We start from the raw sequence: 56,440 nt of genomic DNA, 5'->3' as shown, positions 1-56,440 counted from the left end.
GGCGGGCTTCCATGCGGATCGCGCGCGCTGGCTGTTCACGCTGCTGTATCTCGGCGGGCTGCGCATCACCGAAGCGGCCGATACGACGATGGGCCAGTTCTTCTGCCGGCGCGACGCGGACGGGCGCGACCGCTGGTGGCTCGACGTGACGGGCAAAGGCGGCCGGCAGCGGCTCGTGCCGGCCACCGACGAGATGATGGCCGAGCTGTCGCGCTACCGGCGCGCGCATGGCCTGCCCGCCCTGCCGTCCGACGGCGAACCCACGCCGCTCGTGCTGCCGGTCGGCCAGGCGCGCAAGCCGCTCACGCGCGCGGCGCTGCACCGGATCGTGAAGCAGGTGTTCCAGTTCGCGGCCGACCGGCTGCGCGTGAACGGCGAAGCCGGCGAGCAGCAGGCGCGCGTGCTCGAACAGGCGTCCGCACACTGGCTGCGCCACAGTGCGGGCTCGCATATGGCCGACGGCCACGTCGACCTGCGGCTCGTGCGCGACAACCTCGGCCACGTGTCGCTGACGACCACGAGCCAGTACCTGCACGCGGACGACGACTGGCGGCATCGCGAGACGGAGGAGAAGCACCGGATCGGGTGGTAAAGGTTCGACGGGACAGGGGTGTCCTTGTCAGGATGCTCACTGCCCACCCGCCTCACGCGCCCGCTCGATCAGCGCGCCACACCCGCATACCACGCAGCGGCGGCCGCGATTTCATCTGGCGTCAGGTTGCGCGCAATATTGCGCATCTGCTCGGACGTATCGTTGTGCCGTGCGCCGCTCGCGAAATCGGCCAGTTGCGCCTTCGTATACGCGGCCGGCAGGCCGTCGAGCCACGGGCTGCCCGTCTGGTGATCGATGCCGCCGTGGCACGCCGCGCAGGCCGGGATGTTGCGCATCGGCGCGCCGTGCACGACGATGTCCGGCGCGACGCCGGTTCGCCGCGCAGCCGGCCGCGGCAACGACGCATAGTACGCGGCGAGATCCCGCATGTCCTGATCGCCGAGCCCCCGCACCATCGGCGACATCACCGCGTTCTGCCGCGCGTCGCCCGCGAAGTCGCGCAATTGCTTGTACACGGCGATCGCGTATTGCCCGGCGAGATTCGGCGAATTCGCGTTGCTCATTCCCTTTTCGCCGTGGCACATCGTGCAGCGAAGCGACAGCGTCGCGCCCCGGCCGATCGACAAACGCGTCGCATCCGACAGCAATTGCGGCGTCACTTCCACGTGACTGACCGGATAGGCCGGCATGACCGGTGCGTCTCCGCCGGCGAGCCATTGGCGCGGCACGCCGGCCGCGCTGCAGATCGCGTTCCACACGCCCTGGAACGGCGCATCGCGTTGCACCGAAGGCAGCCACACGAAGCCGACGAACGCCGACACCAGCGCAATGCCGAGCGTCCCGCCGACGCTCGCGCGGAACCAGGGATTGCGCAGCGAAAACAGGCGTTCGTCGCTCATGGGTGCGCTCCGATCATGATCGCCGGCACCGCCGTATCGTCGCGCACCATCAGCTGCACGATCGGATAGCCGTAGTTGACGACCGTGAGGCCGATCATCAGCGTGAGCCACAGTGCGAACCCGTTGAGCGCGACGGGCACCGAAGGCGTTTCGTGCACCGGCGTGCTGAAGCGGTACGCGTCGGGTTCGACTTGCGGCGCGGCATGCCCGCGAATCAGCACGACGAAGAACAGGATCGCCGAGGCGACGAGGATCAACCCGCCGATTGCCGACATCGCAACCCACACGGCCTGCGCCGCCAGCGCCGGATCGCCGTAGTCGTAGTAGGCCATCCGCCGCGGCATGCCGAGGATCCCGACCCAGTGCCACGGGAACGTGGTGACGATCATCCCGATGAACCACAGCCAGAGCTGCCAGCGCATCAGGCGCACATGCGTCAGCGCGCGCCCCGTGAGATGCGGCCACAGGTCGTACGCGATCGCGAAGTACATCGTGACGATCGCGCCCGCGAAGATCAGGTGGAAATGCCCGGTGATCCACTGCGTGTTGTGGATCGTCGTGTCGAGCTGGTAGCTCATGTTGATGAGGCCGCCCGCGCCGCCGAAGCCGAGCATCACGAACGAGAACGCCAGCGCGAGCATCTGCGGGTTGTCCCAAGGCAACGCGGCAAGCCAGCCGAAGGTACCCTTGCCGCCGCGCAGCCGCGCGGCAATCTCGACCGACGCACAAATCGTGAAAATCGTCAGCAGCGTGGGCACCGCGACCAGCGACGTGAACACCGATTGCAGGAACTTGAACCCGGCGCCGACCTGCGGATCGGTGAACAGGTGATGAATGCCGATCGGCATCGACACGACGAGGAACAGGATGAACGAGATGCGCGCCATCGCATCGCTGTACAGGCGGCCGCCGATCGCGCGCGGAATGATCGTGTAGTACGCGATGTAGGCCGGCATCAGCCAGAAGTAGACGATCGCGTGCAGCGTCCACGAGAAAAACACGCGCGCCAGCCCCGCATCGATGGTCGACCGGAAGCCGAGCGCGACCGGCAGGATCTGGAACAGCACCTCGAGCGCCGCGCCCACCGCGGTCCAGCCCCACAGGTACGCGCCGGCCACCGTCGCGAACATCGCGAGCGGCACCGTCTGGCCGCGATGATCGCGTTTCCACGCGGCAAGATTGATCGACATCAGCGCGACCCAGATCCACGAGCCGACGACGACAAGCACCACGCCGATGTAGTAGAACGCGTTGCCGATCATCGGCGGATAGAACGTGTACAGCACCGACGCGCGCCCCATCGCGACCGGCACGCTGGCCGATACCGCGCCGAGCGCCACCAGCGCCAGCCCGCCCCACGCCCAGCGCGGGCCGATCAGCGGCCGCTTCAGCGCGAGTTCGGTCACCGCGTAACCGAAGCCCATCGCGATCAGCGTCGGAAACACGTAGCCCATCACGGTGCCGTGCTCCGTCACCGACCGGTAGTACAGCTCGGGATTGCGCAGCCACGAATGCAGCGGGCTGCGTACGATCATCTGCCACGCGCCGAGCGGCAGCGCGATGCCGAACGAGATGAACGCGAGCCAGAAATGCGCGAGGACGAGGCGTCGGCTATTTAACACAGCTCAGTCTCCGGGTGCCGGCGGCCATCTTCCGGAAAGCCGCCTTGTCGATCACTTTCACGTGCGCCCACATGCCCTGATGGCCGGTGCCGCAGTATTCGTGGCATGGCATCAGGTGATCGGCGGGTTCGGGAAAACGCGTCCGAAACGTCGCGATATAGCCCGGTTCCACCATCGAATTGAGGTTGGTCCCGGTCACGAGAAAACCATGCACGACGTCGGCGCTCGTCGCGCGAAACGTGACCGGCGTGTCGGCCGGCACGAGCACGCATTGCGGCGTGAACGAATACTGTTGCGCGACGATCCGCACCGTCACCGAGCCGTCTGCTTCCAGCGCGCTGCCGAGATTGCTCTCGACGAACTCGCCCGCGACGTGCAGCGACTCCGGCCGGATCGTCTCGACGCGCGACGGCGGCATCATGCCCCAGTGCAGGCCCGTATAGATGACCATGCAGACCATCACCGTCACGATGCCCACGGCAACCGTGGCCCAGCGCCGTTCGATGCGGGCGGCGATATCGGCGGAGGCCGCCGGTTCGTCAATGGAGGGATTCTTCATGGTGATCGGGCTACTGGATGACGCCGCGCGGCAGGAAGACCAGGAAGTAGAACGCGAACCACAGCGCGACGACGATCGCCGTCGCGGTGCCGGCCAGCGCGATCGCGCCGCGCGGGCCGCGCCGGACGATCTCGTCGACGCGTTCGTGTTCCGGGTCGGAAGCACCGTCGTGCGGCGCGGGCGATGGCATCGTCGTGTCCTCAGAAGATCGGCGCCGAGCGCAGCGCGTTGACGTCCTTCGCGCTCACCGGCTTGCCGTGATTGCCCCACGTGGTACGGACGAACGTGACGACGGCCGCCACCTCCTCGTCCGACAGCAACTGCGCGAACGGCGGCATCCCGTACGGCATCGGATTGCGGCGCGTGCCGGGCGCATAGCCGCCGTTCAGCACCATGCGGATCGGGTTGACCGACGACGTCATCTGGATCGACTGGTTGCCGGCGAGCGGCGGGAAATGCGGTGGCTTGCCGCGCCCGTCCGCCGCGTGGCAGATCGCGCATTGCGCGTCGTAGATCTTGCCGCCGAGCGGTGCGAGGCGACGGGTTTCCTCGGCGACGGTGGCCGGCGGCGGCGCGGTATCGACTTCGCCGCCCGAGCGACCCGGCAACGATTTCAGATACACGGCGACCGCGCGCACGTCCTGGTCGTTCAGGTACTGGAAGCTGTCGTAGACGACCTCGGCCATCGGCCCGTAGACCGCGCCGCGATGCGACACACCGGCCTGCAGCAGATCGGCGATCTCGGTCAGGCTCCAGTCGCCGAGGCCCGCTTCGCGATTCGATGTGAGCGACGGCGCGTACCACTGCTGCAGCGGAATCAGCCCGCCCTGATACGCCTTCGAGCGCGAGTTGCCGCCCAGCGCGTTGATCTGCGTATGGCACATCGTGCAGTGGCCGAGCCCCTCGACGAGATACGCGCCGCGATTCCACTCCACGGACTGCGCGGGATCGGGCTGGTACTCGCCTTCGCGGAAGAACAGCGTGCGCCAGCCGAGCAGCAGTTGCCGCTGATTGAACGGGAAGCGCAGTTCGTGAGCACGGTTCGGCTGATGCACCGGCGGCACCGACAGCAGGTACGCATAGATCGCATCGGAATCGGCGCGCGTGACCTTCGTGTACGACCCGAACGGCATGGCCGGATAGATGAACTGGCCGTCGCGCGACCGGCCGTCGTGCATCGTCCGGTAGAACTCGTCGGCCGTCCAGGCACCGATGCCGGTTTCCTTGTCCGACGAGATGTTCGGCGAATAGATCGTGCCGAACGGCGTCTCCATCGGCCGGCCGCCGCCGAACAGCTTGCCGGCGGGAATCGTGTGGCACGCGATGCAGTCTCCCGCGCGCGCCAGATACTCGCCGCGCGCGATCAGTTGCGCGTGGTCGGCCGGCTTCGGCGCGTCGGCCGCCTGCACTGGCGCGATGCACGCGAGCAGGACGGCGAGCATCTCGAGGATTCGTGAGCGGATCACGGCGCGGCTCCGGCTAGTGGCCCATGCTGCCGCAGGCAAGCGGCAATTTCGCTGCGTCTTGCGTCGCGGGCAGCGGATTCTGCGGCGCCGGTTGTGCAGCGAGCCACGCCGCGACCGCCGTGATGTCGTCCCCGGACAGCTTCGATGCGATGTCGTGCATGCAATCGGGCGCCACCGCGCGGCGTGTGCCGTAACGCCATGCGCCCAGTTGCGCGCTGATGTAGTTCGCGTGCAGGCCCACCAGCCCGGGAATCGCCGGCGCCATGCCGGTCAGCTCACGGCCGTGGCAGCTCGCGCAGGCCGGCACGCCGCGCGCGGGATCGCCCGCGGTGACGAGCGAGCGCCCACGCTCGAGATCCTTCGGATCGGCGGCAGGCGCGGCAGGCGGCGGATACGGCGGATGCTGCGCGGCGAAGTGCTCGGCGATCTGGCGCAGGTACGGATCGGGCAAGTACGCAAGCAGGTAATTCATCGGCGGATACTTGCGGCCGCCATCGCGGAACGCGCGCAGCTGCAGGTACAGGTAGCCGGCCGGCTTGCCGGCGAGACGCGGGAAGTAATCATTGTCGGTGCCCTCGCCATGCGCGCCGTGGCAAGCGGCGCAGCCCATCACGCGCGCCTGCATCGTGTCGGGCGCGGCTTCCGTGGCCGGCTCCGCTGCGTGCGCCGACACGCACCATCCGACGCATGGCGCGATCAGCACGACGATGAGCAATGCGATGCGATACGTCACCGGCGTCCTCGTTTGACTTGTGTGGGGAACTACCACGTCGGATGGCGCGAATCGTTCGCGTGGCACACGCTGGCGATCGCGCTACGCATCGCCTCGATCGTGTCGCCGGGCGAAGTGCGTTTAACCTTAGGAGCTAATTGGAACCTTTTCAAGGAATCTATTCGCGTACCGCATGCGCAAATCGATCTAAGCTTGCTCAGGATCAAGGAACGCGCAAGTACGCACTTCATTCGACGCGTTCCCGCTGCTTCCAGCCGCATGCCGGCGCACTTCACATTAGATGCGTACGCAACCAATTGGCATCCCACCTGCCTCATCAGGCGTCTCCTTATTTCCTCATACAACTCGCATGCGCCGCCATGTGTGTTTCCACAATGCGCTTTGGTGATTTCTCCAGTTCGACACGCGCATCGCGTTGCTAGAGTTCAGCACGACCGCTCGCGCAGCCGGTCGGCAATTCCCCGCCAGATTCCCCGGGCACCCGAACGCGGCAACGGAGGCATCGTGAAGGCAGACAACATCTTCTCCGACCTGAAGGTCGTCGACCTCGCCAGCTACATCGCCGGGCCGGCCGCCACCACGATCCTGTCGGACTACGGCGCGGACGTGATCAAGGTCGAGCCGCCCGGCCAGGGCGATCCGTATCGGCAGTTCTATGCGACGCCGCCCAACCCCGTGTGCGAGCGCAACTATGCGTGGCAGCTCACCAACCGGAACAAGCGCAGCCTCGCGGTCGACCTCAAGCATCCGGCCGCGAAGGACGTGCTTGTGCGGCTCGTCGAATGGGCCGACGTGCTGGTCACGAACTTTCCGCCGAAGGTGAAGCACGCGCTCGGGCTGACCTATGAACAGGTCGGCCCGCTCAACCCGCGCCTGATCTATGCGGACATCACCGGTTACGGCGCATACGGGCCTGAAGCCGATCGGCCCGGCTTCGACATCACCGCGTACTGGGCGCGCACCGGCCTGATGGAAGTCACGCACGACGCAGGCAGCCCGCCGACGCTACCGATCCCCGGCATCGGCGATCACGCCACTGCGAGCACGCTGTATTCGGCGATCGTCACGGGCCTCTACCGGCGCGAGAAGACCGGGCGCGGCGGCCATGTCGGTACGTCGCTGATCGCGGAAGGCGCGTGGGCCGCGGCCGCATGGATCGAGGGCGGCCTGAACGGCGCACGCTTCTTCGGCCAGCACAACCGCAAGACGCCGCCGAACGCGCTGCTCAATCCGTATCGAACCGCCGACGATCGCTGGCTGCTGCTCGTCGCCGCTCAGGAGAAGGACTGGCCCGGCTTCGTCGCGGCGGTCGGCTTGCCGGATCTGCTGCGCGATCCGCGCTTTGCCGACGTCCACCTGCGCGCGAAGCATGCCGCCGCCCTCGTCGACATCCTCGACCCCGTCTTCGCGAGCCGGCCGCTCGCCGAATGGAAACGGGCACTCGACGCGCAGCGCGTGATCTACGGCGTCGTGCAGATCGCCGAGGAGATCGTCAACGACCCGCAGATGCACGAGAACGGCGTGTTCCTGCCGATCGACGATCCGGCGGTCGGCGCACGGCATACCGTCGCGAGCCCGCTGCAGGTCGCCGATACGCCGAAGGAGCCGCCGCGTCGCGCGCCGCGCCTCGGCGAGCACACGCGCTCGGTGCTCGCCACGCTGGGTTTCTCTGCGGCCGATATGGACGGCCTGCTGCAAAACGGTGCGGTCAGGCAGGAAGGCGCCGACTGAGCCGCATCCGTTTGCATCGCGGCACGTGATGCCGCCCATCGAGGAGAAGACGATGACCGAAGCCGAAGTGCTCGCATCCGCATTCGCGATGCCGCTGACCAGCCCCGCGTATCCGAAGCCGCCGTTCAGGTTCGTGGACCGCGAATTCATCATCATCACGTACCGCACCGACCCGGCCGCGCTCGAACGCGTGGTGCCCGCGCCGCTGAAGATCGTGGAGCCGGTCGTGAAATACGAGTTCATCCGGATGCCCGACTCGACCGGCCTCGGTTCGTATACCGAATCGGGCCAGGTGATTCCGGTGACGCTCGACGGCGCACCGGGCGGCTACACGCACGCGATGTACCTCGACAACCTCGCCGGCATCGCGGCCGGGCGAGAACTGCTCGGCTTCCCGAAAGTGCTCGCGTCGCCGAAGCTCGAGGTGCGCAACGACAGCCTCGTCGGCACGCTCGATTACAACGGTGTGCGCGTCGCGACCGCGACGATGACCTACAAGTATCACGCGCTCGATATCGACAAGGTCCGGCAGTCGCTCGAAACACCGGGGTTCCTGCTGAAGATCATTCCGCACGTGGACGGCGTCACGCCCCGCCTGTGCGAGCTCGTGCGCTTCCACTCGTTCGACGTGAACATCAAGGGCGCATGGACGGGCCCGGCCTCGCTCGAACTGCATCCGCACTGCCTCGCGCCCGTCGCGAAGCTGCCCGTGCTCGAAGTGCTGTCGGCCGTCCACATGGTCACCGACCTGTCGCTCGGCAACGGCGAGATCGTCCACGACTATCTGCGCTCGGCCGCCTGACGCCGCGCCCCTTCCGTTACCCGGAGCCCCGCCATGACCACCAGCGATCATGCTTCCCGCCCGCTACCCGAAGCGGACGGCGATTTCTACCAGCTCGCGCGCACGCTGCCCGACGACGAAAACGAGATCCGGCTGCGGGTCCGCGCGTTCATGGAGAAGGAAGTCCAGCCGATCATCAACGAATTCTGGATGCGCGACGAATTCCCGTTCGAGCTGCTGCCGAAATTCAAGGCGCTCGGCATCGCCGGGCTGCCGTTCCAGGGCTACGGCTGCCCCGGCAAGAGCACGACGCTGATGGGCTTCGTGATGATGGAACTCGCGCGCGTCGACGCGTCGATCTCGACGTTCTTCGGCGTGCACACCGGCCTCGCGATGGGTTCGATCGCGATCTGCGGCTCGGACGAACAGAAGCGCACGTGGCTGCCGCCGATGGCGGCGCTCGACAAGATCGGCTCGTTCGGGCTGACCGAGCCGCTGGTCGGCTCCGGCGCGTCGGGCGGCCTGCTGACGAGCGCACGGCGCGACGGCGACACGTGGATCCTGAACGGCCAGAAGAAATGGATCGGCAATGCGACGTGGGGCGACGTGACGGTCATCTGGGCGCGCGACGTCGCCGACAACCAGGTCAAAGGCTTCATCGTCGAGAACCGCACCCCCGGCTTTCACGTGGACAAGATCCAGCACAAGATGGCGCTGCGCGTCGTGCAGAACGGGCTGATCACGATGACCGACTGCCGGGTATCCGAAGCGAACCGGCTGCAGAACGCGAATTCTTTCAAGGACACCGCGCAGGTGCTGAAGATGACGCGCGCGGCCGTCGCATGGGAATCGGTCGGCTGTGCAACCGGCGCATACGAGCATGCGGTGCGTTACGCGCAGGAGCGCCAGCAGTTCGGCCGGCCGATCGCGAGCTTCCAGCTCGTGCAGGACCTGCTGTTCCGCATGCTGTGCAACATCACGTCGACGCAGGCGCTGTGCCACCGGCTCTCGCAGATGCAGGACGCCGGCATCATGCAGGACGAACACGCGTCGCTCGCCAAGGGGCTCTGCACGGTGCGCATGCGCGAGACGGTCGGCTGGGCGCGCGAGCTGCTCGGCGCGAACGGCATCCTGCTCGACCATCACGTCGGCCGCTTCGTCGCCGACGCCGAAGCGCTCTATTCGTATGAAGGTACCCGCGAAATGAACGCGCTGATCGTCGGTCGCGCGGTCACGGGCTTCAGCGCATTCGTTTGATTCCGCCGCCGTTCATCCTTCTGAAAGGAGCGTCTTCATGGCCACCCCGATCAAGCGTGTCGCCGTCATCGGCACCGGCGTCATCGGCGCGAGCTGGGCCGCGCTGTTTCTTGCGAAAGGGCTCGACGTCGCGGCGACCGACGTTGCGCCGGATGCCGAAGCGCGGCTTCGTCAATATCTCGACGCGGCCTGGCCCGCGCTGGAGGAACTGGGGCTCGCGCCGGCCGCATCTCGTGCACGCCTGACGTTCACGCACGATCTTGCCGAGGCCGTCGCCGGCGCGGGGCTCGTGCAGGAAAACGGCCCCGAGCGGATCGACTTCAAGCGCACGCTGTACGGCCAGCTCGATGCGCTGCTGCCGCCCGACGTGCCGATCGCGTCGAGTTCGTCGGGCCTCACGATGAGCGAGATCCAGACAGGCTGCCCGGCGCACCCGGAGCGCTGCGTGATCGGCCACCCGTTCAATCCGCCGCACCTGATTCCGCTCGTCGAGATCGTCTCCGGCGCGCAGACGTCGGAACAGACCGTCGAGAAAGTCACGGCGTTCTACACGTCGCTCGGCAAGCGCACGATCCGCCTGCACAAGGAAGTGCCCGGGCACGTTGCGAACCGGTTGCAGGCCGCGCTGTGGCGCGAAGTCGTGCATCTGGTGTCGACCGGTGTGGTCAGCGTCGCGGACGCGGATGCGGCCGTCTGCTGGGGCCCCGGCCTGCGCTGGGGGCTGATGGGCCCGACGCTGCTGTTCCATCTCGGCGGCGGCCAGGGCGGCATCGAGCACTTCTTCGAGCAGTTCACCGGGCCGATGACCGCGTGGTGGGCCGTGCTCGGCACGCCGCAGTTGTCGCCGGACGTGCAGCGCACGCTGATCGACGGTGCGCTGCAAGAAGCGGACGGCCGCTCGATCGGCGCGTTGGCCGACCTGCGCGATCGCCAGTTGCTCGGCTTGTTGAAGCTGCGCGACGAAAGCGATCGCGTCGCGCGCAACGATTGACCGGCCAGCCGGCGGCGATCAGTGCACCGCCGGTGCGGCTCGGCGCAGCTTGAGCGCGACGTCGAGCCGCGACACCCACGACACGTCGTCGAGGCTCGCGCCGAGCAGCGTTTCGATGCGCTCGATGCGGTAGCTGAGCGTGTTCGCGTGAATCGCGAGCGCGCCGGCCGTCTTGCCGAGACGCTGGCCCTGCTCGAAGTACGCTTTCAGCGTCGCCAGGAGTTCCGGTTCGGACGACAGCTGCTCCAGGAGCGAAACCAGATAGCGCCGCACGTTATCCGCGCGACGCGCGCCCTCCTCGATCACGATCGACGCATACGGGCACACCTTGTCGCGCCGGTCGTTCGCGGCACCCGCGTCGAGCGCCTTCACCGCCTCCTCGACCGACGCGGCCCAGCCGGCCGGCCCTTCGTTCATCAGGCCGATGCCGATCCGGCGAATCTGCGGCAGCGCGGCGACCAGTGCACGGGCGCGTTCGGTCGTCAGCCGGTCGCTTCGGCACAGCGAATCGCCGTGCACACACGGCGTCCACAGAATCAGGCGGCCGCGATGCCACGCGCGCACCAGGTTGTCGGGCGACGTGCCGAGATGCCGCGCCGCCGCGATCGCGATGCGCTCGCACGCTTCACCGCGCTCGCCCGGCGTATGGCCGTCGAGGTCAACGTCGATCGCCAGCGCGATGCGGGACACAGCAAAATCCAGCCCGAGCGCTTCGGCGGTCGAATGAAATCCCTCGATATCGCCCGGCGAGTGGAACACGATGCTGTACAGCTGGTGCAGCAGCGTCTCGCGCCAGCGCGCCTGCTGGTACTGCTCGGCCAGATAGGTCTGCACGATGGTCTGCGCGACGACGTCGAAGTAGTCGAACAGATACGGCGATACGCTGTACAGGAGCTCATCGGCTATCGCACGGTCGTCTTCGCCGAGACCGATATACGCGCGCCACACTTCGCGCATCCCGACACGCAACGCCTGCAGCGTCGATTGCAACGGCACGCGCTGGTACACGCGGCGGCGGCCGATGTCCTGGAACGCATCGACGTCCTGCGTGGACGGCGGTGCGCCGTCCAGCAGCGTACGAAACCAGATCGTCGCAGACATCTCGACCGATTCGAAAACATCGCGGGTCGCGGCCGGTGCCAGCGACTCATGGCCGTCGAGCATCGCAAGCGTTTCATACGCGCGTTCGACGACCGGAGAAAGATCCTCCGCCAGCGACGTCGTCCGTTCACGCAGACGGTCGCTGATGCGGGGTACGTTATTCAACACGACACTGTCCTCTCGACTCGCGCGCCACCTGCGTTGTTTCGGTGAGTGAAACGCGAGCATGGTTGATCCGACCGGAACGCACTGCGTGTCCGGTATCCGTCGAAACGGTCGCCGCGCATGCGATGCGCGGGGCGTCGTGCTTGTGCATGGCAGCACGTGCGAAGGCCGTTTCGTGTCCCCTCCCGCCCCATGATTGGGCGTATGATTTCGCGCATGGCGCGCCGGTGCCGTCGCGCCACGCAAGATGCACCGAGGTTGGCCGGCGGCACGCCGACCGCCTCGATACGAGATATGGTGCCGCCGCGCGGCCCTGCCGCGTATCCCACGTTCGGGGGAGTGCGAACACGTCGTTGGGGGAGCCGGCGAGCGGCAACCCGATCATCCGGAGCCGTCGATGCTCGTAGCCGATGTCACGCCCGCCAGGCGGCCGCCGTCGCTGGTCGCGACCAAGGTGCTGCCGCCACGACTGCCGGCCGGTCTCGTCGATCGGCCGCGGCTCGTCGAACTCGCCGAAACGGCGGAAAGCAAGCGGCTCACCGTGATCCAGGCGCCGGCCGGATTCGGCAAGACGTCGCTCGCCCGCCTGTGGCTCGATTGCCTGCGCACCCGCGGCGCGCTCGCCGGCTGGCTGTCGCTCGACGTCGGCGACGACGAACCGGCCCGCTTCTTCCATTACTTTGCGCAAGCGCTGCAGCAGGCCTGCGGCGACATCGGCATCGCGGCCGGCCTGTCCGCCGACGCGTCGCTGCTGCCGCCGGATGCGATCGTGTCGACGCTGATCAACGAACTGGTCGACGTCGACGACGAGCTCTATCTGTTCATCGACGACTACCACCTGATCGGCTCGCCGGCGATCCATGCCGGCGTCGCGTATTTCATCGACCACGCGCCGTCACAGGTCCATGTGGTGATCTGCACGCGCACCGAACCGCCGCTGCCGCTCGCGCGGCTCAGGGCGCACAACGAGCTGATGGAGATCGACGCGGCCGAGCTGCGCTTCAGCTTCGACGAGACCCAGTCGTTCGTGCGCCGCGAATGCCCGGGCACACTCGCCGATGCGACCGTCAAGTCGCTGTTCGTCAGCACCGAGGGCTGGGCGGCCGCGCTCCGCATTGCCGCGTCGGTGCTCAAGCGCGGCGGCGCACCGGGCCACGACGGCGCGGCACGCATCCCGTCGGGCGCGTCGCGGCCGTTCGCGGCCTACCTCGAAGGCATGCTCGAACGCCTGCCGGCCGACCTCGTCGATTTCATGCTGCGCACGTCGGTGCTCGACCGGCTGAGCGCGCCGCTGTGCGAAGCGGTGACCGGCGTCGCGACGAGCCGGCCAATGCTCGACACGATCGTCGCGCGGCAACTGCTGCTCCAGCCACTCGATCAGGATGGCGAATGGTTCCGCTATCACCCGCTGATGGCCGAGTACCTGCGGCAACGGCTGGCCACCCAATGCCCCGACGCGATACCCGACCTGCACCGCCGTGCGTCGCGCTGGTACGCATCGCAAGCGCTGTGGACCGATGCCGTCACGCACGCGCTCGCGGCCGGCGCGCGTGACGAGGCCGTCGCGCTGATGGCCCACTGCGCGATGACGCTCGTGATGCGCGGCGACCTGCTGACACTGCTCGGCTGGCAGCGCCAGTTCCCGGCCGACCTGATGCAAGGCCAGGTTCGCGTATCGCTCGCGATCGCCTGGGGCATGGCGCTCGCGATGCGTTTCGACGATGCGCTGGCGATGCTCGACGCGATCGAGCGCACGCCGGGCGCCGGCGTCGATCCGGCCGACATCCGCCACGAATGCCAGGCCGTCCGCTCGGTGATCGCTGCGCTGCAGGACGATCCGCGCCGCGCGTTCGCGCTGGCACAGCCATGCCTCGACCGTCCGTCCACCGATACGTGGACGACCAACGTCGTGTCGAACGTCGTGCGCTTCGGCCACTGGAAGGCCGGCAATCTCGAGGCGCTGTATGCGACGCCGTGGATTCCGCAGTCGGGCGACGACCGCCGCCTCGTGTTCGCGTCGGTCTATCGGCTGTCGCTGCTCGGCCATGCGGAAATGCAGCAGATGCATTTCGAACTCGCCGAACGCTATTTCTCGGAAGCGATGCAGCTCGGCACGCGCCATTGCGGCCCGCAGTCGATCTCGGTCGCGATCTGCGCGCCGATGCTCGGGCAGATCCGCTACGAGCAAGGCCGGCTCGACGAGGCCCGCGCGCTCGTGATCGACTTGATGCCCGTCATCGATGTAGCGGTGCTGCTGGACAGCCTGCTGACCGCGTACAAGCTGCTGATCCGCATCGCCATCGCCCGCGCCGAATTCCCGCACGCGTATGCGCTGCTCGATCGTGCACAGGCGCTCGCCCACGCACGCGGCTGGCCACGCCTGACCGCGGCCGTGCTCGTCGAGCGCACGCGGCTCCACATTGCGGAGGGTCGCCTCACCGAGGCAGCCGCGTGTGTCATGCAGTTCGATCGGCTCGCCGGTGGCGATCGCGGCGCGCAAGTCGACACGTCGCTCGAAATCGACACCTATCGCGCACTCGTCACGGCTTGCGTCGCGACGGCCCGCAACGACCTGCAGGGTGCCGTCGCCGCGCTGGACGACGGCCTGCGCTGCGCGTCGCTACGGCACAGTGACTATCTCGCGCTGCGCCTGAAGACCGTGCTCGCGCTGGTGCAGCTGCGCGGCGGCGAACGCGCGGCGGCGCTCGACACGTTCGCCGAGGTGCTCGAGGTGGCCGAACCGGCCGGCATCTACCGGTCGATCGTCGACCAGGGCCCCGAGATCGGCGAGTTGCTGCAGGCGATGCGCGACCAGGCACGTGCATCGTCGCAGACCCGGGACCGTCTCGCGTACATCGAGCGCCTGCTCGACGGCTGCCGCGCGCAGTACCAGCAAGACGCCCAGCCCGCGCGAGCGGCCCAGCGCGACATGCTGAGCGTGCGCGAACGCGACATCGTCGAGCTGATCGCGCACGGACAGTCGAACAAGGAAATCGCCCGCACGCTCGGCATTGCGCCCGAAACCGTGAAGTCGCACATCAAGAGCCTGTTCATGAAGCTCGAGGTAGACAAGCGCGCCCGAGCGGTTGCGGTCGCGCAATCGCTCGGGCTGCTCGGGACGCGCCGCCTCGACAGCTGAACCGCTCAGTGCGTCAGTCGATTGCCTTGCGAAGAAAGCGCTTCACCATCGGCGCCACTTCGTCCGCTCGCGCGACCAGGAACAGATGACCGTCGTCGATCACGTGAAGCTCCGCGCGCCGGATCCGCGCGGCGAGAATCCGCGCGTTCACGAGCGGCACGATCGGATCGTCGTTGCCGTGCAGCACGAGCGTCGGCTGGCGCAGCGCGTGCAGCCACGGCAGGCTCGTCCACCCGGTCGCCGCAAGCAACTGGTACAGGTAGCCTCGCCCGCGCGGTGGCTGGATATGCCGCCCGTGCTCCGCCAGCATCGCGGGATCGCGCCGGTACGCGCCGCCGTAGAGATCCGCGCCGATCCGGCTCAGGTAGCCGGGGTCGGTGTAGCGACGCGGCCCCGCCAGCTTCGCGAGCACTGACGGCCGGCCCGGCACCATCACGACGCCAGGCGACGTCGCCGCGAGCACGAGCCGCCGGCACCGCACCGGATAGAGCCGCGCGAACTGCTGCGCGAGCGCCCCGCCCCACGACACGCCGAGCACATCGACCGGACCGTCGTGGCCGAGACGCGCGAGCAGCCGGTCGGCCAGCACGCTGAGCGTCGAGAAGCGGTACGGCACCAGCGGTGCCGGCGAGCCGCCCACGCCCGGCACGTCGAACGCGATCACGCGCACGTCGTCCAGCGCGGCGACAAACGGCTCGAGCAGCTCCAGGTTCGCGCCGATGCCGTTGAAGACCAGGAGCGGCGGCGATGCGTCGCTACCCGGTTTCACGCCCACGCGCAGCACCTGGCCGTTCACGTCGATCGTACGGATCACGAAGCCGCCGCCGGTCGTCCGGCCGTCGGCCGCGCCGGGCGCGACCGTCGGCGCGGCGGGCGCGCGGCCCGGCAAGTCGCTGCCCGCGGCGTCAGCGCTGTGCATCGCCGCCCTGCGGTTTCAGCAACGCCTTCAGCTCCTCGATATGCTCGCCGGCACGCTTGGTGATGGCCGCCATGCTTTCCGTCTGCGCACGGTAGGCCGTATCCGCCAGGTCCTGCATGTCGGCGAGCGCCTTGTGCAGCGCCTTCTGCACCAGCTCGCCGGTGTTCGCGCCGGGCGTCACGCCGGACGTGGCGACCTGCTCGACCATCGATTGCAGGCTGGCCAGCGTCGAACGCATGATTTCGGCCTGCTTCTGTCCGAGCGTCTGTGCGCCTGCGAGCGCCGCGGTATTCGCGGCGGCCAGCGCTTCGATATCCTTACGGCGTGCTTCCATCACCGCGCCGACATCGATGCCGGGCAGCTTGAACTGGGTGAGCATCTTCGTGTATTCCGCGAACAGGTTGGCAGGATTGGTGGGTTCCATCATCGGATCTCCGTAGTACAAGGGTTTGAAAAAATCGGCCGACGAGCGGCCTGCGGTTGCGTCATGCTTCGACGACATAGGTACCCGGCGCCTGGACGCCAGCCGGATAGGCTTCGCTGCCGAGCGTGGCCGGTGCATCGCGCCGCTCGCCGGAGCGCGTGGCCAGCCAGTCGCGCCAGTCGCTCCACCACGAATCCTTCTCCGTGCGCGCGTCGGCCAGCCAGGTGTCGGCGCTGGCCGGCAGCGCGGGATTGCTGAAATACTTCGCCTTCGGATTGCCCGGCGGATTGATGAGGCTCTGGATGTGCCCGCTCGAGCTGAGCACGAACCGCGTGTCGCCGCCGAAGGTCCGCGCGGTGTTGTAGACGCCCTTCCACGGCGTGATGTGATCGGTGATGCCCGCCACCACATACTTGTCGCACGTCACCTCCGACAGGTCGATCGGCGTGCCGAGCACCGTGAGCGCGCGCGGTGTGGCGAACAGGTTGCCGGCGAAGATGTCGAGCAGCTCGCCATGCAGCTTCGCGGGCAGGCGTGTCGTATCGTTGTTCCAGTATAGGATGTCGAACGCCGGCGGCGTCTTGCCGAGCAGATAGTTGTTGACCCAGTAGTTCCACACCAGATCGTTCGGCCGCATCCACGCGAACACGCGCCCCATCTCCTCGCCGGCCAGCACGCCGCGCGCAATGCTGTTCTGCTTGGCCGCCGCGATCGCCTCCGGCGTCGCGAACAGGCCGAGTTGCGAATCGGTCGTGTTGTCGAGCACGGCCACCATCAGCGTCGTCGCATTCACCGTCTTCTCGCCACGGCATGCAAGGTGGCCGAGCAGCGCCGAGATCGTCATCGCGCCGGAGCACGCACCGTGCAGGTTCACGTCGTCGCTGCCGGTGATGTCGCGCACCGCGTCGATCGCTTCGAGCAGCGCACGCACGTAGTTGTCGAGGCCCCAGTCGCTGTGCTCGGCGGTCGGATTGCGCCAGCTCACCGCGAACACCTGGAATTCGCTCTTCACGAGGTAGTCGACGATGCTCTTGCCTTCCGACAGGTCGAACACGTAGAACTTGTTGATCTGCGGCGGCACGATGAGCTGCGGGCGGCCGTACACCTGCTCGGTGGCCGGTGCGTACTGGATCAGCTCCAGCACTTCGTTGCGGAACACCACCGCGCCCGGCGACGTGCCGAGATTGCGGCCGACTTCGAACGCCGTCTTGTCGACCTGCGCGGGCATGCCTTGATTGCCGAGCATGTCGGCGACGAGATTCTTCGCACCGCCGAGCAGGCTCGCGCCGCCCGATTCGACGATCTTCTTCAGCGCGGCCGGATTGCCGAGCAGCGTATTGGTGGGCGACATCGCGTCGGCGAACAGCGACATTACGAACTGCGCACGCTCCTTGCTCTTCGGGTCGAGCGCGGAGCGGTCGACGAAGCCCGTGAGCGATTCGCGCCACGCGAAGTAGCCCTGCATCGTCATTCGGTACAGCGCGTTGTCGTGCCATGCCGGATCGGCGAAGCGGCGATCGCCTTGCGGCGGTTCGATATCCGCGGTGCCGAGCAGCACGCGCGTCATCTCGCGGGCGAGCGCAGTCTCTTGCCGCGCGACGAGCGCCGGCTGGCGCATCGCCTGCGTGACGAGCTGCTGCACGGTGGCCAGCACGTCGCGGGGCCGCAGCCCGACGAACGGGTTCGGGCCCAGCATGCCGTCGGCCGCGACGGACGCGATTTCGTCGGCCGGGGTGGAATGGGTCGGTTGTTCGGTAGTGGTCATGGCTTGGTTCCTTGATTCGGGTAGTCGGTCGGCTGGTGCGCGTAGCGTTACGCGACCAGCAAGACGAGGGATTCGGCGATCAGCGCGGGCGTGTCTTCGCCTTCGATCTGCAGTTCGTTCATCACCTTGATCAGCACGCGAGCGCCGTCCTTCCTGGCGACCGACACGAGCGTGATGCGATTGCGCACACGCGCGCCCGCTTTCACCGGCGCCATGAAGCGCACCTTGTCGAGCCCGTAGTTGAGGCCGGCGGACGCGTCCTCCGGAATCACGCCAAGTTCGATCGCGAACCTGGCCAGCAGCGACAGCGCGAGGTAGCCGTGCGCGATCGTGCCGCCGAACGGGCTTTCGCGCCGCGCACGCTCGACGTCGACGTGAATCCACTGGCGATCCCCGGTGCATTCGGCGAACGCGTCGATACGTGCCTGATCGACGAGAAGCCAGTCCGACACGCCGAGCTCGCGGCCCACGAAGTCGTCGATACTGGCGAGGCGGTATTCGTTGATGCTCATGCTCTGCTCCTTGAATTCATTCAGGCGAACTGCGCGCGCAGCGCCTTCTTGTCGATCTTGCCGACGCTCGTCTTGTCGAGCGCGTCGACGAACCGGACGACCTGCGGCACCGCATACTTCGAGATCCGCCCGGTCGCGCTGAAGCGCGTCACGTGCGAGCGGATACCCTCCTCGCTGAGCGTGAAGCCGGGCTTGCACACGACGACCGCGACCGGCCGCTCGCCCCACTTGTCGTCACGCACGCCGATCACCGCGACTTCCGCGACGCCCGGGTACATCGAGATCAGGTTCTCGATCTCGAGCGACGAGATCCATTCGCCGCCCGACTTGATCACGTCCTTGATGCGATCGGTGATCTGCAGTGCGCCGGACGGATCGACATGGCCGACGTCCTGCGTATGAAGATAGCCGCCCGCCCAGAGGATTTCGGATGCCTCAGGATTTTTCACGTAGCTTTGCGTGAGCCACGGCGCACGCGCGACGATCTCGCCGTACGCGTGGCCGTCGCGCGGCAGCTCGCTCATGTCGTCGTCGACCACCCGCAGGTCGACGAGCGGCACCGGTCGGCCCGCCCGGCAGCGCATCCGCACCTGTTCGTCGGCATCGAGCTGCTCCGCACCCGGCGGCAGTTGCGCAAGGCTCAGCACGGGGCACGTCTCCGACATTCCGTAGCCCGCGAAGATGTCGATCCCGTGCGCGAGCGCGGTGCGCGCCAGCCCTTGCGGCAACGCGCCGCCGCCGATCACGATCTTCCAGCGGCCGAGATCGGCTGTCGCAGCCGTGTCGCAGCCGAGCAGCATGTGCAGGATCGTCGCGACGCAGTGCGAGAACGTCACGCCCTCGTCCTGCACCAGCTTCACGATGCGCTCGGGCACGTAGCGGCCCGGGTACACCTGCTTCACGCCGAGCACGGTCGCGACGTAAGGCATCCCCCAGGCGTGCACGTGGAACATCGGCGTAAGCGGCATGTAGACGTCGCCGCGATGAAAACGCTGGCCCGATTCCGGGCTCGACAGCGCGGCCATGATCGCGAGCGTGTGCAGCACGAGCTGGCGGTGCGTGAAATGCACGCCCTTCGGCAGGCCGGTCGTGCCGGTCGTATAGAACGTGGTCGCCCGCGTGTTCTCGTCGAAATCGGGAAACGCGTAGTCGACCGCGCTCGCTGCGAGCAGCGCCTCGTATTCACCGATGAACGGGATCGCGTGCGAGCACGGTGCGCTGTCCGGCTCGTCGAGCAGAATGAACGTGCGCACATGCGGCAACCGCTCGCGAATCGCATCGACGACCGGCAGGAAATCCGCGTGCACGAGCAGGACGTCGGCGTGCGCATGGTCGATCGTGTACGCGATCTCGTCCTGCGACAGCCGCACGTTCACCGTCTGCAGCACTGCGCCCATCATCGGCACCGCGAAGTAGCACTCGAGATAGCGATGGCTGTCCCAGTCCATCACCGCGACCGTGTCGCCGTGCCGCACGCCGGCCGTGGCCAGCGCGTTCGCGAGCCGGCCGATCCGTTCACGCAGCGTCGCATAGCTGATCCGCAGATCGCCCCGATAGACGATTTCCTGGCTGGCGGCCTGCTTCGTCGGTGTGTGCAGCAGTTGCTTGATCAGCAACGGGTAGGCGTAAGCCGACGATGCCGGTGCCCATGTGTCGTCCTGCATTGACCTCTCCTAGAGTTCGTAAAGGAATGGCGGGCTGTCACAAGGGGTTGAGCGCTTGGCGCGTGAGTGGCATCCCGGTGACGCAATGTTCCGGCCTGACGGGATCGCGAACCATCCCCTGAACGGGGGTCCCCCTGCCGGTGGCGGCAGCGGCTACGCGCGGCGTTGCGCCGTGCATTCGTCAGGAGAATGAAGGATCAGGCCCGGAACGTGCCGGGCTGGAGGGAACGGATGGGGAATGGGGACGGGTCAGGCGGCACCGGGGTACGGCGCGTCGAGAGACAGGCGTAAGCGGCACGGCAACCGGCGCCGCGTGCATCACGAGACCGCTGCGGGACAGGCGCGGGACTGGCGCGGGACAGGTGCGCGGCGTGGCTGTCGTGCGTGCGCGGCTGCCTGCACCACCGGCGTTCAGCGAACGAGTTCGAGCCCGCCCAGGCCGCCATTGCTACGGCACTTCGTGCGATCGCTTTCGGCCGGCACGTCGATCTGCCCGCACAGCACGTCGATGCGCTTGCGGTAACTGTCGATCAGGCACTGCGTCGTCGTGCAGCGGTTGCGCGTCTTCAGCCACGCCTTCTGGCTGGCGATGAACGAGTGATATTCGGGCGGATCCTCGACCGGGTAGTTGGCGAAGTCATCGACAACGCGCTGGTAATCCGCGTTGAGCGCATCGTCGAGACGCGACAACGCCGGATTGGTGCAGATTTCGCGCTCCACGAACGTGGATGCTTTCGCGCAGTTGAACGACGCGGCGTGCGCGCCGGTCATGCCGGCCGCGACGACCAGCGCAACGAGCCATGCTTTCATGTGGGTGCCATAACGAAGAAAACGACGGCCGCGGATCGGTTCGCCGTGACGGGCGAACGGGCATGCCCGTCTCCGCGCCCCGCGAGCTTAGGTCAACGCGCGTCGCATTTCAATCCGCTGCCGCGCATCCCGGCACCCGCGCCGCACGCCACGTCACGCCTCGCGTGATCAGTACACGCCCACCCAGTGCCCGGGCACCCACGCCCAGTGATTGCCGGCCCACCGGTAATGCCCCTTCGCCCAGCGATAGCCCGGTGCGGGCATTGGAGGCGGTACCTCGACGACGGGCGCCGGCTGCGGCGGCCGCACGGGTTCGACCACGCAGGCGGACATCAGCGCCGCACTGGCCGTCACCAGCATCGCAAGCGAAACGGATCGGATCTTCATCATCTTGCATTCTCCCTTTTGTGTAGTGGATGGATTCATCACCGAAGCGGCAACGCCGCGGGTCACGCGGTGCCGCGAATCAACCCGCTCATCGGCCGCGTCGCACCGCTTTCCGCGAACAGCGCTGACGCGGTACGGCGTGGATCGAGCCGCAGGCTTTCGGCGGCGGCGCCCGAGATCAGCGCGTCGAGCGACGCGGTCGGCTTCAGGTCGCGCCCTTCGTACAGGTCGCCCGGCCGCAGCCCCGGCCAGTCGGCAATCACGCGGCCGCCGGCAACCGCGCCGCCCGCGAGCATCGCGACCGACGCCTGCCCGTGATCGGTGCCGCCCGTGCCGTTCGCGGCGGCCGTGCGGCCGAACTCGGTCGCGACCAGCACCGTGGTCTGCTGCCATGCCGGCCCGAGCCCGTCGCGCAGCGCGGCGAGCATCGTGTCGAGCGCCTTCAGCTGATTCGCGAGCCGTGCGTTCTGCGCACTGTGTGTATCCCAGCCGCCCGTCTCGATCATCGCGATGCGCGGGCCGTCGTCGCGCGCGAGAAACGTCGCGGCGAGCTTGCCGACACCCGCCGGGTCCTGCCGCGCGTGCGCATCGCCGGCGAGGCCGCGCGCGTCCATCGCCGATTGCCACAGCGGGCCGAGCTGCGCATCGGCCTCATAGAGCGCCGACACGCGCGCGAGCAGGTCGTCCGGCGCGGCCGGCAAACCGGACGGCGCGTACGACGCGGCCTGCACGGTGCCGCGCAACGCGAGCGGCACGGTCGGCGCGAACGCGATCGCGTTTTCGCGCGTGGCCGGCAGCAGCGCGGCGAGCCGGTTCAGCCACCCGTCCTTCACCTGGTACGGCGCGCGGCCGCCCGTCTCGAGCACGTTCTGGCCGTCGAAATGCGAGCGGTCGCGATACGGCGACGCGATCGCATGAACGAACAGCGCCTGCCCGTCGCGGTACAACTGCGCGGTCTGCACGAGCGACGGATGCAGCGCGAATGTGCCGTCGAGCCGCGTCGCGGCCGACGTGTCGATCGCCAGCGGGCCGCGCAGCGATGCATATGCGGGCTCGGCAAACGGGACGACGATGTTCAGGCCGTCGGCCGCGCCGCGCTGGATCACGAACACGAAGCGCCGATCGGTCTCGACGTTCGCGAACACGATCCGCGGCGCGACGAGGATCGCGCCTGCACCGGCGGCGGCCACGCTCAGGAATTGTCGGCGGGACAGTGTCATGGTCATCTCCGTTGGAAATCGGGCGATACGAGCAGCAGCGCGAGCGACGTGGTTGCGCTTTCGGCGCGCGACAGCGCGGTCGCGGTCGGCGCGCTCAGCGAACCGGCGAGCAGCGTGTTGCCGAGCGTGCGCGGGTCGAGCCGGTCGCCCGTGCGCGCGGCCAGCCGCTGCGCGAGCTCGACACGGCGCACGAGCGCGTCGGGCGCGGCCCAGCTCGCGGCAACGTCGTCGTAGCCTGCCGGCGAGCCGGGCCGCCACACCGGCTGGCCGAGCTGCGTGAGCAGCGGCGCGACCTTCAGGTCGCCGGAGTCGCGCCAGCCGAGCCCGCGCAGCGACGACACGGCCCACTCCCACGGCGTCTTGAACTTGCGGTTGACCGGCGCCCACGCATCGGGCGCGTCGACGAGCGCGCGATAGACGGTCGGCAAATCGCCGCCGCTTGCATCGAACGCGCGGGCGAGCCGGTCAGTCAGCGCAGGCGGCGGATTGTCGGCGACGAAATGGCGGGCAAGCTGGAACGCGATATGCCGGCCGGTCGCCTCCGAATGTGCGAGGTCGTGCAGGATCGCGCGCGCCTGCGCTTCGCCGGCCTGGTCATAGCTGCGCCCCATCACGGTCCGCACGCCGGGTTCGTGCAGTTTCGGGCGGAACACAAACGCGCCGGGCGCCGCATCGCCGGGCTGCGGGCCGCGCCCGCCGGCGATGCTCCAGCCGGTCAGCGCACGCGCGAATTCCGTCACGTCGGCCTGCGTGTAACCCGTGCGCACGCCGAGCGTGTGCAGTTCCATGATTTCGCGCGCGAGATTCTCGTTGAGCCCGCGCTTGGCCGTCGGATTGCGCGCTTCGGCACGCAGCGCGGCCGGGCTGTCGGGGCCGACCGAGCGCGCCTGGTCGAGGAACAGCTGCATCGCGGGATGCTGTTCGACGGCGACCACCATGTCCTCGAAACGGCCGAGCACGTGCGGACGGATCGCGTCGCGTTCGAACGCGCCCGCGTAGGCCGCCACCGGTCCCTTATCGACCGACACCGCGAAATGGTTCGCCCAGAAATGCACGAGACGCTCGACGAACGGCGCGGGCGCATTCAGCGCGCTGTTCATCCGCGCAACGACGGCGCTGCGATACGTGTCGTTGCCGTCGCGCCGGATCGACTGCTCGGTCGCGCGCTTCGTTGCCGGATCGTTGGCCGTCATCGCATTGCGCGCGTTCGCGAAGCGCGTCGCGAGCGCCACCGCGTCCGGCTCGCCGGCCCACGCGGCCGGCCGCGCGTCGTAACGGTCGAATTGCGCGACCAGCGCCGCCTTCGGGTCGGCAAGCGGCGCTTCGTCGGCGCGCGCGCCGAGACCGAAGCGGTTCAGCGCGATGGCGGCCGGTGTGATGTCGTTCGGGTGGTCCATGGAAGGGCTCTCGCGATGCGTACCCGTGTTTAACGTCGGTCGGCGGGAAATCCGTCGCCGGGAACACGAATATTTCTGGTGCGTCGCGCAGCTTCGAATGCACGCGTGTTGCCGTTCGCATTCCCGTCGCGGATTCGGCTGACGAATGCAGCGAATCGGTGAGCGATCAGCCGCTGTATCGGGGTGCCGTGTCCCTGCGAAGGACGGGCACATTTCGACATTCGGCTAACGGGCTTTCACTGGCCTGACCGGCATGAATCCCGTCGGCAGACTCGCCGGCCGCAGCCGCCGGGACGCTTGCCGTTCCCCGAAAGCCACCTAGACTCAATGGAATGTCTCGCCCCAAAGCAAGAATTCGGTACAACCGGAGACTGACCATGACCAAGCTGCTCGCCATCCTCCTGCTGACTCCCGCCCTCGCTTTTGCCGATCAAGCGACCTTTCCCGAAGGTTCCACCACGCCTGCCGCGTCGGACATCCAGCAACGTCTGGCGGGCAAGGCCTTCGACATCAAACTGGCGGACGGTACCCAGTGGCATGTCCAGTACGGCAATAGTGGCGACTACGATTTCAAGTCGAGCCAGGGATTTGCCGATCACGGCGACTGGAAGGCCGAGGACGGCAAGATCTGCAGCAAGGGCCGCAAGATCCCGTATTCGTGCAACGACGTTCGCGTGAAGGGTGACGACCTCTATCTCAAGCGCGACAACGGCGAAATCATTCAGTTCGTCGAATCGCATTGAGCGTTGGACGTCGGGAAGGTGACGACCGTTCGAGCCAACACGGCTCGACACGCATCGCATCACACTGCGTCGACAAGACGCCACAACATTGACCAGGAGAAGCTGCCGCATTCCCGCCTGCCACGGCGGAATGCGCCGGCCACCGCTACGATGCCCACTCTTCCCGTCAGCTTGCGTGCCCGGTTTCGTTGGGTCGGTTCGATGCGTCCGCCGTCGCGCTGGACCCGCGCGTGGCTGCTTGCCGTCGCGCTGACGCTGCACGGCTATCCGGCGCATGCGCAGAGCCAGCCCAAGGTCGTCGACATTCCGACCCGTCCCGGCGTGACGCAACGGTTTCTCTTCATCGCGCCGGACGCACCGAAGGCCGCGGCCATTCTGTATGCCGGCGGACATGGCGGGCTGCAACTGGAACCGTCCGGACGATTTGGATGGGGCGCAGGCAACTTTCTCGTCCGCACCAGGCAGCTGTTCGTGAACGACGGCATCGCCGTCGCGGTCATCGATGCACCGAGCGACCGGCAATCCGCGCCCTACCTCAACGGCTTTCGACTCTCGCAGGAACACGCCGACGATGCGCGTGCCGTGATCGCCTGGTTGCGGGAGCAACTGCACGTACCGGTGTGGCTGGTCGGAACGAGCCGCGGCACCCAGTCCGCCGCGTCCATTGCGATTGCACTGGCCGGCGGCGGCGGGCCCGACGGTATCGTGCTGACGTCCACCATCCTCCGCGAAGATCGAGGCGGTACCGCGGTCACCGACATGAACCTGGCCAGCCTCAGGATTCCGGTGCTCGTCGTTCACCACGAGAAAGACGGTTGCAAGTATTGTCCGGTGTCCGAAACGGATACGCTGTTGAAGAAGCTGGACCAGTCTTCGAAGGCCGAACTGATGATCGTGTCGGGCGGCACGTCCCGGGGCGATCCGTGCGAAGCGTTTGCCTATCACGGCTTCAATGGCCTGGAGAGCGGCGTGGTCGACGCGATCTCCGCGTGGATGCTGGCACGTTGAACGTGCCAGCATCATTGCGCAGTTACGGTTGCCTTTCGCGATCCTTCGCTGAAGCCTGCCTGCAAGCAAACCTTGCGGATCAGCCTACCGCACCGGGTTGCGTGTCACTGAAAGCGCATGCCGCCGCACGTAGCCCGCGCGGCGTTGGCTTACTTGCTCGCCGCGTCGCCCTGCTTCTTCTGAAACTTCGGCGGCAACCGCCAGTTACCGCTACGCCGCAATCCGTCGACGAACTTCGCGCGCTCGTCCGGCGTCAGCGTCGCCGCGAAATCGACGACGCTGCGCTCGACCTGCGTACGCAGCGCGGTATCGGCCGCACGCGTGCGGTCCAGCGCGGCGTCGATCGCCGTGCGATCGAGTTGCGGCGCGGCGAGCAGATCCAGCACGGTGATCCGGTCGTCGCGCCCTTCCCGTGCGAAATCGCGGCCGTCCTTGCGCGCCGCCTTCAGTGCCGCGGCGAATTCCTGCTGGCGCGTGTCCGGCAATTCGTCCGCGGCGAAACGCAGTGCGGTGCGCGACGCCGGTGCGCCCGCGGCCCGCAGGTCGCGATGCGTCGAAAACCACTGATATGCGCCGCCGCCGATCGCGCCGAGCATGAACACATTCAGCACGACCGAACCGACGAGGACGAATTTCCAGCCACGCTCACTCATTCATCACTCCAGTCCACGCTCGGCCCACCGAACGTCGTTGTCAGATAGCCCGGCTCATGCGCAGGCGGCACGCTGCCGAGCATCAGCATCGACACGGCCACCGCGCCCGCGAGCGCGCCGGCCAGGCCCACGCCCGCGAATGCCGCGCCCGACCACCACACGGCGCCGCGCCGACGCACACGCCGCGGTGCGGGCGCCGTCGCGACGATGCGCTCGACGAGCGCCGGCGCGGGCGGTGCGACCGTATCGTTGGCGAGCCACGCATCGAGTTCGGCGGCATCGTCCAGCGCGGCCAATGCGTCGCCCGGATGCGCGCGCGCCCACGCCTCGGCGGCCGCGCGCTCGCCGTCCGGCCAGCGCCGCGCATCCGAGCCGTACGCGGCGACGATGGTACGAAATCGTTCGGGTGTCATCGGATGTCCTCGCTAGGTGAATCGCCGGCCAGTTGCGCGCGCAAGTTTCGCCGCGCACGCGCGAGCAGGCTTTCCAGCGCGTCGACGGTAATGCCCATCAGGTTGGCCGCCTCCACGTTCGACATTTCCTGATAGTACTGGAGCACGAGCGCTTCGCGCTGCCGCGCGGGCAACGCCGCGAGCGCCTGCCGCACGCGCGCGTCGCGCGAGCGGATCTCCGCACGGGCGGCCGGCTCCGGTTGCGGATCGGGTACGTCGGGCAACACGTCGACCGGTTCCTCGCGGCGGCCGCGCAAGCGGTCGTAGCACAGATTCAGCACGACGCGATGCAGCCACGTGTCGAACCGTGCCTCGCCTTCGCGCCAGCCCGGCGCCTGTTTCCAGATCCGCAAGAACGTCTCCTGTGCGACGTCCTCGGCTTCCGTGCGATCGCCGAGCATGCGTGTCGCGAGTGCGAGCAGCCGCGGCAGCTTGCGCGCGACGAGCATGCGCACGGCCGACGCGTCGCGCGCGCCAACCCGTGCGACCAGGGCCGCGTCCGGATCGCCGTCGCTCAACGCCGTGCGCTCCAGCGCATCGCGCGTCTGTGCCGCGGCGCGATCGTTGATGCGCCCGCCGGCGGACTGAAGCTCATCGTCGTGCTCTCCTTGCATGCGCCGCGCCATTACCCGGCCCCGCCACACTGGCGGTTCAGGATCGCCGCGCGCATCGCACACGGCCTCGGCAAGGTCCGTTTCATCGGCATCCGTTTCAGGCTGCATGGCGATCGTGTCGATCGGGTGCCGGCCGCCCGGTCGCGTGAGCGGCGGCCGGCGTGCTCAATATACGACGACCGGCGCGGGCCGGTAATAGGCCGGACGCGCCGGCACCACGACACAGCCGGCCAGCACGATGGCTGCGGCCGCGAGTATCACCACGGTTCGAAAAGGCATGGCTGCGCCTCATGACGTTGCAGGAAAGCGCCACCGCGCCGGCACCGCGTGCCGTGCGACGGCACGCGCATCAGGCCCAGTGACCCGGAACCCAGCGCCAGGCCGGGCCGCGTGCGGCCCAGTGGCCCGGCACCCAGTGATAGCCGACGCGAACCACTTGCCAGTGGCCCGGAATCCACACGTAGCGGCCCTGCCGCCAGTGCCAGTGGCCCTGGTCCCACACGTAGCCCGCGCGCGGCGCCGGCATCACTTCGACGCGAGGCGCCGGCGGCGCGTACGGCGCGACGATGACGGCCTGCGCGAACGCAGCGGACGCAGCGAGCGCGGCCACGCATGCCACGGCAAACCGCAATGAGGTGGAAAGCTTCATGAAAGACTCCGAGGTAGCGGGTATCGACCGGAAGCGGCCGTTCATGCGTTAAACGGCGCGGGCGAACGGAATCCGTCGCGAGGTCTGCAAATAAATTTCGACGGAATCGCACGCGTGTGGCGCGGACCGGATGCCGCGCCCCACGAGTTCGGGTATGGGCCAACGCTTGCGCGGGGTTGCACTGCTGTCACAACCCGGCAAAACTGCCCTTCGACAATGTTCGGCACCGGGATCCCGCTCGTTTCCGGCTCACGCCCCGGCCACGCCTTGCACCCGGCCAGGCGGTTCCACATCTCGCGTCTCCACCAACGAAAACACCGACCATGTCGAACCAGGACAACTCCCCGATCCAGCCGAACGAGCCGGCCGCGTCCGTCTCGCGTCGCGGCTTCCTGAAACTCGCCGGCGTATCCGGCCTCGCCACCGCCGCCGGTGGCCTCGCGGCAGCCAGGGCCGCCGCGTCGAACCCGGACGGCACGCCCGAACAGGTCCACCTGACGTGGGGCAACGACCCGACGTCGGAAGTCGTGATCTCGTGGGCCTCGCTCGCGTCGGCCGTCAATCCGCGCGCGCGCATCGTCGCCGACGGCGAGCCGGCGCGCACCGTGCACGGCGTCCAGCGCCTGTACACCGACGGCCTGAATGGCGAGACGGTATTCGCGTACCACGCACGCGTGCACGGGCTGAAACCGAATACGCGCTACCGCTACGAGATCACAGCCGACAACGACAGCAACGCCGCGCAGCCGTTCTCCGCGAATTTCTCGACCGCGCCACGCGGCCGCGCGCCGTTCCGCTTCACGAGCTACGGCGATCTCGCGACGCCGAACGGCGCGTGGGTGCTGTCGTCGCCGCAAAGCCGCTTCGCGGTGCAGGCCGTCGAGCAGTTCCAGCCGCTGTTCCACCTGCTGAACGGCGATCTCTGCTATGCGAACCTGAACCCCGCGCACCAGCCCGAGGTGTGGCGCGATTTCGGCAACAACAACCAGACGTCGGCCGCGAATCGTCCGTGGATGCCGTGCCCCGGCAATCACGAGATCGAGTTCAACAACGGCCCGCAGGGGCTCGACTCATATCTCGCCCGCTATACGCTGCCGGAGAACGGCACGCGCTTCCAGGGCCGCTGGTACAGCTTCCGCGTGAGCTCGGTGCTGTTCGTGTCGCTCGATGCGGACGATGTGGTGTACCAGGACGCCGCCGCGTTCGTCGGCGGCCCTGCGCCGCTCGTGCCGGCCGCGAGCACGGGCCGCCCGCCGATCGAGCCCGGCACGTCGTTCTACGTGCGCGGCTACAGCAACGGCGAGCAGACGCGCTGGCTCGAACACACGCTGCGTCATGCCGCGCATGACGACGACATCGACTGGATCGTCGTGCAGATGCACCAGGACGCACTCAGTTCGTCGAAGACGGGCAACGGTTCCGACAAAGGCATTCGCGAAGCCTGGCTGCCGCTGTTCGACCGTTACGGCGTCGACCTCGTGCTGTGCGGCCACGATCACGACTACGAGCGCAGCTACCCGGTGCGCGGCTGCAATCACCGCGCGGGCGTCGACGCGACGACCGGCGAAGTCGTCGAGACGCTGCAGCCGCGTCCGGTCGGCTCGAACGACCCGGACCGCACGAAGTTCGACACGAGCCACGGCACGATCCACCTGATCCTCGGCGGCGGCGGCACCAGCGCGCCGCTCGACGTGTACGGCGAGAACCCGGCGACCGGCTTTGCGCGGGCGAAGGTGTTCACGAAGCCGAACCGGCCGGTGCCGGGCACGGCGCCGAACACGTTCGTGCGCGAGCCGGCCGATGCGCTCGAGGATGCGATCTGGTCCGCGCGCCGCGATACGGGCACCGGCTACGGGATCGCCGTGTTCGATCACGACCCGGGCAAGCCGGGCGGTCACACGACGATCACGATGCGCTACTACCACGCGCCGGGCGCCGACCAGCAACCGACCGCCGACTACGAGCTGTTCGAGACGATCGAGCTGAGCAAGAAGCGCAACGAACGGTGATCGGGCGGGCGCCCGTTGCGACGGGCGCTCGTTGCAGTGCCGTTGCGGGGCGTTGCGGCTTGACACGCGTTAGACTGCCCGCCTCGCCCACCGGCCCATGCAGATGAGTTTCGAATACCGCATCCACACGATCCCGTCGGCCGACGCATTCGATGCCATCGCGAATGCGTTGCGGCAAGCGCATGACGGTGTCGACATCGATCCCGACCGACGACAGCTCGAAGTCCGTGGCGACGCCGACGGCTGGCCGCTGGTCAACCTGTGGACCGACGACGACGGCTTCTTCCTGGCCACGACACTCGGGCGGTCGCGAGACGCGATGCTCGACTCGATCGGCCGCGCGTTGTCCGCAATCGGCGCGACGTGGCACATCGACGACGCATGACCGGCTGCCCCTTTCGCCGATTCGTCTGAACCGGCCGCACACGCGGCGCTGGCACCCCGCCAATACCCGCCATTCGGCCCTCCCGGCTTCGTCCCTTTAAGCTACGCATGTCCGGGCACGCCAACCCGCGCCCGCGCCAGCCTCGCCCGCGCGACGAGTTAAGGTGTAAACCCTTATTTTTGCTTGGTCTATTCTCAACCTAAACTGTGTCTACAGTTTGTAGACAATGAAATCATGTCCAGACAGAAGCTTCAGACCGCCTCACCGGATGCCGAATCCGGCGGCTCGGCGGATCGCAAGAACGTAATGGCGGAGACACTGCGGCGACGCATCGTGAGCATGGAGCTCGCGCCCGGCGCCGTGGTCGACGAGCTCGCGCTCAGCGAGGAATTCGGACTCTCCCGCCCGCCGGTGCGCGAACTGATGCGCCAGATGGCGGCGGAAGGCTATCTCGAGCTCGAGCCGAACCGGCCGGCCCGCGTGTCGCCGATGGGTTATCAGTCGCTGCGCAGCTTTTTCCTGGCCGCGCCGCTGATCTACGTCGCGACGACCCAGCTGGCGGCAAGCCACGCGACGGCGGAAGAAGTGGAACGGCTGAAGGCGATCCAGGCACAGTTTCGCGCCGCGATCGAGGAGAACGACCTGCAGGCGCGCGTGCTGCAGAACGACGCGTTCCACTTCGAGATCGGCCGGATCGCGCGCAACGCGTACCTGATGCCGAGCCTGCGCCGCGTGCTGATCGATCACGCCCGCCTCGGCAAGATTTTCTATCGCTCGCCGGCGACGAGCGACATGCAGCACGACCTGGAAACCGCAGTCACGCAGCACGACGAGATCATCGAAGCGATTGCGCAGCGCGACGCGCAGCGTGCCGGCGAGCTGGTCCGCAGCCACATGGAGCTGTCGCGCCGCCGCATGGCCGAGTACGTGATCCCGGAAGGCCTGGACGTACCCATCCAGTTTTAACGGCCGCACCAGACGGCGCACGCTTTCACGTGCGCCGCCTTCCCACGCGATCGATCAGGACTCTTTACCGATATTGGATTTAGGAATGCATAAGGTCACTTCGCTTCCAGCCGACGACAAGATGTGCGGCTGGTACCACACCAGCCGGCAGCGTCAGCCCAGGCCGTCGCACGGCGGGGAATCCAGCGCGCGCTGGGCCGTCGTGGGCGCGGGCTTCACCGGCCTGGCCGCCGCCCGGCAGCTCGCGCTGAATTTCCCGGATGACGAGATCATCCTGGTCGACGCGCAGGAAGTCGGCTTCGGCACCTCCGGGCGCAACGCCGGTTTCGCGATCGACCTGCCGCACGATATCGGCGCCGACGACTACATCGGCGACATCCCCACTGCCAGGACGACGCTGAAGCTGAACGTGCTCGGCCAGACGATCCTGCGCCGGCTCGTTGCCGAACACGGCATCGATTGCGCGATGAGCGCGTCCGGGAAATACCAGGCGGCCGTGGAAGCGCGCGGCATCGCCGTGCTCGACGCGTACCGCCGCGGTCTCGACAAGCTCGGCCAGCCGTACGAGATGATCGAGGGCAAGGATCTGCCCGCGCACATCGGCACGTCGTTCTACCGGAAGGCGCTGTTCACACCGGGCACCGTGCTGATCCAGCCGTCGGCGCTCGTGAAAGGGTTGGCCGACTGCCTGCCGCCGAACGTGACGCTGTACGAGCACACGCCGATCACCGACGTCGAGTACGGCGACAAGATCGTGCTCGCCCACCGCAACGGCCGGATCACGGTCGACAAGCTGGTGCTCGCGAACAACGCGTTCGGCATGCGCTTCGGCTTCCTGCAGCACACGATGCTGCCGGTCTTCCTGTATGCGAGCCTGACGCGGCCGCTGACCGGCGCCGAACAGGCGCAACTGGGCGGCAAGCCGTTCTGGGGCGTGATCCCGGCCGACCCGTTCGGCAGCACGCTGCGCCGCACGCACGACAACCGCATCCTGGTGCGCAACAGCTTCAGCTTCAACCCCGACGGCCGTCCGCGCGAGAAGTACCTGCCGCGTTTCGCCGAGCGGCACCGGTTGTCGTTCGAACGCCGCTTCCCGATGCTGCCGGACGTCGAATTCGAGTACACGTGGAGCGGTTCGCTGGCGCTGTCGCAGAACCACAAGGGATTCTTCGGGCAGCTTGCGCCGAACGTCTACGGCGCGCTGTGCTGCAACGGCCTCGGCATCACGCGCGGCACCGTGACGGGCACGCTGCTCGCCGACTGGCTGGCCGGCAAGCGCAGCGACCTGGTCGATTTCCTGCTGGCAACGTCGGGGCCGAACCGTACCCCGCCCGAGCCGTTCCTGTCGCTCGGCGTCAACTCGACCCTGTGGTGGGGGCAACGCAAGGCAGGACTCGAAAGCTGACCGGGGCGCCACGCGCGTAACCCGTCAGGAAGCACCGGACAACCGATACCGATTCATGCATCACGCTTAGTAGACCATATCAATAGATCGCGCGACGGCATGCCGTGCGCCATTTCATGGAAGGAGACAGGCAATGTCAACGAATCACATGTCCATCGAGGATGTTCCGCTCAATGGATTCCACCAGTTGCTCACGATCCGTTCGGGCGGCGGCTGGCTCATGGACGGCTACGTGCTGAGCATCATCGGCGTCGCGATGGTGCAGTTCTCCGACGCGCTTGGCCTGACCGGCTTCTGGCAAGGCATGGTCGCCGCGTCCGCGCTGATCGGCATCTTCTTCGGCGGCTTCATCGGCGGCTGGCTCAGCGACCGCCTCGGGCGGAAGAAACCCTACTTCTTCGGCCCCGTGATCTTCTTCGCCTGCTCGCTCGCGCAGCTGTGGGTCCACTCGGGCGAAGCGCTGTTCGTGCTGCGTTTCCTGATCGGCATCGGCGTGGGCATCGAATACCCGGTCGCCGGTTCGCTGCTCGTCGAGTTCATGCCGCGCAAGTATCGCGGGCCGCGCCTCGCGATGCTGACGATCATCTGGTTCTTCGGCGCGGCGCTCGCGTACATCGTCGGCAACATCATCCTCGGCAGCGGCGGCCCCGATGCGTGGCGCTGGGTGCTGGCCAGCCCGGCCGTGATCGGTCTCGCGCTGTTCGTCGTGCGCATCGGCACGCCCGAATCGCCGCGCTGGCTGCTCAGCAAGGGGCGCGTTGCCGAAGCCGACGACGTGATCCGGACAGTCTACGGCCCGTCGTTCTCGGTGAAGAACCTGCCGGAAGAGCAAACCGAAAAGAAGATCTCGCTGTGGGCACTGCTGCACTCGGGCTACGGCAAGCGGATGCTGTTCGTATCGGTGTTCTGGAGCTGCTCCGTGATTCCCGTGTTCGCCGTCTACTCGTTCGCGCCGCGCGTGCTCGAGGCGCTGCACCTGACCGGCAAGTGGGAATCGTTCGGCTCCGTGGCGATCACGTTGCTGTTCGTGGTCGGCTGCATCATCGCGACGTGGATCATCAACGAACTCGGCCGCCGCGCGATGGTGATCCACAGCTTCCTCTGGTCGGGCCTCGCGCTGCTGGGCCTCGGCGCCTGTTCGGGCGGCTCGGCCGTGCTGATCCTCGTGCTGTTCGGTGCGTATGCGGTGCTGATCGGCGGCGCGCAGGTCCTGCAGCTCGTCTACCCGAATGAAATCTTCCCGACCGACATTCGCGCATTCGCGGTCGGCATGGGCGCATCGCTGTCACGCATCGGCGCGGCCGTCGGCACCTGGCTCGTGCCGATCGCGCTGCAGACCGTCGGCATCGGCAACACCATGTACGCAGCGGCCGCCGTCTCGTTCGTCGGGCTGATCGCATCGCTCGCGCTGGCGCCCGAGACACGCTCGCTCAGCCTGCAAGAGGCCGCGTCGCTCAACCACTGATCCCATCACCGGCGCGCCGCTGCACGCGCAGCGACGCACCGTTCGTCAACCCGACCGTTTCCCTTTCCGCGGAAGAACATCATGAATTTCGAAGGCATCTACACCCCGGCCATCACGCCCCTGAACGCCGCCGGCCAGATCGACAAGACCGCATTCGCCGACGTGATCGAATCGCTGATCGCGGCCGGCGTACACGGCATCATCATCGGCGGCTCGACCGGCGAATACTATGCGCACACCGCGCAGGAGCGCTTCGATCTCGGCGCATGGGCGCGTGAAGTGATCGGCTCGCGCGTGCCGCTCGTGATCGGCACCGGCGCGGTGCGCACCGAGGATTCCGTCGAATACGCGAAGGCGGCCAAGGCCGTGCGCGCCGACGCGATCCTGGTCGGCTCGCCGCCCTACGCGCTGCCCACGCAGCAGGAAAACGCGGCGCACGCGCTGGAGATCGATCGCGCGGCCGACCTGCCGATCATGCTGTACAACTACCCGGGCCGGATGAGCGTGTCGATGGACCGCGAATTCTTCCGCACCGTCTGCGACGCGTCGAAGAACATCGTCGCGATCAAGGAAAGCTCGGGCCAGACGGGCCAGTTGCACATGCTGGTACGCGAGTTCCCGAACATCAGCGTGTCGTGCGGCTGGGACGACCAGGCGCTGGAGTTCTTCGCATGGGGCGCGCGCAGCTGGGTATGCGCGGGCTCGAATTTCCTGCCGGCCGAGCACATTGCGCTGTACCAGGCGTGCGCGATCGAGAAGGACTTCGACAAGGGCCGCCGGATCATGTCCGCGATGATGCCGCTGATGGATTTCCTCGAAGGCGGCAAGTTCGTCCAGTCGATCAAGTACGGCTGCGAACTCGCGGGCCTGCGCGCGGGCGGCGTACGTGCCCCGCTGCGCGCGCTCGACGAACCGGAAAAGCAGACGCTGGCCACGATCGTGGCAGGCATCAAGCGTGAAGTCGCCGCCGTCACCGGAGGCCAGGCCTGATGACCGACCTGCTCAGCGCGCCTGAATATGCGGCGCTGGCCGCGGCGCTTCGGTTCCCGTCCGGGCCGTTCATCGACGGCGCATTCCGCACGGCCAGTTCCGGCGATACCTTCGCGACCGTCAATCCGGCCACCGATGCCGTCCTCGCGCAGATCGGCGCATGCAATGCAGCCGACGTCGACATCGCGGTCGCCAATGCGCGGCAAGCGTTCGAGGACGGTCGCTGGCGCAAGCTGGCGCCGTCGCACCGCAAGGCCGTCCTGCTGAAGTTTGCCGACCTGCTCGAACAGCACGCGCACGAACTGGCGACGATGGAAAGCCTCGACAGCGGCAAGCCGATCCGCGAGTGCCAGACCATCGACGTGCCGGAGACGATTCATACGATCCGGTGGCACGCCGAGCTGATCGACAAGATCTACGACAACACGGCGCCCGTCGGCGGCAACGCGCTGGCACTGGTCGTGCGCGAGCCGATCGGCGTCGTCGGCCTCGTGCTGCCGTGGAATTTCCCGCTGCTGATGCTCGCGTGGAAGATCGGCCCGTCGCTCGCGGCAGGCTGCTCGATCGTCGTGAAGCCGGCGAAGGAAACCACGCTCACGGCCTTGCGCGTCGCGGAGCTCGCGCACGAAGCCGGCGTGCCGGCCGGCGTCTTCAACGTGCTGCCGGGCGGCGGCAGGGAAGTCGGCGAGCCGCTCGGCCGTCACGCGGACGTCGACATGGTGAGCTTCACCGGGTCGACCGATACCGGGCGGAAGTTCCTCAAATACGCGGCCGAATCCAACCTGAAGCGCATCGTGCTAGAGTGCGGCGGCAAGAATCCGGCGGTCGTGCTGCCCGACGCCCCCGATCTCGACGCGGTCGCGCAGCACATCGTCAACGGCGCGTTCTGGAACATGGGCGAGAACTGCTCGGCTTCGTCGCGGCTGATCGTCCATGCCGACATCAAGGACGACCTGCTGCAGCGTATCGGCACGCAGATGCGCGAATGGAAGATGGGCAACCCGCTCGACCCGGCTCACCGGATCGGCGCGATGGTCAGCAAGGCCCACTTCGAAAAAGTGCGTTCGTACCTCGAGCAGGCCGGTGCGGAGCACTTGCACGTCGCGTTCGGCGGCCAGACCGACGGCGGCATCTTCGTCGAGCCGACCGTGGTGGACGGCGTGAGCCCGCACAGCCGGCTGTTCCGCGAGGAGATCTTCGGCCCGGTCCTGTCGGTCACGACGTTCACCGACATCGCCGAGGCGATCGCGCTGGCCAACGACTCGGTCTACGGGCTCGCCGCTTCGGTCTACACCGGCAGCCTGAACCTGGCGATCCGGCTGTCGCGCGAGATCCGCGCGGGTGTCGTGACCGTCAACTGCTTCGGCGAAGGCGACGTGACGACGCCGTTCGGCGGTTACAAGGAGTCCGGGTTCGGCGGCCGTGACAAGTCGGTCTGGGCGCACGACCAGTACACCGAGATCAAGACCATCTGGATCGACGTACCCGTGGATCCCGCGTAAGCGGGTTGCATGGCATTGCCGGTTGCCGCCGCCCTGCGAGACGGCAGCAACCGGATCATTCCGCCTGCCCTCGCGGCACGGGCAGGCGGAACCGAATCACCCGAAATCGAATTTGAATGTTGAAACAGGCAGGAAGCATGAAGCGCAAGAATAAGGCAACGCTCGCCGGGCTTGGCGCGGTGTTGTTGTGGGCCTCCGTCGTCGCCCTCGTTCGTGGAGTGAGCGAAAGTCTCGGCGCGACCGGCGGCGCCGCGCTGATCTATACGGTGGCATCCGCGCTTCTGCTGTTGACGATCGGCTTCCCCGATCTCAGCAAATTCCCGAAAAACTATCTGCTCTGGGGCGGGCTGCTGTTCGTCGCATACGAGCTGTGCCTGTCGCTGTCGATCGGCTATGCAAGCAACGGCCAGCAGGCGATCGAAGTCGCGATGGTCAACTATCTGTGGCCGAGCTTCACGCTGGTCGCGGCAATCGTGTTCAACAAGCAGCGCGCCAACCTGCTGGTCGTGCCCGGCGTCCTGCTGTCGATGCTCGGAATCTGCCGGGTGCTCGGCGGCGACCAGGGCCTCGACCCGGCCGGCATGCTGCACAACGTCGCGGACAATCCGCTGAGCTACGGCCTCGCGTTCGTCGGCGCGCTGATCTGGGCCGGCTACTGCACGGTAACGGCGCGCCTCGCCGACGGCAAGAACGGCGTCACGCCGTTCTTCATGCTGGTGGCGCTCGCGCTCTGGATCAAGTTCGCGATCGAAGGCGGCGGCGGCATGACGTTCAGCCTGCACGCGGTCATCTACGTCGTGCTGGCGGCATCCGCGTTGGGGTTCGGCTATGCGGCCTGGAACACCGGCATCATGCACGGCAACGTGACGGTCATCGTCGGTGCGTCGTATTTCACCCCGGTGCTCGCCGCCATGCTCGCCGCGATGCTGCTGCATGCACCGCTGTCGCTCGAATTCTGGCAAGGCGCCTTGATGGTCTGCGGCGGGTCGATCCTGTGCTGGCTCGCGACGCGCAGCCGGCGCCGTGAAAAAGCCGCGCCCGTTCGCGTCGGCAACGAAGCGCAGGGCAACTGCCAGGGCTGACGATGCCGGGGGCTTTCGTGGCGACGCCGCTCGACAGCATCCGGTGATCCTGCAAACCGCCAACCACGCGCGCTAGCTGCGCGACTCCAGTGCGATACGCACGGCCAGCCCGGCCAGCACCGTGCCCATCAACCAGCGCTGAGCCGACGCCCAGACCGGCCGCCCTGCCAGAAAGCCCGCGATGCCGCCGGCCATGCAGGCAATCAGCGCATTCACGCTGACACTCACCGCAATCTGCACGCAACCGAGCGCCAGTGATTGCGCAAGCACGCTGCCATGCCCCGGCGAAATGAACTGCGGCAGAAGCGACAGATACATCACTGCGATCTTCGGATTCGCGAGGTTCGTGACGAAGCCCATCGTGAAGAGCCGGGCGCGGCTGTCGTGCGGCAACTGCCGGACCTGGAACGCCGAGCGACCGCCCGGCTTCAGCGCCTGCCATGCCAGGTACGCCAGATAAAGCGCACCGGCGAAACGCAGCGCGTCGTACGCATACGGCACGGCCATCACCAGCGCGGTGATGCCGAGCGCCGCGCAGACCATGTAGAAAACGAACCCCGACGCGACGCCGCCGAGCGACACCAGCCCGGCACGGCGGCCCTGGCAGATCGAGCGTGACACCAGGTAGATCATGTTCGGCCCGGGTGTCAGCACCATGCCGAGCGACACGAGTCCGAAAGCAAGCAAGGTAGGCACGGCCGGCACGGCAATCTCCTTCGGGGCGAAGCGGTCAGGGGCAAGTTCGAACAATGTATTGCATCTCGAACGCCATCGGCATGAATAAACTGCAAGCCGCCCATGAGCGCTTTTCATCGCACCGGCCGCTCGTTACCGGCTCTTTCTCGCCCGTGCGTGGATCGCCTTCCCCGCCTTTGCGCGTTGCGCGTCGACGAGCCGCACGAACTCATCTGCGACCGCGTTGCCGGCCGTATTCCACGACAACCGCACCGAGCGATGCAGCCTGGGCGACAGTTCCAGCACGCGGCCGCCGAACGGCGTGTACGTGAGCGTGATGCGCGGCACGATCGACACGCCCATGCCGGCCTCGGCCATCGACAGAATGGTGCGCATCTCGACCACGTTGAACGCGGCCCGCAGCGGCACGGCGCTGCGCGCGAAGTAATCCGCGATCACCGGCCCGCATCCTGCCTTCGAGAAAATGAACGGCGCCGCGGACAATTGCTTCGCCGATACGCTCTTGCGGCCGGCGAACATGCCGTCCGCCGCCACCGCGACAAAGTCCTCGTCGAGCAGCGGCAGATTGTGCGCGAACGTCTTCGCGCCGGCCACCACGCCGACATCGGCCGTGCCGTCGTCGATCCACCCTTCGACTTCGCTGTCCGTGCCTTCGAGCAGCACCGCCGACACGCCCTGGTGCATCTCCTTCAACGCCTCGAGCGCCGGGACGACGAACGCCAGCGACACGCTCGGCAGCGACGCGACCACCAGCTTCCCTTCTAGCTTGCCGCGCGACAGGCTGAACTGCTGGCGCAACAGCTGTGCTTCCCGCACCACGTTCTGGACGTACGGCCACAGGCGTTCGCCCGCCGCCGTCAGGACGACCGGCTGCCGGTCGCGCCAGAGTAGCTTGACCTCCGTGATGTCTTCCAGCTCGGTCAGTGCATGACTGATCGCGGATTGACTGCGGCTCAACCGATCAGCCGCAGCCGTGAGCGAGCCGAGTTCGACCACGGCCGCCAGGGCCTGCAACTGGGCAAGCGTCATCGACACCTCCTTGTTCAAGGATATGAATACCGTACATGAGACGGCAAACCATCGTGAATTATATTGAACTGCCGAAATGGTCACGCCGACGCTTCCGGTGCGCACCGCGGCCGGCGCCGAATGTCCTTCGCAACGCTCAGGTAAGATGCATCCTCGAACCGCCTATCGATTGCCTGCGGCCCCGGCCGCACAACGGCGCGGCGCCACACGATCGACTTCCGGTTCAAGCCAATCCAGAACAAATGCGTGCAAGACACACGCGACCGCCACGTGCGCCATCGACCGCGCTCGCTGCCGGATATGCCGCGACATGCCATTCCATGATGCATTTCAATCTGACTGAAGGTGTGCTGGTCTCCAGCCTGCAGGGGCTCAGCGCGTTCGACCTGGCCGGTATCGCCATTGCGCTGCTGCTGGGCGGCATGGCCAAGGGGATCACGGGCATCGGCGTGCCGCTGATCGCGATGCCGATACTCAGCCAGTTCCTGCCGATCCGGCATGCGGTGCTGCTGCTGTCGATGCCGATCATCCTGGGCAACATTCCGCAGGCGCTGGAGGGCGGCCAGTTGCTGGCGACGGCACGCAAGATCGCCGCGCCGATCGCGGGCACCGTGATCGGCAATATCGTTGGCGTCGCGATCCTGCTGTCGCTCAATCCGGGGCACGCGCAAGCGGCGTCGGGCGCACTGCTGATCGTGGCTGCGGCGCTGATGCTCGCCGCACCGAAACTCAACCTGCCGGATGCATGGCAAAAACCTGTCGGCTTCGCGCTCGGCTTCGGTGCGGCGCTGATGGAGAGCATCGCGTCGGTTCCCGGCCCGCTGCTCGCCACTTACCTGATTTCGTCCGGCGCAACCGGACGCGTCTTCACGAAGCAGATCGCGATCATCCTCGTGGTATCGATCGTCACGCTGATCACGACGTTCAGCGGCGCCGCACATGCGAGCGGCGCCGACCTCGCGATCTCGGCGGCGGCCAGCCTGCCGGCCATTGCCGGCATGTGGCTCGTTCGTCCGCTGCGGGACAAGATGTCGCCCCGCCTCTTCAGGATGGTCGTGCTGCTGTTCGTGCTCGTCGCGGCGTCGCAGATGATCTGGAAATCGGGTGTGTTCCGCCACGGCGGATCGCACGTTACCCAGATGGACAACGCGCACACGGGCAAGCACTAAGAGATGGCGCAAAGCCATCGATCGCGCATGCGTTCTGAAAGCTGCGAAGCGTAGTATTCGCGGACCCGGCGTATCGCCCTGCCCGACGGCGCGGACGATACGTCACCGACTTTGCTGCTCGCGCGCTGATGCCCACATCGGCGCTGCCGCGCTTTCAGAGGCATGAAATGGAAACCTACGTGTTGCTCGGCTGCGGATTCGGCCTCGGCCTGTTGATCGCCATCTGGGGCATCTGGCAACTCAAGTAACGCTTGCCAGCCCCGTCCACGCGCAAGCAATCCGTATGGAGACGGACGGGAAATTGTAGTTTGCGTCCGTCTACGTCACCTGCCTCCTTCGCACTCCGATTCATCTATCCGGCCGCATAAACGACCCGCGTCAGCCTCCGCCCGAAAGCAAATGCGAGCGCGCCGCATCGAAGCGCGCGCACTCGGCCTTGAGCCAGTCCGAAAACACTGCGGTACGCGGATCGTCGGGATTGCGTGACAACAGCATGTAGCGCGCCGGCGCACGCACGTGCGTGCCGAAGACATCCACGAGCCGCCCGCTCGCGATCTCGTCATGGACCAGCGCGGCGCGCCCCATCGCGACACCCTGATGGTTCAGCGCGGCCGTGATTGCCAGGCTGGAAAAATTGAACTGCGGGCCGTCAAGTTGCGCCATCCATGCCGGACGGACTTCGTCCAGCCACGTGCGCCACTCCACGAATTCGGGCGCGCCGCCCCACGGCGCGGCGTCGTGCAGCAGGACGACGCCGTCCAGCGATTCCCCGCTGGCAAAGGCCGGATGCTGCGCCAGATACGCCGGCGTGGCGACCGGAAACAGAATTTCGTCGAGGATCGCCTCGGCATGCAGCCGATCGTATTGCACCGGGTCGTAGCGCACCGCGACGTCGATGTCGTCGTTCTCCATCGCCTGACGATCCAGTACCTGAAACTCGGCCTTCACGCGAACCGGCACGTTCGGTTGTTGCCGGTGAAATTCGGACAGGCGCGGCATCAGCCATTGCAGCGCGAGCGACGGCAGGCAGCTGACCTGCAGCGGGGCGTCCGACACGCCGAGCGCCTGAAGCGTGCGATTGATGTCGACGAGCGCGCTCGACATCGTCCCGAGCAAGATCTCGCCCTTCTCGGTCAACTTCAGCCCGCGCGCCTGGCGCACGAACAGCGGATAACCGAGCCGGTCCTCCAGGTTCCGGATCTGCTGGCTCACGGCGCTTTGCGTCAGGTTGAACGCCTGTGCCGTCTTCGTGAAGCTCAGCAACCGGCCGGCCGTTTCAAAGCAGTGCAACGCACCCAGGATCGAACCGTCGAGTCGCATAGATATAAGTCAGGCTAATGCATTCATTAGAAATCGGCGCTTTTGCGCAGGCTTCCCGGATCGTAGCATTCCGGCCAGCACTCTCGTTTATCCGATGCGATACCGATCCATGACTGTCACACTCCAGCCCGCCGATCTATTAGCCAGACTGCAATCCCGCCACCCGCTGCTGTGGTTGAATCCCCATGCCGGCAGCCCGTTGCCGCACGACGCGCCGGGGCCCGGCGCCATTGCGACGGCCGAAGCGCGGCTGGCGCGCTGCGAACCGCTGATGGCCGAGCTGTTTCCCGAACTCGCGACGAGCGCGGGAAAAATCGAATCGCCGCTGATGCCGGCAGACAACCTGCAGCGCACGCTGTCGCTCCCGGCGGACACACACGGCGCGTGGTTCATCAAGCGCGACGACGCGTTGCCGATCGCCGGCTCGATCAAGGCGCGCGGCGGCTTTCATGAAGTGCTCGCGCTCGCCGAGTCGATCGCGATCGAACACGGGTTGCTCGAACCCGCGGGTGACCGCCGGATCCTCGCGTCGGCCGCCGCACGCGAACGGTTTGCCGCGCACACCGTCATCGTCGGCAGCACCGGCAATCTCGGCCTGAGCATCGGCGTGATGGCCTCCGCGCTGGGGTTCGAGTCGGTCGTTCACATGTCGACCGATGCAAAGCCGTGGAAGAAGGCGCGCCTGAGACAACGCGGCGTTCGCGTGATCGAACATGACGGCGACTACGCGCAAGCCGTCGCAGCCGGTCGCGCGCAGGCACGCAATCAGCCGCGCAGCCACTTCGTCGACGACGAAGGCTCGCTGATGCTGTTCCTCGGCTACGCGGCCAGCGCCCGGCATCTCGCCGCGCAGCTCGCCGAGGCGGGCCGCCGCGTGGACGCGACGCATCCGCTCTTCGTCCATATTCCGTGCGGCGTCGGCGGCGCGCCGGGCGGCATCGCGCATGGCCTCAAGGCGCTGTTCGGCGAGCACGTGCATTGCTTCTTCGCCGAGCCCGTCGCGTCGCCATGCATGCTGGTCCAGCTGGCCGCCGGCCTCGGGAAGCCTGTATCCGTCTACGACGTGGGACTCGACAACCGGACCGAGGCCGACGGCCTGGCCGTCGCGCAGGCATCGCACCTCGTCAGTCCGCTGATGGCGTCCCTGCTGTCGGGTGTCTTCACCGTCAGCGACGCGCAGCTCTACGCGCAGTTGCTTGCGGTTCAACACGCGACGGGCGTGGAACTCGAGCCGTCGGCCGCCGCGGCCGTCGGCGGTCCCGGCTGGCTGACGCGGTCCCCGGCCGGCCGCGACTACGTGCATCGTCACGCGATCGACCTGCGGCAGTCGACGCACGTCATCTGGGCGACGGGGGGCTCGCTCGTGCCGCCGGAGGAACATCGCCGCTTTCAGTCTCATGCGAAAGCGCTCGCCGGTGCCGCTGCCGGCACGTGACGCGTCGGGGCCAGTGTCCAGCCTCGTTCCCGAAGACGCGTTAGACTGTCTCGATGGAACAATGCCGTTATTGCCAGAGAATCCGCGATGAATGGGATTGCCACGGTGACGAATGCCGCCGGGCAATCGCCAAGGCGCTGCGTCGGCAGCGCGCGGGCCTGCCCATGGTGCCCGATCGCATCCGCAACGAACTCCCGTCCGGCGCGCCGACCCAGCAGGTGATCGCCGTGCTGTCGCGCCAGCGCCTGCGCGCGCGCCGCGGCAACGAGGAGCGACGGGAGCGCAAGGAAATCGACGACGACGTCTGATCCGGCAGCGTCGCAGCCCGTCTCCGCCTCCTCTCCGCCCAGCCCCCGCCGCCGGGCGCCCCCTTCGTGCACGCCATCCGCGCCACGCGCATCCGCCCCGTCTCTCTTGCACATCCGGCAATGTCGAATAGGGACAGAAGGCGTTTATCTCGAAATTATTGCCCAGGTTGCAACGATCTTTCGCCGAAACTCACGTTTACCCTAGGTCGACCGGCGCCTACGATGTAATCAACCGCTTACGACATGGTGTCGAACGCGGAAAGCCAAAAACATCGGAGGTCATCATGAAATCGCTCGTTTCCGCAGTCGTTGCCGCTGTCGCCCTGTCCGCCTCGTTCGGCGCATTCGCTCAAAGCACCGTGACCCGCGCCCAAGTGCGCAACGAACTGGTTCAACTCGAAAGCGCCGGCTACAAGCCGAGCCAGTCGAGCCCGTACTACCCGGCCGACATCCAGGCCGCGCAAGCCCGCGTGCATGGCGCCGACAACAGCGGCTACGGTGCGCAACCGGCCGCGACCGTCCAGGGTGGCGCACCGGCCGTCAAGGTGCAAAACCCGCGCGACTCGATCTACTTCGGCCACTAAGCCCGCCGCTGCGCGTCTTCGCGCGCAGTCCGCAAACGCAACGAGCCCGTCGCAAGACGGGCTCGTTGCGTTTGCATCGCGCGTATCAGCGGCCGGCCGTCACCGGCTGCCGCCCGACGCGATACGGCCGGCCGCTTCGTCCGTCCCGCTGTCGGTGCCGGTAACACTCCCGTTGCCGACCAGTTCCTGATAGCGCACGAACGCGCGCTGGGCGGACGCCTTCGCCGCGTACATCGCCGCGTCGGCCTTGACGAGCAATTCCTCGGCCGATGCGCCGTCAGCCGGAAACTCGCTGACGCCGATGCTCGCGCCCACCGCCACGCGCCGGTCGCCGAACTCCAGTTCCTCCGCCATCACGAGCTGGATGCGCGACGCGACGTCGCCGATCACCGCCGGTGAGCGCACGTCCGCAATCAGCACGATGAATTCGTCGCCGCCGAGCCGCGCGACCATGTCGCCGCCGCGCAGCACGAGGCTCAGCCGCTTGGCGACCGCCACGAGCGTGCGGTCGCCGGCCGAGTGCCCGTGCTGGTCGTTGATCTGCTTGAAGCGGTCGAGATCGACGAACATCACGGCCAGCCCTTCGTGCATCGCGGCCGCACGCCGGATCGCGGTATCGAGATGCTCCATGAACAGCAGGCGGTTCGGCAGCTCGGTCAGCGCATCGTGGCCGGCGAGGTGCGTGAGCTCCAGTTGCTTCGCACGCAGCATCGCGACCTGCGTGCGGATCTCGACACGCATGCTGTCGAAACAGCGCGCGAGCACGCCGATCTCGTCGGCACGCCCGACCGGCAACTGCTCGGCGACCGGATCGTCGAACACGTGCGTCGCGGCGCGTGCGAGCGTCTGCAGCGGCCGCGTGATCGCGCGCGCGAACAGGATCGCGAGGATCACCGCCATCAAGCTCGACACGAGCACCATCCGGACGATCCGTTCGCCGAGCATGCCGGCCGGCGCCAGCACATCCGCCAGCGGGCGCCCCATCCCGAGCACGACGAAGCGGTTGCCCTCGTCATGCCCGAACGGCGTGCGCGCGAACGCGAACATCTGCCCCGATGCTGCAGCGGGATCGGTCAGGCCATTGAGGGTAACGTTTGCGCGCGCGCTGTCGAACAGCGCGCGTGTGGCGGCGAAACGATCCTGCATCAGCACGCGCCGGCCGCGATCGAAGCCGAACGTCTGCGACGGATCGGGGTGCACGAGGAAATCGCCCCATTCGTTCGCGAGATACACCGCATAGTCTTCCGGCAAATCGCGTTCGAGCCGCTCGAACACGCGCGACAGCTCGACATCGACGACGAGTGCGCCAACCGTCCGGCCCGACGTGTCGACGACCGGCGTGCCCACGCGCAGGATCGGCAGCCCTTCGGCCGCGTGCGACCCCGTCTCGTGGTTGATCACGATCGGCGACAGGTAGATATGACCGGGCGCCGTCGCGAGCGTATCGAATACATAGGAAAACTGTCCTTTCTCCTGGAACGCACTGTCCGGCAATACGACGATGCCGTGTGCGTCGCGATCGACGCGGATGCGTTCGAGCCCGAAATCCCCGCTCGCAATCAACCGGATCTGCAGGTACTCCGGGTGATTTCTCATGAAGCTGAAGAACACCTGCTCGAGCCGCGCGCGTGGCGCGCCATCGCGGTTGTCGCCGCCCGAGACCGGCGCACACGACGGCAACTGCGCGAGCACGAGCGCATCGTCCGCGACGTCGGACAGCGCCGTGGTGAAGCGCTGCCCCAGCAGTTGCGTCGACATCAGCAGGCTGTGCTGCGCTTCCTGCACGAGCATCGCGCGGTTCGCGCGATACGTGTAATAGCCGGTCGCGCCGGACGCGATCACGCCGATGCAGGCGAACAGCACCGACAGTTTCGACGTGAGCCCGAGCCGGATCATTTTCCGAACCGCTCCGGCCGGTCGCCCGACACGATGCGGCTCCACAGCGATTCGCGCCGCGCGATGTCCTCCACGGGCTGGAGCCAGACGAGATGCTGGTGCCCGGTGTCGAGGCCCGGCGACGGCGCGAGCGTATTCGCGAGACCCTGGCGTTCGGTCAGCAGCGCGCCGATCGCCGGTTCGAGCATGTAATTGATCCAGGCGAACGCGAGCTCCGGATGTTGCGCGCCGCGTGTGACGGCCCAGCAGTCGAGCCATGCGAGCGCGCCTTCGTCCGGAATCACGTAGCCGACGTCCGCGCCGGCACGTCGCAGCAGTTCGACCTGTTGCGTGCCGTAGTTGCCGAACATCAGCGCCGCACGATGCTGGACGAACAACGCGGTCGCCTCTTCAGGAAGCGTGTAGTACGTCAGCAGGTTGCGGCGCAGGTCGATCAGCTTGTGCGCGACGGCGAGCGTCTGCGCGGGCGACAGGCGAAACGGATCGGAATAGCCGAGCGCCAGCGCCGTGAACGAAAAATTGTGCTGCGCGCTGTTGAAGTCGAGCACCTTGCCGCGGTAGCGGGGATTCCACAGCTCCCGCATCGAGCGCGGCGCGGCCGGAACCTGCTTGCGGTCGTAGATCAGCCCCATCGACGAATACGTGAACGGGATCGCATACGTGGCACCCTCTTCCACGAGCCCGTCGATCGTCGCGAGTTGCTGGAAATTCGGCAACTGCCGTCGCCGGTTCGGGATGCGCGACAGGTCGATCGGCGCGAGCAGGCGTTCGTGCGCATAGCGCTGGATCTCGGCCGTGTTCGCGGCCAGCACGTCGTAAGGCGGCGGCGCCGCGCTGTGCATCCGCGTCCATAGTGCTTCGTCGGAATCGACGAACGTCACTTCGACGCGTACGTGAAATTGCGCCTCGAACGCGCTGACGACATCGCTGTCCGCATAGCCGGGCCATGCAAGCACGCGCAGCACGTTGTCGTTAACGGCTTCGGGAGAGGCGGCGAACGCAGAAGGAAGCACAGCGGCAAGTAAGCCCGCCGTCAAAATGATGAGCAGCCGGCGCACGACGACACGTACGCGCGTACGTGCGCCGATTCCCCTGATCAATCGGTCCCCGTGTGAATCGCCCGGCTGCATTCGACTGTCCTTTTTCGAGTCGATGCGATATCCCGCAACAAGACCATAAAACCTACGGTCGCGCAATTGGAAGAAGCCGTACAAGGGGGGCGCACGCGCCTGTCGTCACCGCCGCATGAACGTGACGTTACGCCGACCCGTTTCCTCTGACGGAATGCGCGTCAGCGCCACGCCTGAGTGAATTCCGCGATCACGCGCGACAGGTGTGCACGCATCGCTTCGCGTGCAGCCGTTGCATCGCGCGCCATGATCGCCGCGAAGATCCGCTGGTGATCTTCCTGCGACGCCTCGCGCAGCGCGGTCGAGTGAAAATGCTCCTCGATCTTGTCCCACAGCGGATCGCTGCGCGCGCAGTCCCACATCGCGGTGACCATGTGCAGCAGCACCGTGTTGCCGGTCGATTCCGCGATACGCAGGTGGAACTGGCGATCGGCCGCGTCGTACGCGAGCTTGTCGTCCATCTGCTCGCGCATCGTCGTCAGCGAGAAAAACAGCCGGTCGAGATCCGCATCCTTGCGTTCGGTCGCCGCGAGCGCCGCGACTTCCGCCTCGATCAGCCCGCGTGCGCGCAACGTCTCGATCGGCCCCGGGCCGCGCGGCACCTCGAACGTCACCGGCCGCGCGGCGTCGGCCGCCGATACGTAGATGCCCGAACCGATCCGCACCTCGACGATCCCCTGCACTTCGAGCGCGATGATCGCCTCGCGCACCTGCGTACGGCTCACGCCGAACTGGTCGGCCAGGCTGCGCTCGGACGGCAACCGCGCGCCCGCCTCGAACGCGCCGGCGGCCACCATCGCGTGAATCTGCCGCGCAAGGCCGATATAGGAGCGGTCCGCGGCATCGGTATCGCGGCTGGCTGGCAGGCTGGAAAGATCGGTCATCGAAAGGCTCGCAACGGGCTGGCCGGCGCCGTCGCGGCGCCGGATCGCCAAAATGGTACACCAATTCCGGTCAGCATCCGGTTCGGCGTGTTCGCCGGCACGTCCGTGCCATTCCCGCAGTGCCATGCCGGCTGGTTTCGAGCCCGACAACTGGTAAACCACTATCCCGCACAACTGGCATACCAATCATAATCCGCACACCGCAGACGGGGCCGGCGCGCTGCCGCCCGTCCGCCCGATGCATCAACCGCCAGCCAGGAGCCGCTCCAGTGAAGATGTCTTTCCGTTGGTACGGCGAGTCCGATCCGGTCTCGCTGCAATACATCCGCCAGATCCCGGGCGTCACGCATATCGTGTCCGCGATCTACGACGAACCGGTGGGCGAAGTCTGGCCCGCGCACAAGATCGATGCGCTGAAGGCGACGATCGAGCGCGCCGGCCTGCAGTTCGAAGTCGTCGAATCGGTGCCCGTCCACGAGGACATCAAGCTCGGCAAGCCGGGCCGCGACCGCCTGATCGACCACTACCGTCAGACGATTCGCCATCTCGGCGCGGCCGGCGTGCGCGTGATCTGCTACAACTTCATGCCGGTGTTCGACTGGACGCGCACCGAGCTGTCGAAGACGCTCGACGACGGCTCGACCTGCCTCGCGTTCAGCACCGACGCAGTCGACCGGATCGATCCGGACGACGGCATCGCGCTGCCGGGCTGGGATTCGAGCTACCAGCCCGAACAGTTGAAGGCCCTGCTCGCCGAATATCGCGACGTCGACGAAGCCGCGCTGTGGGCGAACCTCGAATACTTCCTGAAGGCGATCATCCCCGTCGCCGAAGAAGCCGGCGTGAAGATGGCGATCCACCCCGACGATCCGCCGCGCCCGATCTTCGGGCTGCCGCGCATCGTGAAGAACCGCGACGATCTCGCGCGAATCGTGCGCATCGTCGATACGCCCGCCAACGGGCTGACGCTGTGCTCGGGCTCGCTCGGCGCGGGCCCGCAGAACGACGTCGAGGCACTCGTGCGCGAATTCGGCGCAATGGGCCGCATCCACTTCGCGCACATCCGCAACGTGAAGGTCGACGCGAACGGCGATTTCGAGGAAACCGCCCACCTGTCGAGCTGCGGCTCGCTCGACATCGCCGCGATCGTGAAGGCGTACCACGACACCGGCTTCACCGGCTACGTGCGCCCCGACCACGGCCGCATGATCTGGGGCGAGACGGGCAAGCCCGGCTACGGCCTCTACGACCGCGCGCTCGGCGCGGTCTACCTGAACGGCCTGTGGGAAGCGCTCGCGAAATTCGACCGCACGCCGTCGCTCGCCACGCAATAACCCGCCCATCGAGGCCGCCGGCGCTGCGGATCGCCGGCGGCCCGTCACGACATTCCGCGCGGAGACACCGCATGCCACGCATCCGATGGGCCATGATCCTCATGTGCTTCCTGGCCAACGTCATCAATTTCATCGACCGCGCGAACCTCGCGATCGCGGCGCCCAGCATCCGCGCCGATCTCGGCCTCGACGCGGTCGGCATGGGCCTCGTGCTGAGCGCATTCTTCTGGACCTACGCGTTCCTGCAACTGCCGGCCGGCTGGTTCATCGACAAGGTCGGCGTGCGCGTGAGCCTCGCGCTCGCGGTCGGCTGGTGGTCTGTGTTCACCGTCGCGACGGGCGCCGCGCGCGGCCTCACGCAGCTCGTCGGCGTGCGGCTGATGCTCGGGGTCGGCGAAGCGGCCGCGATCCCGTCGTTCGCGAAGGTCGCGTTCAACTGGTTCCCTCGCAGCGAACGCGGGCTCGCGAGCAGCATCTTCGACAGCGGCTCGCGCGTCGGCTCCGCGCTGTCGCTGCCGCTCGTCGCGTGGCTGATCTCGATCGTCGGCTGGCGCGGATCATTCGTGATCACCGGCGGCATCGGCCTCGTGTGGGCACTGGCGTGGTGGTTCATCTATCGCGACCCGGAACGCTATCGCGCGATCGCGCCCGATGCCGTCGATGCACTGCTCGCGCAACGTGGCGCACCGACCGTTGCGGCCGCAACCGATGGCCCGAAGGTATCGTGGCTGGACCTGTTCCGCTACCGCACCGTGTGGGGCATGATGATCGGCCTGTTCTGCCTGAACTTCGCGATCTATTTCTTCATCACGTGGTTCCCGAGCTACCTGCTGCAGTCGCGCGGTTTCTCGCTCGCGTCGCTCGGCACGTGGGGCATGCTGCCCGCGCTGCTCGCGATTCCGGGCGGCTGGCTCGGCGGCTACGTGTCGGACAGCCTGTTCCGCCGCGGCTGGAGCGCGACCGCCGCGCGCAAGACGTGCCTCGTGCTCGGCATGCTGCTGTCTTCGTCGATCGCGCTGTCGGCGTTCGTCGAGAACGTGTGGGCCTGCCTTGGCCTGTTCGCCCTCGCGTATGCCAGCCTGTCGTTCGCCGGCGCCAACGTGTGGACGCTCGTCGGCGAAGTCGCGCCGACGCCCGCCCATGTCGCATCGCTCGGCGGCATCCAGAACTTCGCGGGCAATCTCGCGGGGATCTTCATCACGACGTTCACGGGCGTGATGCTGTCGATCACGAAGGGCTCGTTCGTCGTGCCGCTCGCGGTGGCCGGTGCGTTGTGCATAGTCGGCGCGCTGTCGTACCTGTTCATCGTCGGCAAGGTCGAGCCGTTGCCGCCGCTGCGCGACACCTCGAACCGGCAGAACATCGAGCCGAACGCGGCCTGACGCAGCAGGCAAGCGCGGCCGCCTCTCCTGCGCTTTCCTTTTCGGGCCGCGCATCGGACAATGAGCCGCGCCCGCCGGCGCGGCGCCACTCCGGCCCGCGCGTGGCGACGGCGCGCTCTGCCCTCGCCGATGAAACGCTACGAAACCCTCGCCCACACGATCGCCGACGACATCCGCAACGGCAACCTTGCCGTCGGCACGCGCCTGCCGTCGCTGCGGCAGATCATCGCGCAGCACGGCGTGAGCCAGTCGACGGTGTTTCGCGCGTACTACCTGCTCGAACAGTGGGGGCTGATCCGCGCACGCGAACGCTCGGGCTACTACGTCGCGCCGGGCGCCACGCCGGCAGCGAGCCCCGCTGCCAAGCGTCGCGCAAGCCGTGCCGGCGCCACGCGCAAGGTCGACATCAGCAGCCTCGTGTTCTCCGTGCTCGACGCGGCCACGCAACCCGGCATCGTGCCGCTCGGCTCCGCGTTCCCGTCGCCGCAACTGTTTCCGCTGCCGCGCCTCGCGAAATCGCTCGCGCAGGCCACGCGGCTCGTCAGCCCGTGGAGCACGGTCGTCGACCTGCCGCCCGGCAACGAGGCGCTGCGCCAGCAGATCGCGCGACGCTATCTCGCGACGGGCATCTCGCAGCCGATCGACGAGATCGTCGTCACGAACGGCGCGCTCGAAGCGCTGAACCTGTGCCTGATGGCCGTCACGCGGCCCGGCGACGTCGTGGCCGTCGAAGCGCCCGGCTTCTATGCGGCGCTGCAGGCGATCGAACGGCTCGACCTGCGCGCGGTCGAGATTCCCGTCGATCCGCGCACGGGCCTCGATCTCGATGCGCTCGCGAGCGCGCTCGACCGGCACGACATCCGCGCGTGCTGGTTCATGACCAACTTCCAGAATCCGACCGGCGTCACGCTGTCCGCGGAGAAAAAACGCGCGCTCGTCGAGTTGCTCGCCGCGCGCGACGTGCCGTTGATCGAGGACGACGTGTACGGCGAGCTGCACTTCGGCCCCGACTATCCGCTGCCCGCGCGCGCGTTCGATCGACATGGCCTCGTGATGCACTGCAGTTCGTTCTCGAAGACGCTCGCGCCCGGCTACCGGATCGGCTGGGCCGCCGCCGGCCGGTTCGCGGAGAAGGTGCAGCGGCTCAAGCTGATGACGACACTGTCGGCCAGCATTCCCGCGCAGGTCGGTATCGCGAACTATCTCGAGCACGGCGGCTACGATCGGCACCTGCGCAAGCTGCGCGGCGCGCTGCACACGCAGCTCGACCGGATGGACGACGCGCTGCGGCGCTGGCTGCCGGCCGGCGTCGAGTGGGTGCGGCCCGAAGGCGGCTATTTTCTGTGGCTCGCGTTTCCCGACGCGATCGACGCGATGGAACTGCATCGCCAGGCGATCGCACGCGGGATCAGCTTCGCGCCGGGGCCGCTGTTTTCGGCCGCGCACGGCTTCGAGCGTTGCGTGCGCGTGAACTTCGGCCATCCGTGGAGCCGCGACATCGAGCGCGCGATCCGCGTGCTCGGCGAGCTCGTCGCGCAGCCGTCGGTCCGCAAGGGCGATTGAACCGCACACGACGCATACGGTGCGCACGGCCTGCGTCACGGAGATGCACGCAATCCGCACGCGGGTTACAGTGCTGATCCCGCCGCCCTTCACGATTTCCGATGAGTCAACTGCCCTACCTCGATCACGACGCGCTGTTGAAGCTGACCGCTGAAGCCGCGCACGTCACGCAGTCGTGCACCTGCACGAAAACGCCGCTCACCGGATGGACGACCCTGCCGCTGTCGCTGCAGGACGCGCAACTGATCGAAGTGGCCACGCTCGCGCCGCCCGGCGAGACGGAGCCGACTTACGCCGAACATCACCCGGCCGGCACGCGCTATGCGTCGGACGACGCGCCGATCGCACTGCGCCATTTCCCGTACAACCGCTGCACCGTCAACCGCTGCCGCTCGTGCGGCCGCCTGTTCCTGCGCTACCAGGAAGGCGGCGGCTACTTCATCGACCAGCGCATCCGCGCGCTCGATCCGGCGCTCGTCGTCGACGCCGCCGCATAAACACCCGCCACGGGCATGCACGCACGCATGCCCGGCCCGCGCCGGTGTCACGCCGGCGATCTGCTGCGCCCTTTTCGTCCCCATCTGCTGCTTGTCCCGCCGCACTGCGTTCCCTACGCTGTCTCCGGTTGCCTGACACCCGTCGCAACGTCTGTCCCGAGCCGCGCGCTCCGCGCCACGGCTCCTCTCGCGTATCACGTCATGTATCGATATACCGTTTTCGACCGGGCGCTCGTGCACAGCCGCGCCGCCCAGTTTCGCGACCAGCTCGAACGCTGGCAGCACGGCACGCTCAGCGAAGACGCGTTCCGGCCGCTGCGCCTGCAGAACGGCTGGTACGTGCAGCGCCACGCGCCGATGCTGCGCGTGGCCGTCCCGTACGGCGAACTGTCGAGTGCGCAGCTGCGCGTGCTCGCGCGGATCGCGCGCAACTACGACGTGCCGGACGACGCCATCTACCGCGCCGCATCCGACGCGCAGGCCCTGCTCGGCACACTGCGCCTGCCGACCCGCAGCGCGCACTTCACGACGCGCACCAACGTGCAGTTCAACTGGATTCCGCTTGCGAAAGCGGCCGACGTGATGGACCTGCTCGCGACCGTCGACATGCACGGCATCCAGACGAGCGGCAACTGCATCCGCAATATCTCGTGCGACGAGCGCGCCGGCGTCGCGCCGGACGAGATCGCCGATCCGCGCCCGTTCGCCGAAGTGATGCGTCAGTGGACAACGCTGCACCCGGAGTTCGCATTCCTGCCGCGCAAATTCAAGATCGCGATCACCGGCGCGACCGAAGACCGCGCGGCCACCGACTGGCACGACGTCGGGCTGAAGCTCGTGCGCGACGACGCGGGTGCGCTCGGCTTTCGCGTGAGCGTCGGCGGCGGGATGGGTCGCACGCCGATGATCGCGACGCTGCTGCGCACATTCCTGCCCTGGCAGCACGTGATGAACTACATCGAGGCGATCGTCCGCGTGTACAACCGCTACGGACGGCGCGACAACAAGTACAAGGCGCGCATCAAGATCCTCGTGAAGACCGAGGGACAGCGCTACATCGACGACGTCGAGGAGGAGTTCCGCCAGATCGTCGATCACGACGGCGGGCTGCACACGATTCCGCAGGTCGAGTTCGACCGCGTCGCTGCATCGTTCGTCCCGCCGCGGCTCAAGCCGCGCACGGCCAGCCTGCGCGATGCGAACCAGCGCCTCTCCGCCCAGGCGGCACGCCATCCGGCCTTTGCGCGCTGGCTCGCACGCAACGTGGCCGACCACCGCGACCCGGCGCTGCGCATCGTCACGCTGTCGTTCAAGCGCCGCCTGCAGGCACCGGGCGACGCGTCGCCGGACCAGCTCGACGCGCTCGCCGATCTCGCCGACCAGTTCTCGGCCGGCGAGGCGCGCGTCACGCACACGCAGAACGTAGTGCTGCCGTGGGTGCATGTCGACGACCTGTTCCTGCTGTGGGAAAACGCGCGCGCGATCGGGCTCGCCAGCGCGAACGTCGGACTCCTGACGGACATGATTGCGTGCCCGGGCGGTGACTTCTGCGCGCTTGCGAATGCACGCTCGATCCCGATCGCCGATGCGATCGCCGAGCGCTTCCAGGATCTCGACATGCTGCACGACGTCGGTGACATCGACCTGCACATCAGCGGCTGCATCAACTCGTGCGGCCATCATCACAGCGGCCACCTCGGCATCCTCGGCGTCGACAAGGACGGCGCCGAGTGGTACCAGGTCACGCTCGGCGGCTCGGACGGCTCGACCGCGAGCGGCCCCGCGCGGCCGGGCAAGGTGATCGGCCCGTCGTTTTCGGCGGACGAGATCGTCGATGTCGTCGATGCGATCGTCAACGCCTATCTCGACGCGCGGATCGATGACGACGGCCGCAGCGAGCGATTCATCGACACCGTCCGCCGCATCGGCACGGAACCCTTCAAGGCCGCCGCGAACGACGCGCGCCATCAGGTGGAGCACGCATGACGCAAGCAGAGAATCCGACCGACCGCATCCGGCTGCTGACGCCAGCCGAACACACCGGCGACGCGCAGCAGCACGACGCTTTGACGCTGACGATCGGCAACGATGAGGAATTGCCGCCGCTCGCCGCGCAAATCGCGCAGGCTGCGCGCATCGACCTCGCGTTTCCGTCGTTCACCGACGGCCGCGCGTACAGCCAGGCGTACCTACTGCGCAAGCGCTACGGCTTCGCCGGCGACCTGCGCGCGACCGGCGACGTGCTGGTCGACCAGTTGCTGCTGATGGAGCGCACGGGGTTTTCGAGCGCGGTGCTCGGCGACGGCACCGACATCGCGGCCGCGCGGCGCCAGCTCGACCGGTTCACGGGCTTCTACCAGCACGATGCGCGGACGGCGATGCCGCAGCCGAACGCGGCAACGTCCGCCGGAAAATGAAACGGGCGGCCCGCAGGCCGCCCGTACGATGAACCGGAAGCTGCCGGCCGGCGCCGGCCGCGAAGCGGGCGCCGGCGTTCAGCGCGCCGCGACCGGCTTGCCGAACGCGCCGAGGATCTTCTTCTCGAGCGCGATGTAGTCGCGGCCGAAGTGGTGATCGCCCTGCGTCTTGATCACGTCGGCGCCCGTGTTCACGAGTGCCGGACACATCGTGTCCTTCTCTTCCGCACCATAGAAGCACTGCACGAGCTGCGGCGGCACCTTCGCGATTTCCGGCGCGACCTTCAGCGCCTTGTCGCTTGCGGGCATGCCGAGCCAGCCCGTCACGCGGATCTGGAAATCGGCTGCCGGCGCGAAGCCGAGCAGCGACATCACGGCGACCTTGTCGCGAAGGTCGGCCGGCAGCCGGTTGTATGCGAACGGCATCACGTCGGCGCCGAACGAGTAGCCGACCAGCGCCACGCGGTTCGCATGCCAGCGCGCCATGTAGGTGCGCATCACGCGGGCAAGATCGCGGCTCACCTGCGCCGGCGGCTTCTCGCTCCAGAAATAACGCAGGCTGTCGATGCCGACCACCGACACGCCATCGCGCTGCAGCGCCTCGGCGATCGTCTTGTCGAGATCGCGCCAGCCGCCGTCACCCGAGATCACGATCGCGAGCTGGCCGTTGCCGCCCTTGGCCGGCAGCTCGACGAGCGGCAGGTCCGACACGTCGAGTTCGTCGCCGCTGGTGGTGTCCCGCAGATGCGACGTGACGAGCGACACGAGCTTCGCAGAA

General features: G+C 67.4%; 53 protein-coding genes (2 of these 53 only partly in view). 26 read left to right on the top strand and 27 right to left on the bottom strand.

What is annotated here, in order from left to right; all coding sequences use genetic code 11:
- Positions 1-592 carry the 3' end of a tyrosine-type recombinase/integrase gene (locus BCEP18194_RS29800; protein WP_041493281.1) on the top strand. 602 nt of this gene lie to the left of the window's left edge, so 592 of the gene's 1,194 nt are visible here — the last part of the coding sequence; the start codon falls outside the window, past its left edge; its stop codon occupies positions 590-592.
- 68 nt (positions 593-660) lie between these two features.
- Here BCEP18194_RS29800 and BCEP18194_RS29795 read toward each other — a convergent pair whose 3' ends face one another.
- The 6 genes from BCEP18194_RS29795 to BCEP18194_RS29770 are packed head-to-tail and all read right to left on the bottom strand — an operon-like array spanning position 661 to position 5,724.
- Positions 661-1,452: a c-type cytochrome gene (locus tag BCEP18194_RS29795; RefSeq protein ID WP_011355008.1), complete on the bottom strand. Its 792-nt coding sequence runs from the start codon at positions 1,450-1,452 to the stop codon at positions 661-663.
- On the bottom strand, positions 1,449-3,074 hold the full coding sequence (locus BCEP18194_RS29790; RefSeq protein WP_011355007.1) for a b(o/a)3-type cytochrome-c oxidase subunit 1: 1,626 nt from the start codon (positions 3,072-3,074) through the stop codon (positions 1,449-1,451). Before BCEP18194_RS29790 ends, BCEP18194_RS29795 begins: the two co-directional genes overlap by 4 nt.
- Positions 3,064-3,633: a cytochrome c oxidase subunit II gene (locus BCEP18194_RS29785; protein WP_041493563.1), complete on the bottom strand. Its 570-nt coding sequence runs from the start codon at positions 3,631-3,633 to the stop codon at positions 3,064-3,066. Before BCEP18194_RS29785 ends, BCEP18194_RS29790 begins: the two co-directional genes overlap by 11 nt.
- Positions 3,634-3,643: 10 nt before the next feature.
- Positions 3,644-3,823 carry a hypothetical protein gene (locus BCEP18194_RS29780; protein WP_011355005.1) on the bottom strand — a complete coding sequence of 60 codons (180 nt, stop codon included), beginning with the start codon at positions 3,821-3,823 and terminating at the stop codon, positions 3,644-3,646.
- 10 nt (positions 3,824-3,833) lie between these two features.
- On the bottom strand, positions 3,834-5,075 hold the full coding sequence (locus BCEP18194_RS29775) for a cytochrome c (protein WP_050781624.1): 1,242 nt from the start codon (positions 5,073-5,075) through the stop codon (positions 3,834-3,836).
- Positions 5,076-5,112: 37 nt separating this feature from the next.
- The gene (locus tag BCEP18194_RS29770) at positions 5,113-5,724 is read right to left on the bottom strand and encodes a c-type cytochrome (RefSeq protein ID WP_011355003.1); all 612 of its coding nucleotides are present in this window, start codon (positions 5,722-5,724) and stop codon (positions 5,113-5,115) included.
- A gap of 612 nt (positions 5,725-6,336) precedes the next feature.
- On the opposite strand from BCEP18194_RS29770, the gene BCEP18194_RS29765 reads away from it, so the two are divergent.
- From BCEP18194_RS29765 to BCEP18194_RS29750, 4 genes are read left to right on the top strand one after another with little or no spacing between them, the layout of a single operon-like run.
- Entirely contained in the window at positions 6,337-7,563 is a 1,227-nt protein-coding gene (locus BCEP18194_RS29765; RefSeq protein ID WP_011355002.1) for a CaiB/BaiF CoA transferase family protein, read from the top strand.
- A 52-nt stretch (positions 7,564-7,615) separates the two neighbouring features.
- On the top strand, positions 7,616-8,365 hold the full coding sequence (locus tag BCEP18194_RS29760) for an acetoacetate decarboxylase (protein WP_041493561.1): 750 nt from the start codon (positions 7,616-7,618) through the stop codon (positions 8,363-8,365).
- 33 nt (positions 8,366-8,398) lie between these two features.
- Positions 8,399-9,601: an acyl-CoA dehydrogenase family protein gene (locus BCEP18194_RS29755; RefSeq protein WP_011355000.1), complete on the top strand. Its 1,203-nt coding sequence runs from the start codon at positions 8,399-8,401 to the stop codon at positions 9,599-9,601.
- A gap of 37 nt (positions 9,602-9,638) precedes the next feature.
- Entirely contained in the window at positions 9,639-10,592 is a 954-nt protein-coding gene (locus BCEP18194_RS29750; protein ID WP_011354999.1) for a 3-hydroxyacyl-CoA dehydrogenase NAD-binding domain-containing protein, read from the top strand.
- Positions 10,593-10,610: 18 nt separating this feature from the next.
- Here the strand turns inward: BCEP18194_RS29750 and BCEP18194_RS29745 are convergent, their stop codons facing one another.
- The gene (locus tag BCEP18194_RS29745; RefSeq protein ID WP_041493280.1) at positions 10,611-11,861 is read right to left on the bottom strand and encodes a PucR family transcriptional regulator; all 1,251 of its coding nucleotides are present in this window, start codon (positions 11,859-11,861) and stop codon (positions 10,611-10,613) included.
- Between the two features lie 394 nt (positions 11,862-12,255).
- Here BCEP18194_RS29745 and BCEP18194_RS29740 point away from each other — a divergent pair, with 394 nt between their 5' ends.
- Complete coding sequence (locus BCEP18194_RS29740; RefSeq protein WP_011354997.1) at positions 12,256-14,997, top strand: LuxR C-terminal-related transcriptional regulator; 2,742 nt, start codon at positions 12,256-12,258, stop codon at positions 14,995-14,997.
- Between the two features lie 13 nt (positions 14,998-15,010).
- Here the strand turns inward: BCEP18194_RS29740 and phaZ are convergent, their stop codons facing one another.
- The 9 genes from phaZ to BCEP18194_RS29695 all read right to left on the bottom strand — a co-directional run bounded on the left by phaZ (position 15,011) and on the right by BCEP18194_RS29695 (position 24,095).
- The gene (gene phaZ, locus BCEP18194_RS29735) at positions 15,011-15,916 is read right to left on the bottom strand and encodes a poly(3-hydroxyalkanoate) depolymerase (protein ID WP_011354996.1); all 906 of its coding nucleotides are present in this window, start codon (positions 15,914-15,916) and stop codon (positions 15,011-15,013) included.
- Positions 15,903-16,340, bottom strand: coding sequence for a TIGR01841 family phasin (gene phaP / locus BCEP18194_RS29730; RefSeq protein ID WP_041493559.1), 438 nt, complete (start codon positions 16,338-16,340; stop codon positions 15,903-15,905). Before phaP ends, phaZ begins: the two co-directional genes overlap by 14 nt.
- A 61-nt stretch (positions 16,341-16,401) precedes the next feature.
- Positions 16,402-18,105, bottom strand: coding sequence for an alpha/beta fold hydrolase (locus tag BCEP18194_RS29725; protein ID WP_011354994.1), 1,704 nt, complete (start codon positions 18,103-18,105; stop codon positions 16,402-16,404).
- Between the two features lie 47 nt (positions 18,106-18,152).
- A complete protein-coding gene (locus tag BCEP18194_RS29720) occupies positions 18,153-18,617 on the bottom strand; it encodes a MaoC family dehydratase (protein WP_011354993.1) in 465 nt (154 codons plus the stop codon).
- Between the two features lie 20 nt (positions 18,618-18,637).
- The gene (locus tag BCEP18194_RS29715; RefSeq protein ID WP_011354992.1) at positions 18,638-20,281 is read right to left on the bottom strand and encodes a fatty acid--CoA ligase; all 1,644 of its coding nucleotides are present in this window, start codon (positions 20,279-20,281) and stop codon (positions 18,638-18,640) included.
- 411 nt (positions 20,282-20,692) lie between these two features.
- The gene (locus BCEP18194_RS29710) at positions 20,693-21,091 is read right to left on the bottom strand and encodes a lysozyme inhibitor LprI family protein (protein WP_011354991.1); all 399 of its coding nucleotides are present in this window, start codon (positions 21,089-21,091) and stop codon (positions 20,693-20,695) included.
- A 168-nt stretch (positions 21,092-21,259) separates the two neighbouring features.
- The gene (locus BCEP18194_RS29705) at positions 21,260-21,478 is read right to left on the bottom strand and encodes a YXWGXW repeat-containing protein (RefSeq protein WP_041493558.1); all 219 of its coding nucleotides are present in this window, start codon (positions 21,476-21,478) and stop codon (positions 21,260-21,262) included.
- A gap of 62 nt (positions 21,479-21,540) precedes the next feature.
- Positions 21,541-22,698 (bottom strand): DUF1501 domain-containing protein, encoded by a 1,158-nt coding sequence (locus tag BCEP18194_RS29700; RefSeq protein WP_011354989.1) that lies wholly within the window; start codon positions 22,696-22,698, stop codon positions 21,541-21,543.
- Positions 22,699-22,700: 2 nt separating this feature from the next.
- On the bottom strand, positions 22,701-24,095 hold the full coding sequence (locus tag BCEP18194_RS29695) for a DUF1800 domain-containing protein (RefSeq protein ID WP_041493279.1): 1,395 nt from the start codon (positions 24,093-24,095) through the stop codon (positions 22,701-22,703).
- Positions 24,096-24,472: 377 nt separating this feature from the next.
- Here BCEP18194_RS29695 and BCEP18194_RS29690 point away from each other — a divergent pair, with 377 nt between their 5' ends.
- Positions 24,473-24,838, top strand: coding sequence for a hypothetical protein (locus BCEP18194_RS29690; protein WP_011354987.1), 366 nt, complete (start codon positions 24,473-24,475; stop codon positions 24,836-24,838).
- Between the two features lie 201 nt (positions 24,839-25,039).
- On the top strand, positions 25,040-25,846 hold the full coding sequence (locus BCEP18194_RS29685) for an alpha/beta hydrolase (protein ID WP_011354986.1): 807 nt from the start codon (positions 25,040-25,042) through the stop codon (positions 25,844-25,846).
- 149 nt (positions 25,847-25,995) lie between these two features.
- On the opposite strand, the gene BCEP18194_RS29680 is transcribed toward BCEP18194_RS29685, so the two are convergent.
- The 4 genes from BCEP18194_RS29680 to BCEP18194_RS29665 form a co-directional block, all read right to left on the bottom strand.
- Positions 25,996-26,499, bottom strand: coding sequence for a periplasmic heavy metal sensor (locus BCEP18194_RS29680; protein ID WP_011354985.1), 504 nt, complete (start codon positions 26,497-26,499; stop codon positions 25,996-25,998).
- Positions 26,496-26,912, bottom strand: coding sequence for a hypothetical protein (locus tag BCEP18194_RS29675; protein ID WP_011354984.1), 417 nt, complete (start codon positions 26,910-26,912; stop codon positions 26,496-26,498). The genes BCEP18194_RS29680 and BCEP18194_RS29675 overlap by 4 nt, the downstream gene beginning before the upstream one ends.
- Positions 26,909-27,673, bottom strand: coding sequence for an RNA polymerase sigma factor (locus BCEP18194_RS29670; protein WP_081436671.1), 765 nt, complete (start codon positions 27,671-27,673; stop codon positions 26,909-26,911). The genes BCEP18194_RS29675 and BCEP18194_RS29670 overlap by 4 nt, the downstream gene beginning before the upstream one ends.
- Before the next feature lie 241 nt (positions 27,674-27,914).
- A complete protein-coding gene (locus tag BCEP18194_RS29665; protein ID WP_011354982.1) occupies positions 27,915-28,214 on the bottom strand; it encodes a YXWGXW repeat-containing protein in 300 nt (99 codons plus the stop codon).
- A gap of 323 nt (positions 28,215-28,537) precedes the next feature.
- Here BCEP18194_RS29665 and BCEP18194_RS29660 point away from each other — a divergent pair, with 323 nt between their 5' ends.
- The 8 genes from BCEP18194_RS29660 (at position 28,538) to yddG (ending at position 38,018) form a co-directional block, all read left to right on the top strand.
- Positions 28,538-30,223, top strand: a complete 1,686-nt coding sequence (locus tag BCEP18194_RS29660) for a purple acid phosphatase family protein (protein WP_011354981.1) — start codon at positions 28,538-28,540, stop codon at positions 30,221-30,223.
- Positions 30,224-30,326: 103 nt separating this feature from the next.
- Entirely contained in the window at positions 30,327-30,608 is a 282-nt protein-coding gene (locus BCEP18194_RS29655; RefSeq protein WP_244273106.1) for a hypothetical protein, read from the top strand.
- 234 nt (positions 30,609-30,842) lie between these two features.
- On the top strand, positions 30,843-31,574 hold the full coding sequence (locus BCEP18194_RS29650; RefSeq protein WP_011354979.1) for a GntR family transcriptional regulator: 732 nt from the start codon (positions 30,843-30,845) through the stop codon (positions 31,572-31,574).
- A gap of 85 nt (positions 31,575-31,659) precedes the next feature.
- A complete protein-coding gene (locus BCEP18194_RS29645) occupies positions 31,660-32,979 on the top strand; it encodes an NAD(P)/FAD-dependent oxidoreductase (protein WP_011354978.1) in 1,320 nt (439 codons plus the stop codon).
- Between the two features lie 133 nt (positions 32,980-33,112).
- On the top strand, positions 33,113-34,444 hold the full coding sequence (locus BCEP18194_RS29640; RefSeq protein ID WP_011354977.1) for an MFS transporter: 1,332 nt from the start codon (positions 33,113-33,115) through the stop codon (positions 34,442-34,444).
- Between the two features lie 81 nt (positions 34,445-34,525).
- Positions 34,526-35,434, top strand: coding sequence for a dihydrodipicolinate synthase family protein (locus BCEP18194_RS29635; protein ID WP_011354976.1), 909 nt, complete (start codon positions 34,526-34,528; stop codon positions 35,432-35,434).
- Positions 35,434-36,936, top strand: a complete 1,503-nt coding sequence (locus BCEP18194_RS29630; protein ID WP_011354975.1) for an aldehyde dehydrogenase — start codon at positions 35,434-35,436, stop codon at positions 36,934-36,936. Before BCEP18194_RS29635 ends, BCEP18194_RS29630 begins: the two co-directional genes overlap by 1 nt.
- Positions 36,937-37,073: 137 nt before the next feature.
- Entirely contained in the window at positions 37,074-38,018 is a 945-nt protein-coding gene (gene yddG, locus BCEP18194_RS29625; protein WP_157687302.1) for an aromatic amino acid DMT transporter YddG, read from the top strand.
- A 72-nt stretch (positions 38,019-38,090) separates the two neighbouring features.
- Here the strand turns inward: yddG and BCEP18194_RS29620 are convergent, their stop codons facing one another.
- Together BCEP18194_RS29620 and BCEP18194_RS29615 are read right to left on the bottom strand one after the other, a co-directional pair.
- Positions 38,091-38,723, bottom strand: coding sequence for a LysE family translocator (locus BCEP18194_RS29620; RefSeq protein WP_041493556.1), 633 nt, complete (start codon positions 38,721-38,723; stop codon positions 38,091-38,093).
- Between the two features lie 123 nt (positions 38,724-38,846).
- Entirely contained in the window at positions 38,847-39,743 is an 897-nt protein-coding gene (locus tag BCEP18194_RS29615) for a LysR family transcriptional regulator (protein ID WP_041493555.1), read from the bottom strand.
- Positions 39,744-40,063: 320 nt separating this feature from the next.
- On the opposite strand from BCEP18194_RS29615, the gene BCEP18194_RS29610 reads away from it, so the two are divergent.
- Positions 40,064-40,912 carry a sulfite exporter TauE/SafE family protein gene (locus BCEP18194_RS29610; RefSeq protein WP_011354971.1) on the top strand — a complete coding sequence of 283 codons (849 nt, stop codon included), beginning with the start codon at positions 40,064-40,066 and terminating at the stop codon, positions 40,910-40,912.
- Positions 40,913-41,290: 378 nt separating this feature from the next.
- On the opposite strand, the gene BCEP18194_RS29605 is transcribed toward BCEP18194_RS29610, so the two are convergent.
- On the bottom strand, positions 41,291-42,232 hold the full coding sequence (locus tag BCEP18194_RS29605; RefSeq protein WP_011354969.1) for a LysR substrate-binding domain-containing protein: 942 nt from the start codon (positions 42,230-42,232) through the stop codon (positions 41,291-41,293).
- 109 nt (positions 42,233-42,341) lie between these two features.
- Here BCEP18194_RS29605 and BCEP18194_RS29600 point away from each other — a divergent pair, with 109 nt between their 5' ends.
- The 3 genes from BCEP18194_RS29600 to BCEP18194_RS29590 all read left to right on the top strand — a co-directional run bounded on the left by BCEP18194_RS29600 (position 42,342) and on the right by BCEP18194_RS29590 (position 44,559).
- Positions 42,342-43,667 carry a D-serine ammonia-lyase gene (locus tag BCEP18194_RS29600; protein ID WP_041493278.1) on the top strand — a complete coding sequence of 442 codons (1,326 nt, stop codon included), beginning with the start codon at positions 42,342-42,344 and terminating at the stop codon, positions 43,665-43,667.
- A 53-nt stretch (positions 43,668-43,720) separates the two neighbouring features.
- A complete protein-coding gene (locus tag BCEP18194_RS29595) occupies positions 43,721-43,975 on the top strand; it encodes a hypothetical protein (RefSeq protein WP_027791787.1) in 255 nt (84 codons plus the stop codon).
- Positions 43,976-44,259: 284 nt separating this feature from the next.
- Positions 44,260-44,559 (top strand): DUF4148 domain-containing protein, encoded by a 300-nt coding sequence (locus BCEP18194_RS29590; RefSeq protein ID WP_011354966.1) that lies wholly within the window; start codon positions 44,260-44,262, stop codon positions 44,557-44,559.
- A 99-nt stretch (positions 44,560-44,658) separates the two neighbouring features.
- Here BCEP18194_RS29590 and BCEP18194_RS29585 read toward each other — a convergent pair whose 3' ends face one another.
- From BCEP18194_RS29585 to BCEP18194_RS29575, 3 genes are all read right to left on the bottom strand, one after another.
- On the bottom strand, positions 44,659-46,455 hold the full coding sequence (locus tag BCEP18194_RS29585; RefSeq protein ID WP_011354965.1) for a GGDEF domain-containing protein: 1,797 nt from the start codon (positions 46,453-46,455) through the stop codon (positions 44,659-44,661).
- Complete coding sequence (locus BCEP18194_RS29580; RefSeq protein WP_011354964.1) at positions 46,452-47,585, bottom strand: extracellular solute-binding protein; 1,134 nt, start codon at positions 47,583-47,585, stop codon at positions 46,452-46,454. The genes BCEP18194_RS29585 and BCEP18194_RS29580 overlap by 4 nt, the downstream gene beginning before the upstream one ends.
- 161 nt (positions 47,586-47,746) lie before the next feature.
- Positions 47,747-48,469, bottom strand: a complete 723-nt coding sequence (locus BCEP18194_RS29575) for a FadR/GntR family transcriptional regulator (RefSeq protein ID WP_011354963.1) — start codon at positions 48,467-48,469, stop codon at positions 47,747-47,749.
- A 269-nt stretch (positions 48,470-48,738) separates the two neighbouring features.
- On the opposite strand from BCEP18194_RS29575, the gene uxuA reads away from it, so the two are divergent.
- The 6 genes from uxuA (at position 48,739) to BCEP18194_RS29545 (ending at position 55,662) form a co-directional block, all read left to right on the top strand.
- A complete protein-coding gene (uxuA, locus tag BCEP18194_RS29570) occupies positions 48,739-49,803 on the top strand; it encodes a mannonate dehydratase (protein ID WP_208860727.1) in 1,065 nt (354 codons plus the stop codon).
- Between the two features lie 71 nt (positions 49,804-49,874).
- Positions 49,875-51,185: an MFS transporter gene (locus BCEP18194_RS29565; protein ID WP_011354961.1), complete on the top strand. Its 1,311-nt coding sequence runs from the start codon at positions 49,875-49,877 to the stop codon at positions 51,183-51,185.
- Between the two features lie 129 nt (positions 51,186-51,314).
- Positions 51,315-52,748 carry a PLP-dependent aminotransferase family protein gene (locus tag BCEP18194_RS29560; RefSeq protein ID WP_011354960.1) on the top strand — a complete coding sequence of 478 codons (1,434 nt, stop codon included), beginning with the start codon at positions 51,315-51,317 and terminating at the stop codon, positions 52,746-52,748.
- A gap of 101 nt (positions 52,749-52,849) precedes the next feature.
- Positions 52,850-53,245: a hypothetical protein gene (locus BCEP18194_RS29555; protein ID WP_011354959.1), complete on the top strand. Its 396-nt coding sequence runs from the start codon at positions 52,850-52,852 to the stop codon at positions 53,243-53,245.
- Positions 53,246-53,446: 201 nt separating this feature from the next.
- Positions 53,447-55,231, top strand: a complete 1,785-nt coding sequence (locus tag BCEP18194_RS29550) for a nitrite/sulfite reductase (protein ID WP_011354958.1) — start codon at positions 53,447-53,449, stop codon at positions 55,229-55,231.
- Positions 55,228-55,662 (top strand): DUF934 domain-containing protein, encoded by a 435-nt coding sequence (locus tag BCEP18194_RS29545; protein WP_011354957.1) that lies wholly within the window; start codon positions 55,228-55,230, stop codon positions 55,660-55,662. The genes BCEP18194_RS29550 and BCEP18194_RS29545 overlap by 4 nt, the downstream gene beginning before the upstream one ends.
- A gap of 78 nt (positions 55,663-55,740) precedes the next feature.
- Here the strand turns inward: BCEP18194_RS29545 and BCEP18194_RS29540 are convergent, their stop codons facing one another.
- A protein-coding gene (locus tag BCEP18194_RS29540; RefSeq protein WP_011354956.1) for a virulence factor family protein crosses the window boundary here: on the bottom strand, positions 55,741-56,440 show its 3' portion. The gene runs 581 nt beyond the window's last position; 700 of the gene's 1,281 nt are visible here — the last part of the coding sequence; the start codon falls outside the window, past its right edge; the stop codon is at positions 55,741-55,743.

The organism is Burkholderia lata (assembly GCF_000012945.1).
Lineage (GTDB): Bacteria > Pseudomonadota > Gammaproteobacteria > Burkholderiales > Burkholderiaceae > Burkholderia > Burkholderia lata.
The sequence above is the reverse complement of the archived record's forward strand: the minus strand, read 5'-3'. Positions and strand labels throughout refer to the sequence as shown.

What these genes read in the sequence shown, in the direction of transcription:
- BCEP18194_RS29795 (WP_011355008.1), bottom strand. Translation starts at nt 1,452, where the DNA reads ATGAGCGACGAACGCCTGTTTTCGCTGCGCAATCCCTGGTTCCGCGCG.
- BCEP18194_RS29785 (WP_041493563.1), bottom strand. Translation starts at nt 3,633, where the DNA reads ATGAAGAATCCCTCCATTGACGAACCGGCGGCCTCCGCCGATATCGCC.
- BCEP18194_RS29780 (WP_011355005.1), bottom strand. Translation starts at nt 3,823, where the DNA reads ATGCCATCGCCCGCGCCGCACGACGGTGCTTCCGACCCGGAACACGAA.
- BCEP18194_RS29775 (WP_050781624.1), bottom strand. Translation starts at nt 5,075, where the DNA reads ATGCTCGCCGTCCTGCTCGCGTGCATCGCGCCAGTGCAGGCGGCCGAC.
- BCEP18194_RS29770 (WP_011355003.1), bottom strand. Translation starts at nt 5,724, where the DNA reads ATGCAGGCGCGCGTGATGGGCTGCGCCGCTTGCCACGGCGCGCATGGC.
- BCEP18194_RS29760 (WP_041493561.1), top strand. Translation starts at nt 7,616, where the DNA reads ATGACCGAAGCCGAAGTGCTCGCATCCGCATTCGCGATGCCGCTGACC.
- BCEP18194_RS29755 (WP_011355000.1), top strand. Translation starts at nt 8,399, where the DNA reads ATGACCACCAGCGATCATGCTTCCCGCCCGCTACCCGAAGCGGACGGC.
- BCEP18194_RS29750 (WP_011354999.1), top strand. Translation starts at nt 9,639, where the DNA reads ATGGCCACCCCGATCAAGCGTGTCGCCGTCATCGGCACCGGCGTCATC.
- BCEP18194_RS29740 (WP_011354997.1), top strand. Translation starts at nt 12,256, where the DNA reads ATGCTCGTAGCCGATGTCACGCCCGCCAGGCGGCCGCCGTCGCTGGTC.
- phaZ (WP_011354996.1), bottom strand. Translation starts at nt 15,916, where the DNA reads ATGCACAGCGCTGACGCCGCGGGCAGCGACTTGCCGGGCCGCGCGCCC.
- phaP (WP_041493559.1), bottom strand. Translation starts at nt 16,340, where the DNA reads ATGGAACCCACCAATCCTGCCAACCTGTTCGCGGAATACACGAAGATG.
- BCEP18194_RS29725 (WP_011354994.1), bottom strand. Translation starts at nt 18,105, where the DNA reads ATGACCACTACCGAACAACCGACCCATTCCACCCCGGCCGACGAAATC.
- BCEP18194_RS29720 (WP_011354993.1), bottom strand. Translation starts at nt 18,617, where the DNA reads ATGAGCATCAACGAATACCGCCTCGCCAGTATCGACGACTTCGTGGGC.
- BCEP18194_RS29715 (WP_011354992.1), bottom strand. Translation starts at nt 20,281, where the DNA reads ATGCAGGACGACACATGGGCACCGGCATCGTCGGCTTACGCCTACCCG.
- BCEP18194_RS29710 (WP_011354991.1), bottom strand. Translation starts at nt 21,091, where the DNA reads ATGAAAGCATGGCTCGTTGCGCTGGTCGTCGCGGCCGGCATGACCGGC.
- BCEP18194_RS29705 (WP_041493558.1), bottom strand. Translation starts at nt 21,478, where the DNA reads ATGAAGATCCGATCCGTTTCGCTTGCGATGCTGGTGACGGCCAGTGCG.
- BCEP18194_RS29700 (WP_011354989.1), bottom strand. Translation starts at nt 22,698, where the DNA reads ATGACACTGTCCCGCCGACAATTCCTGAGCGTGGCCGCCGCCGGTGCA.
- BCEP18194_RS29695 (WP_041493279.1), bottom strand. Translation starts at nt 24,095, where the DNA reads ATGGACCACCCGAACGACATCACACCGGCCGCCATCGCGCTGAACCGC.
- BCEP18194_RS29690 (WP_011354987.1), top strand. Translation starts at nt 24,473, where the DNA reads ATGACCAAGCTGCTCGCCATCCTCCTGCTGACTCCCGCCCTCGCTTTT.
- BCEP18194_RS29685 (WP_011354986.1), top strand. Translation starts at nt 25,040, where the DNA reads ATGCGTCCGCCGTCGCGCTGGACCCGCGCGTGGCTGCTTGCCGTCGCG.
- BCEP18194_RS29680 (WP_011354985.1), bottom strand. Translation starts at nt 26,499, where the DNA reads ATGAGTGAGCGTGGCTGGAAATTCGTCCTCGTCGGTTCGGTCGTGCTG.
- BCEP18194_RS29675 (WP_011354984.1), bottom strand. Translation starts at nt 26,912, where the DNA reads ATGACACCCGAACGATTTCGTACCATCGTCGCCGCGTACGGCTCGGAT.
- BCEP18194_RS29670 (WP_081436671.1), bottom strand. Translation starts at nt 27,673, where the DNA reads ATGCAGCCTGAAACGGATGCCGATGAAACGGACCTTGCCGAGGCCGTG.
- BCEP18194_RS29665 (WP_011354982.1), bottom strand. Translation starts at nt 28,214, where the DNA reads ATGAAGCTTTCCACCTCATTGCGGTTTGCCGTGGCATGCGTGGCCGCG.
- BCEP18194_RS29660 (WP_011354981.1), top strand. Translation starts at nt 28,538, where the DNA reads ATGTCGAACCAGGACAACTCCCCGATCCAGCCGAACGAGCCGGCCGCG.
- BCEP18194_RS29655 (WP_244273106.1), top strand. Translation starts at nt 30,327, where the DNA reads ATGAGTTTCGAATACCGCATCCACACGATCCCGTCGGCCGACGCATTC.
- BCEP18194_RS29650 (WP_011354979.1), top strand. Translation starts at nt 30,843, where the DNA reads ATGTCCAGACAGAAGCTTCAGACCGCCTCACCGGATGCCGAATCCGGC.
- BCEP18194_RS29645 (WP_011354978.1), top strand. Translation starts at nt 31,660, where the DNA reads ATGCATAAGGTCACTTCGCTTCCAGCCGACGACAAGATGTGCGGCTGG.
- BCEP18194_RS29640 (WP_011354977.1), top strand. Translation starts at nt 33,113, where the DNA reads ATGTCAACGAATCACATGTCCATCGAGGATGTTCCGCTCAATGGATTC.
- BCEP18194_RS29635 (WP_011354976.1), top strand. Translation starts at nt 34,526, where the DNA reads ATGAATTTCGAAGGCATCTACACCCCGGCCATCACGCCCCTGAACGCC.
- BCEP18194_RS29630 (WP_011354975.1), top strand. Translation starts at nt 35,434, where the DNA reads ATGACCGACCTGCTCAGCGCGCCTGAATATGCGGCGCTGGCCGCGGCG.
- yddG (WP_157687302.1), top strand. Translation starts at nt 37,074, where the DNA reads ATGAAGCGCAAGAATAAGGCAACGCTCGCCGGGCTTGGCGCGGTGTTG.
- BCEP18194_RS29615 (WP_041493555.1), bottom strand. Translation starts at nt 39,743, where the DNA reads ATGACGCTTGCCCAGTTGCAGGCCCTGGCGGCCGTGGTCGAACTCGGC.
- BCEP18194_RS29610 (WP_011354971.1), top strand. Translation starts at nt 40,064, where the DNA reads ATGATGCATTTCAATCTGACTGAAGGTGTGCTGGTCTCCAGCCTGCAG.
- BCEP18194_RS29605 (WP_011354969.1), bottom strand. Translation starts at nt 42,232, where the DNA reads ATGCGACTCGACGGTTCGATCCTGGGTGCGTTGCACTGCTTTGAAACG.
- BCEP18194_RS29600 (WP_041493278.1), top strand. Translation starts at nt 42,342, where the DNA reads ATGACTGTCACACTCCAGCCCGCCGATCTATTAGCCAGACTGCAATCC.
- BCEP18194_RS29595 (WP_027791787.1), top strand. Translation starts at nt 43,721, where the DNA reads ATGGAACAATGCCGTTATTGCCAGAGAATCCGCGATGAATGGGATTGC.
- BCEP18194_RS29590 (WP_011354966.1), top strand. Translation starts at nt 44,260, where the DNA reads ATGAAATCGCTCGTTTCCGCAGTCGTTGCCGCTGTCGCCCTGTCCGCC.
- BCEP18194_RS29585 (WP_011354965.1), bottom strand. Translation starts at nt 46,455, where the DNA reads ATGATCCGGCTCGGGCTCACGTCGAAACTGTCGGTGCTGTTCGCCTGC.
- BCEP18194_RS29580 (WP_011354964.1), bottom strand. Translation starts at nt 47,585, where the DNA reads ATGCAGCCGGGCGATTCACACGGGGACCGATTGATCAGGGGAATCGGC.
- BCEP18194_RS29575 (WP_011354963.1), bottom strand. Translation starts at nt 48,469, where the DNA reads ATGACCGATCTTTCCAGCCTGCCAGCCAGCCGCGATACCGATGCCGCG.
- BCEP18194_RS29565 (WP_011354961.1), top strand. Translation starts at nt 49,875, where the DNA reads ATGCCACGCATCCGATGGGCCATGATCCTCATGTGCTTCCTGGCCAAC.
- BCEP18194_RS29560 (WP_011354960.1), top strand. Translation starts at nt 51,315, where the DNA reads ATGAAACGCTACGAAACCCTCGCCCACACGATCGCCGACGACATCCGC.
- BCEP18194_RS29555 (WP_011354959.1), top strand. Translation starts at nt 52,850, where the DNA reads ATGAGTCAACTGCCCTACCTCGATCACGACGCGCTGTTGAAGCTGACC.
- BCEP18194_RS29550 (WP_011354958.1), top strand. Translation starts at nt 53,447, where the DNA reads ATGTATCGATATACCGTTTTCGACCGGGCGCTCGTGCACAGCCGCGCC.
- BCEP18194_RS29545 (WP_011354957.1), top strand. Translation starts at nt 55,228, where the DNA reads ATGACGCAAGCAGAGAATCCGACCGACCGCATCCGGCTGCTGACGCCA.